Origin of the sequence: Pseudoalteromonas thalassia (genome assembly GCF_049257215.1) — a bacterium.
Taxonomy (GTDB): domain Bacteria; phylum Pseudomonadota; class Gammaproteobacteria; order Enterobacterales; family Alteromonadaceae; genus Pseudoalteromonas; species Pseudoalteromonas lipolytica_C.
This window is the reverse complement of record NZ_JBMMUE010000014.1, coordinates 1-56818: the sequence shown is the minus strand read 5'-3', so window position 1 is coordinate 56818 and position 56818 is coordinate 1. Positions and strand designations below refer to the sequence as shown.

General features: G+C 41.7%; 61 protein-coding genes (1 of these 61 cut by a window edge). 25 read left to right on the top strand and 36 right to left on the bottom strand.

The features are described 5' to 3' along the window. Window positions 1-1613, bottom strand: partial view of a M14 metallopeptidase family protein gene (locus AAEU31_RS15790; protein ID WP_421967705.1) — the 5' portion only. Its footprint begins 937 nt before the window's first position; 1613 of the gene's 2550 nt are visible here — the first part of the coding sequence; it begins with the start codon at window positions 1611-1613; its stop codon lies off the left edge, out of view. A 144-nt stretch (window positions 1614-1757) separates the two neighbouring features. Here AAEU31_RS15790 and nfuA point away from each other — a divergent pair, with 144 nt between their 5' ends. After that, window positions 1758-2333, top strand: coding sequence for a Fe-S biogenesis protein NfuA (gene nfuA, locus AAEU31_RS15785; protein WP_063702428.1), 576 nt, complete (start codon window positions 1758-1760; stop codon window positions 2331-2333). Between the two features lie 14 nt (window positions 2334-2347). Then, window positions 2348-2617 (top strand): hypothetical protein, encoded by a 270-nt coding sequence (locus tag AAEU31_RS15780; protein WP_138558530.1) that lies wholly within the window; start codon window positions 2348-2350, stop codon window positions 2615-2617. Between the two features lies 1 nt (window position 2618). Here the strand turns inward: AAEU31_RS15780 and dinF are convergent, their stop codons facing one another. Beyond that, window positions 2619-3953 (bottom strand): MATE family efflux transporter DinF, encoded by a 1335-nt coding sequence (gene dinF / locus AAEU31_RS15775; protein ID WP_421967704.1) that lies wholly within the window; start codon window positions 3951-3953, stop codon window positions 2619-2621. Here dinF and AAEU31_RS15770 point away from each other — a divergent pair. Continuing rightward, entirely contained in the window at window positions 3930-4961 is a 1032-nt protein-coding gene (locus tag AAEU31_RS15770; protein ID WP_240704480.1) for a polysaccharide deacetylase family protein, read from the top strand. The genes dinF and AAEU31_RS15770 overlap by 24 nt on opposite strands. On the opposite strand, the gene AAEU31_RS15765 is transcribed toward AAEU31_RS15770, so the two are convergent. From AAEU31_RS15765 to AAEU31_RS15705, 13 genes are all read right to left on the bottom strand, one after another. Next, entirely contained in the window at window positions 4951-5982 is a 1032-nt protein-coding gene (locus AAEU31_RS15765; protein WP_135922896.1) for a protein-glutamate methylesterase/protein-glutamine glutaminase, read from the bottom strand. The two genes, AAEU31_RS15770 and AAEU31_RS15765, sit on opposite strands and share 11 nt — an antisense overlap. Before the next feature lie 8 nt (window positions 5983-5990). After that, complete coding sequence (gene cheD, locus AAEU31_RS15760) at window positions 5991-6608, bottom strand: chemoreceptor glutamine deamidase CheD (RefSeq protein WP_421967703.1); 618 nt, start codon at window positions 6606-6608, stop codon at window positions 5991-5993. Continuing rightward, the gene (locus AAEU31_RS15755) at window positions 6605-7423 is read right to left on the bottom strand and encodes a CheR family methyltransferase (protein WP_135922898.1); all 819 of its coding nucleotides are present in this window, start codon (window positions 7421-7423) and stop codon (window positions 6605-6607) included. Before AAEU31_RS15755 ends, cheD begins: the two co-directional genes overlap by 4 nt. 71 nt (window positions 7424-7494) lie before the next feature. Next, window positions 7495-9822: a methyl-accepting chemotaxis protein gene (locus AAEU31_RS15750; protein ID WP_421967702.1), complete on the bottom strand. Its 2328-nt coding sequence runs from the start codon at window positions 9820-9822 to the stop codon at window positions 7495-7497. 29 nt (window positions 9823-9851) lie between these two features. Further along, entirely contained in the window at window positions 9852-10337 is a 486-nt protein-coding gene (locus AAEU31_RS15745; RefSeq protein WP_135922900.1) for a chemotaxis protein CheW, read from the bottom strand. Next, window positions 10334-12412 carry a chemotaxis protein CheA gene (locus tag AAEU31_RS15740; protein ID WP_421967701.1) on the bottom strand — a complete coding sequence of 693 codons (2079 nt, stop codon included), beginning with the start codon at window positions 12410-12412 and terminating at the stop codon, window positions 10334-10336. The genes AAEU31_RS15745 and AAEU31_RS15740 overlap by 4 nt, the downstream gene beginning before the upstream one ends. A gap of 15 nt (window positions 12413-12427) precedes the next feature. Next, window positions 12428-12790, bottom strand: coding sequence for a response regulator (locus AAEU31_RS15735; protein WP_135922902.1), 363 nt, complete (start codon window positions 12788-12790; stop codon window positions 12428-12430). Window positions 12791-12799: 9 nt separating this feature from the next. Continuing rightward, window positions 12800-13072, bottom strand: a complete 273-nt coding sequence (locus AAEU31_RS15730; protein ID WP_135922903.1) for an STAS domain-containing protein — start codon at window positions 13070-13072, stop codon at window positions 12800-12802. A 168-nt stretch (window positions 13073-13240) separates the two neighbouring features. Continuing rightward, the gene (locus AAEU31_RS15725) at window positions 13241-13858 is read right to left on the bottom strand and encodes an SCO family protein (protein ID WP_421967700.1); all 618 of its coding nucleotides are present in this window, start codon (window positions 13856-13858) and stop codon (window positions 13241-13243) included. Further along, window positions 13855-14763: a heme o synthase gene (gene cyoE, locus AAEU31_RS15720; protein ID WP_421967699.1), complete on the bottom strand. Its 909-nt coding sequence runs from the start codon at window positions 14761-14763 to the stop codon at window positions 13855-13857. The genes AAEU31_RS15725 and cyoE overlap by 4 nt, the downstream gene beginning before the upstream one ends. Before the next feature lie 9 nt (window positions 14764-14772). Then, window positions 14773-15762, bottom strand: coding sequence for a COX15/CtaA family protein (locus AAEU31_RS15715; protein ID WP_421967698.1), 990 nt, complete (start codon window positions 15760-15762; stop codon window positions 14773-14775). A gap of 20 nt (window positions 15763-15782) precedes the next feature. Then, window positions 15783-16277, bottom strand: a complete 495-nt coding sequence (locus AAEU31_RS15710) for a redox-active disulfide-containing membrane protein (protein ID WP_135922907.1) — start codon at window positions 16275-16277, stop codon at window positions 15783-15785. Further along, window positions 16258-17007, bottom strand: coding sequence for an SURF1 family protein (locus tag AAEU31_RS15705; protein WP_421967697.1), 750 nt, complete (start codon window positions 17005-17007; stop codon window positions 16258-16260). Before AAEU31_RS15705 ends, AAEU31_RS15710 begins: the two co-directional genes overlap by 20 nt. A 14-nt stretch (window positions 17008-17021) precedes the next feature. Between AAEU31_RS15705 and AAEU31_RS15700 the strand changes: the two genes are divergently transcribed. After that, window positions 17022-17333 (top strand): DUF2909 domain-containing protein, encoded by a 312-nt coding sequence (locus AAEU31_RS15700; protein WP_421967696.1) that lies wholly within the window; start codon window positions 17022-17024, stop codon window positions 17331-17333. Here AAEU31_RS15700 and AAEU31_RS15695 read toward each other — a convergent pair. The 5 genes from AAEU31_RS15695 to lexA form a co-directional block, all read right to left on the bottom strand. Further along, window positions 17233-18108 (bottom strand): cytochrome c oxidase subunit 3, encoded by an 876-nt coding sequence (locus tag AAEU31_RS15695; RefSeq protein ID WP_135922910.1) that lies wholly within the window; start codon window positions 18106-18108, stop codon window positions 17233-17235. The two genes, AAEU31_RS15700 and AAEU31_RS15695, sit on opposite strands and share 101 nt — an antisense overlap. Window positions 18109-18143: 35 nt before the next feature. Further along, a complete protein-coding gene (locus AAEU31_RS15690; protein WP_235382589.1) occupies window positions 18144-18674 on the bottom strand; it encodes a cytochrome c oxidase assembly protein in 531 nt (176 codons plus the stop codon). Next, window positions 18674-20266: a cytochrome c oxidase subunit I gene (gene ctaD, locus AAEU31_RS15685; RefSeq protein WP_235382590.1), complete on the bottom strand. Its 1593-nt coding sequence runs from the start codon at window positions 20264-20266 to the stop codon at window positions 18674-18676. Before ctaD ends, AAEU31_RS15690 begins: the two co-directional genes overlap by 1 nt. Next, window positions 20263-21408: a cytochrome c oxidase subunit II gene (gene coxB, locus AAEU31_RS15680; protein ID WP_138558522.1), complete on the bottom strand. Its 1146-nt coding sequence runs from the start codon at window positions 21406-21408 to the stop codon at window positions 20263-20265. Before coxB ends, ctaD begins: the two co-directional genes overlap by 4 nt. A 437-nt stretch (window positions 21409-21845) precedes the next feature. Continuing rightward, complete coding sequence (lexA, locus tag AAEU31_RS15675; RefSeq protein ID WP_063702469.1) at window positions 21846-22463, bottom strand: transcriptional repressor LexA; 618 nt, start codon at window positions 22461-22463, stop codon at window positions 21846-21848. 160 nt (window positions 22464-22623) lie between these two features. On the opposite strand from lexA, the gene AAEU31_RS15670 reads away from it, so the two are divergent. After that, window positions 22624-23061: a PaaI family thioesterase gene (locus AAEU31_RS15670; RefSeq protein ID WP_421967695.1), complete on the top strand. Its 438-nt coding sequence runs from the start codon at window positions 22624-22626 to the stop codon at window positions 23059-23061. Window positions 23062-23068: 7 nt separating this feature from the next. On the opposite strand, the gene AAEU31_RS15665 is transcribed toward AAEU31_RS15670, so the two are convergent. Continuing rightward, complete coding sequence (locus AAEU31_RS15665; protein ID WP_135922915.1) at window positions 23069-23449, bottom strand: hypothetical protein; 381 nt, start codon at window positions 23447-23449, stop codon at window positions 23069-23071. Window positions 23450-23607: 158 nt separating this feature from the next. On the opposite strand from AAEU31_RS15665, the gene AAEU31_RS15660 reads away from it, so the two are divergent. Beyond that, entirely contained in the window at window positions 23608-24333 is a 726-nt protein-coding gene (locus AAEU31_RS15660; RefSeq protein ID WP_138558521.1) for a hypothetical protein, read from the top strand. Here the strand turns inward: AAEU31_RS15660 and AAEU31_RS15655 are convergent. Beyond that, window positions 24308-24661: a VOC family protein gene (locus tag AAEU31_RS15655; RefSeq protein WP_135922917.1), complete on the bottom strand. Its 354-nt coding sequence runs from the start codon at window positions 24659-24661 to the stop codon at window positions 24308-24310. The two genes, AAEU31_RS15660 and AAEU31_RS15655, sit on opposite strands and share 26 nt — an antisense overlap. A 115-nt stretch (window positions 24662-24776) precedes the next feature. Here AAEU31_RS15655 and AAEU31_RS15650 point away from each other — a divergent pair, with 115 nt between their 5' ends. From AAEU31_RS15650 to AAEU31_RS15640, 3 genes are all read left to right on the top strand, one after another. After that, entirely contained in the window at window positions 24777-25430 is a 654-nt protein-coding gene (locus AAEU31_RS15650; RefSeq protein ID WP_421967694.1) for an endonuclease, read from the top strand. A 100-nt stretch (window positions 25431-25530) separates the two neighbouring features. Next, window positions 25531-27156, top strand: a complete 1626-nt coding sequence (locus AAEU31_RS15645) for a S41 family peptidase (protein ID WP_235382593.1) — start codon at window positions 25531-25533, stop codon at window positions 27154-27156. Then, window positions 27146-27520, top strand: coding sequence for a hypothetical protein (locus tag AAEU31_RS15640; RefSeq protein WP_421967693.1), 375 nt, complete (start codon window positions 27146-27148; stop codon window positions 27518-27520). Before AAEU31_RS15645 ends, AAEU31_RS15640 begins: the two co-directional genes overlap by 11 nt. 39 nt (window positions 27521-27559) lie before the next feature. On the opposite strand, the gene hmpA is transcribed toward AAEU31_RS15640, so the two are convergent. Both hmpA and AAEU31_RS15630 read right to left on the bottom strand, forming a co-directional pair. Continuing rightward, window positions 27560-28723, bottom strand: coding sequence for an NO-inducible flavohemoprotein (gene hmpA / locus AAEU31_RS15635; RefSeq protein ID WP_421967692.1), 1164 nt, complete (start codon window positions 28721-28723; stop codon window positions 27560-27562). Window positions 28724-28743: 20 nt separating this feature from the next. Then, window positions 28744-29976: an NnrS family protein gene (locus AAEU31_RS15630; RefSeq protein ID WP_421967691.1), complete on the bottom strand. Its 1233-nt coding sequence runs from the start codon at window positions 29974-29976 to the stop codon at window positions 28744-28746. A gap of 156 nt (window positions 29977-30132) precedes the next feature. Here AAEU31_RS15630 and norR point away from each other — a divergent pair, with 156 nt between their 5' ends. Continuing rightward, complete coding sequence (gene norR, locus AAEU31_RS15625; RefSeq protein WP_421967690.1) at window positions 30133-31695, top strand: nitric oxide reductase transcriptional regulator NorR; 1563 nt, start codon at window positions 30133-30135, stop codon at window positions 31693-31695. Here norR and AAEU31_RS15620 read toward each other — a convergent pair. Beyond that, complete coding sequence (locus tag AAEU31_RS15620; RefSeq protein WP_138558513.1) at window positions 31692-32585, bottom strand: LysR family transcriptional regulator; 894 nt, start codon at window positions 32583-32585, stop codon at window positions 31692-31694. The genes norR and AAEU31_RS15620 overlap by 4 nt on opposite strands. Window positions 32586-32700: 115 nt before the next feature. On the opposite strand from AAEU31_RS15620, the gene AAEU31_RS15615 reads away from it, so the two are divergent. Further along, complete coding sequence (locus tag AAEU31_RS15615) at window positions 32701-33270, top strand: NADPH-dependent FMN reductase (protein WP_421967689.1); 570 nt, start codon at window positions 32701-32703, stop codon at window positions 33268-33270. Window positions 33271-33287: 17 nt separating this feature from the next. Here the strand turns inward: AAEU31_RS15615 and AAEU31_RS15610 are convergent, their stop codons facing one another. Continuing rightward, on the bottom strand, window positions 33288-33734 hold the full coding sequence (locus AAEU31_RS15610) for a tellurite resistance TerB family protein (protein ID WP_135922926.1): 447 nt from the start codon (window positions 33732-33734) through the stop codon (window positions 33288-33290). A 175-nt stretch (window positions 33735-33909) separates the two neighbouring features. Between AAEU31_RS15610 and AAEU31_RS15605 the strand changes: the two genes are divergently transcribed. Then, window positions 33910-34227, top strand: a complete 318-nt coding sequence (locus AAEU31_RS15605) for a hypothetical protein (protein WP_421967724.1) — start codon at window positions 33910-33912, stop codon at window positions 34225-34227. 2 nt (window positions 34228-34229) lie between these two features. Here the strand turns inward: AAEU31_RS15605 and AAEU31_RS15600 are convergent, their stop codons facing one another. The 6 genes from AAEU31_RS15600 to fabR all read right to left on the bottom strand — a co-directional run bounded on the left by AAEU31_RS15600 (window position 34230) and on the right by fabR (window position 40890). After that, window positions 34230-34823: a hypothetical protein gene (locus AAEU31_RS15600; protein WP_253039432.1), complete on the bottom strand. Its 594-nt coding sequence runs from the start codon at window positions 34821-34823 to the stop codon at window positions 34230-34232. 399 nt (window positions 34824-35222) lie between these two features. Next, complete coding sequence (gene leuD / locus AAEU31_RS15595; RefSeq protein ID WP_138558509.1) at window positions 35223-35822, bottom strand: 3-isopropylmalate dehydratase small subunit; 600 nt, start codon at window positions 35820-35822, stop codon at window positions 35223-35225. After that, window positions 35822-37222, bottom strand: a complete 1401-nt coding sequence (leuC, locus tag AAEU31_RS15590) for a 3-isopropylmalate dehydratase large subunit (protein WP_421967688.1) — start codon at window positions 37220-37222, stop codon at window positions 35822-35824. Before leuC ends, leuD begins: the two co-directional genes overlap by 1 nt. Window positions 37223-37280: 58 nt before the next feature. Beyond that, a complete protein-coding gene (gene leuB / locus AAEU31_RS15585) occupies window positions 37281-38357 on the bottom strand; it encodes a 3-isopropylmalate dehydrogenase (protein WP_062568366.1) in 1077 nt (358 codons plus the stop codon). Further along, entirely contained in the window at window positions 38354-39901 is a 1548-nt protein-coding gene (leuA, locus tag AAEU31_RS15580; protein ID WP_063702502.1) for a 2-isopropylmalate synthase, read from the bottom strand. The genes leuB and leuA overlap by 4 nt, the downstream gene beginning before the upstream one ends. A gap of 371 nt (window positions 39902-40272) precedes the next feature. Next, window positions 40273-40890 (bottom strand): HTH-type transcriptional repressor FabR, encoded by a 618-nt coding sequence (fabR, locus tag AAEU31_RS15575; protein ID WP_135922932.1) that lies wholly within the window; start codon window positions 40888-40890, stop codon window positions 40273-40275. A 115-nt stretch (window positions 40891-41005) separates the two neighbouring features. Here fabR and AAEU31_RS15570 point away from each other — a divergent pair, with 115 nt between their 5' ends. Beyond that, window positions 41006-42139 carry an acyl-CoA desaturase gene (locus tag AAEU31_RS15570; RefSeq protein ID WP_135922933.1) on the top strand — a complete coding sequence of 378 codons (1134 nt, stop codon included), beginning with the start codon at window positions 41006-41008 and terminating at the stop codon, window positions 42137-42139. Between the two features lie 13 nt (window positions 42140-42152). After that, a complete protein-coding gene (gene sthA, locus AAEU31_RS15565; RefSeq protein WP_421967687.1) occupies window positions 42153-43583 on the top strand; it encodes a Si-specific NAD(P)(+) transhydrogenase in 1431 nt (476 codons plus the stop codon). A gap of 46 nt (window positions 43584-43629) precedes the next feature. Here the strand turns inward: sthA and hemE are convergent, their stop codons facing one another. Further along, window positions 43630-44694, bottom strand: a complete 1065-nt coding sequence (hemE, locus tag AAEU31_RS15560) for a uroporphyrinogen decarboxylase (protein WP_054562901.1) — start codon at window positions 44692-44694, stop codon at window positions 43630-43632. 607 nt (window positions 44695-45301) lie between these two features. Between hemE and rsd the strand changes: the two genes are divergently transcribed. After that, window positions 45302-45772 (top strand): sigma D regulator, encoded by a 471-nt coding sequence (gene rsd / locus AAEU31_RS15555; RefSeq protein WP_135922935.1) that lies wholly within the window; start codon window positions 45302-45304, stop codon window positions 45770-45772. A gap of 209 nt (window positions 45773-45981) precedes the next feature. Then, complete coding sequence (locus AAEU31_RS15550; RefSeq protein ID WP_421967686.1) at window positions 45982-47028, top strand: S66 peptidase family protein; 1047 nt, start codon at window positions 45982-45984, stop codon at window positions 47026-47028. Window positions 47029-47083: 55 nt separating this feature from the next. Here AAEU31_RS15550 and fkpA read toward each other — a convergent pair whose 3' ends face one another. Then, complete coding sequence (fkpA, locus tag AAEU31_RS15545; protein WP_135922937.1) at window positions 47084-47839, bottom strand: FKBP-type peptidyl-prolyl cis-trans isomerase; 756 nt, start codon at window positions 47837-47839, stop codon at window positions 47084-47086. Window positions 47840-48041: 202 nt separating this feature from the next. Here fkpA and AAEU31_RS15540 point away from each other — a divergent pair, with 202 nt between their 5' ends. Next, window positions 48042-49040, top strand: coding sequence for a WD40 repeat domain-containing protein (locus AAEU31_RS15540; RefSeq protein WP_138558507.1), 999 nt, complete (start codon window positions 48042-48044; stop codon window positions 49038-49040). Next, entirely contained in the window at window positions 49027-49239 is a 213-nt protein-coding gene (locus AAEU31_RS15535; protein WP_135922939.1) for a SlyX family protein, read from the top strand. The genes AAEU31_RS15540 and AAEU31_RS15535 overlap by 14 nt, the downstream gene beginning before the upstream one ends. Before the next feature lie 22 nt (window positions 49240-49261). Here AAEU31_RS15535 and AAEU31_RS15530 read toward each other — a convergent pair whose 3' ends face one another. Continuing rightward, entirely contained in the window at window positions 49262-49465 is a 204-nt protein-coding gene (locus AAEU31_RS15530) for a YheV family putative zinc ribbon protein (RefSeq protein WP_135922940.1), read from the bottom strand. Between the two features lie 129 nt (window positions 49466-49594). Between AAEU31_RS15530 and AAEU31_RS15525 the strand changes: the two genes are divergently transcribed. The 7 genes from AAEU31_RS15525 to AAEU31_RS15495 all read left to right on the top strand — a co-directional run bounded on the left by AAEU31_RS15525 (window position 49595) and on the right by AAEU31_RS15495 (window position 55959). Further along, entirely contained in the window at window positions 49595-51514 is a 1920-nt protein-coding gene (locus AAEU31_RS15525) for an ATP-binding cassette domain-containing protein (protein ID WP_421967685.1), read from the top strand. Beyond that, window positions 51501-51932: a TIGR02444 family protein gene (locus AAEU31_RS15520; RefSeq protein ID WP_421967684.1), complete on the top strand. Its 432-nt coding sequence runs from the start codon at window positions 51501-51503 to the stop codon at window positions 51930-51932. The genes AAEU31_RS15525 and AAEU31_RS15520 overlap by 14 nt, the downstream gene beginning before the upstream one ends. Before the next feature lie 224 nt (window positions 51933-52156). Next, window positions 52157-52297 (top strand): DUF3149 domain-containing protein, encoded by a 141-nt coding sequence (locus tag AAEU31_RS15515; RefSeq protein WP_074989877.1) that lies wholly within the window; start codon window positions 52157-52159, stop codon window positions 52295-52297. Between the two features lie 146 nt (window positions 52298-52443). Next, on the top strand, window positions 52444-53424 hold the full coding sequence (locus AAEU31_RS15510; RefSeq protein ID WP_199527130.1) for a hydrolase: 981 nt from the start codon (window positions 52444-52446) through the stop codon (window positions 53422-53424). Then, window positions 53421-53678 (top strand): YheU family protein, encoded by a 258-nt coding sequence (locus AAEU31_RS15505; protein ID WP_421967683.1) that lies wholly within the window; start codon window positions 53421-53423, stop codon window positions 53676-53678. The genes AAEU31_RS15510 and AAEU31_RS15505 overlap by 4 nt, the downstream gene beginning before the upstream one ends. A gap of 58 nt (window positions 53679-53736) precedes the next feature. Then, entirely contained in the window at window positions 53737-54930 is a 1194-nt protein-coding gene (locus AAEU31_RS15500; RefSeq protein WP_138558504.1) for a dipeptidase, read from the top strand. Between the two features lie 120 nt (window positions 54931-55050). Then, a complete protein-coding gene (locus AAEU31_RS15495; RefSeq protein WP_421967682.1) occupies window positions 55051-55959 on the top strand; it encodes a hypothetical protein in 909 nt (302 codons plus the stop codon). A gap of 117 nt (window positions 55960-56076) precedes the next feature. Here AAEU31_RS15495 and AAEU31_RS15490 read toward each other — a convergent pair. Continuing rightward, a partial coding sequence (locus AAEU31_RS15490) for an elongation factor Tu (RefSeq protein WP_421967681.1) occupies window positions 56077-56818 on the bottom strand: 742 nt, incomplete at its 5' end.

The following is a 56818-nucleotide window of genomic DNA, read 5'->3' as shown; positions in this document are numbered from 1 at the left end:
GGGCTTAATGCCACACGCGCTTTGACACCTTGTTCGAGTAAGCTATTAAGCATTTTTGGCGCTAAATAATCATCCCATTTGAATGCATAAGCATAGCTTTGTGGTAATGCTGCATAGCTTGATTTTACAGGCTGTTGCCAAGGCTCTTTAGCAACATTTAAGCCCCAATTGCTGCTTACTTTTGCAAACTCTAGATTGAAAGCATGCGCAAGAGTCCAGCCAGATACATCATAAAACGTGTTATCGACAAAACGCTGTTGCTCACTAAAAATCGCTTTAATTAAACGAAATTGCGGCTGTGCTAATGGCACATAGTAACTTTTTTCAGAAAAGCTTTGACCATTTACTTTTAACGGCTCTTCGAGCACATACGCATTAATTTGATGCTGCTTCAATAAATCAAGGAAGTACTGCATGCGACTCGTATCAGCACCACCTTTAACAACATAACCTTTGAAGTCTTCATCGCCAGCAAGATCTATCGCTTTGTTGTAAAATTTGGCTTGATAATCAAGTAAGTCAGTACGGTTATCAATCGCCGCTTGGAACGTCGACAAGCTAGTTAATAACTGATTTTTAATCGTAAACGGAAAACTTAACGGGCCGTTGATGGTTTCTTGTAAGTGACCACGTGAGCTTGCTTGTTCAAATAAAATACCTACACCGCCATTTACGTCTGGGTAAGTTGAGCCTTTACCATAGTAAAAGTCATCAAAGCTTTCTTCAGTGAAGTAAAGCGCATTATGCTCATCAAGTGTCTTTGCATGATAATTTGCAATTGCTTTAGTCAGCGTAACGTTTTCTTCAGGCGTGATTGGGTGTTTACGAGTTGGGATCCCTGGCTGAAAAAAATACGTGCTATTCGGGCCCATTTCGTGGAAGTCAGTCAGAATATTTGGCTTCCACTGGTGAAACTGTGCGATACGTGCACGTGATTCAGGGTGTTGCAGCAATAACCAATCACGGTTTAAGTCAAACAAGTAATGGTTAGTACGGCTACTCGGCCAACTTTCAATATGCTCGCGAGTTTGTGGATCTGATGACAACTTCATACCACGGTTGCTGTTTGCCCAATTTGCAAAACGCGCTAGGCCATCAGGGTTTAATGATGGGTCGAGCAAAATAACCGTGTTATTCAGTAAGGTGTCAATTTCTGGCCCTTGTGCAGCGGCCAAATAATAGGCAACCAATAGCGATGCATTGCTACCTGATGATTCATTGCCATGTACGCTGTAACCCATCCAAACAACCGCCGGCTGTTTGCTTGAGTTAGTAGCACCACCATTTAAACGCGCTAAATGAGCTTTACGAATAGATTCAACTTGGCCTAGCTTGTCTGGTGCAGTAATCGTTAACATCACCAGCGGGCGCTGCTCGTGAGTGCGACCAATTACTTTAAAGTTCATTCGGTCACTTTTTTCGGCCAGAATTTGCATATATTGCACAAGCTGATCATGTCGCACATGCCACTCACCCACCTCGTAACCTAGTACCTGCTCAGGGGTAGGAATATTTGGGTCAAATTTCACATCTTGTTCAAAGTAATAAGAAAGAGGTTTTGCTAATGCGCTAACGCTCACTAGCATAGTTAATATTGTTATTATAAAACGCATAGATAGCACCCATAATTATTTGATGTTTTAACGCTACCATTCGATAAAATAGATGCAACTTTTTACGCTCAACACTGGCGACAACACGATGAGCGGAGTATGATAGGCAGTATCCGAGTAATTTAGTCAAGTATAGTCCGTTTTATGATCTCTATTTCTGAATCTGCACAATCTCATTTTGCTAAACTTTTAGCAGACCAAGCTGAACAAACTAACATTCGTGTTTTTGTTGTAAATCCAGGTACTTCGCAGGCTGAGTGTGGTGTTTCTTACTGCCCTGAAGACGCCGTTGAAGCGACTGATATTCGTCTACCATTTAATGGTTTTGATGCCATTGTTGATGCTGAAAGTGCCCCTTTTTTAGAAGAAGCTGAAATCGATTTTGTAACTGACAAAATGGGTACTCAGTTAACACTTAAAGCACCAAATGCAAAAGCACGTAAACTTAGCGATGATGCGTCATTACAAGAGCGTGTACAACACATGCTTGAAACTGAAGTGAACCCACAGCTCGCTAACCACGGCGGCCAAGTTAGCCTAGTAGAAATTACTGCTGATGGCATTGCAGTACTGCAATTTGGCGGTGGCTGTAACGGTTGTTCAATGATTGATGTCACACTAAAAGAAGGCATCGAAAAAGAAATGATTGCCAAGTTTGATGAAATCAATGGTGTAAGAGACATCACTGATCACCAATCTGGTGAGCATTCTTACTACTAACCGGTCTCTAAAGCATGCTTAAAAAGTGGGTATTTCGCTTAGGTAGCGACCCCAAGTTAAGCTTAAAACGCTTTCTTCGCGGCCTAGCACTCTTTGTGCTAGCCGTGATTTTTATTGCCATAGGCTACTATGGACCCGCATTTTTTCAATTAATCGGCTTAATCGTATTAGCAATAGCTTTATTCTTTGCTGGTTGGGGTTACCTAGGCATTTTTGCCAACCGGTTTGCGCAAGTTTTAGAACGCTCATCCCCAAAAGATCATGACCCCGATTTGTGGAAATAATTTACTCTAATAATTGCAGGTTGTTGACAATTTTACGGTAGCGAAACCAAAGAGTTAATCCGCGCATTAGCATGAAGCTGGTCATCGCAAACCATAAACCATGATTTTGCCAGCTACTCACTAACCAAAACAGCCCGAAAAAGCCCACTACAGCACTAAATAGCATAGTGTTACGCATGTCTTTGGCACGGGTTAACCCCACAAATACGCCATCAAATAAGAAACACCCCATCGCCGCAATAGGCAATATAATTACCCAAGGCAAGTAATCCGTTGCCATTTCAATAACTTCTGGGACATCGGTAAGTAAGCGAATAATAGCCTCGCCAAATAGTAAAAATATAAGGCTATAAAACAGCGCAAATAACCCGCCCCAAAACAAGCTCAAGTTAACCCATAATTGAATCTGCTTAGCGCTGTGCTCACCTTTAGCCTTGCCGACCTTTGCCTCACTCGCATAAGCAATACCATCTAGAGCAAAGCTCACCAACATTAAAAAGTTTAGCAAAACAGCATTGGCTGCCAAGGTTGTTTCGCCGATACGTGCGCCATAAAAAGTCATAAAACTAAAACACAATTGCAGTGCTAGTGAGCGAATAAAAATATCACGATTTAAGCTCACTAAATCAAGTAACTTAGCAACACTTAACCAGTCTTTCACAGCAAGGTTAACACCTTGTTTTTTAGCTAGTTGTGCAACTAACATAAGTGCAAAAGCAAGCGCAATATAATCAGCAATTAAAGATGCCCACGCAGCTCCTGCAACGCCCCAATCAAGAAACACTACAAAATAAATATCAAGCACGATATTGGTTATGTTGGTAATAAGTAATAAATAAAATGGCCCCCGGCCATAATGCACTCCTAACATCCAACCAAGTAACACCAAATTACATAAGGCGGCAGGTGCACTAAAAATACGAATCGAAAAATAGCTATTTGCTTGTTCTAAAACAGCTTCATTGGCATTTGATAAATATGCCATTAAGGATTGAATAGGTATACTCAGCGCTATTAATAGCAGCGCAACCGCTGTTGCTAGTAGCAAGCTGCGCTTTAATAGCTCAGCAAGTAAGCTGTGATCGTGTTTTCCATAGGCCTGTGCAACCAAACCTGTGGTACTCATGCGTAAAAAGCCTGCTAGCCAAAATAATAACGAGATAACTGCTGAACCGAGTGCTATACCAGCCAAATAGTGAGCGCTTCCTAGATGACCGATTACAGCAGTATCAACTAAACCTAACATTGGCACGGTAATATTTGATAAAATCATCGGACCGGCTAATAACAGTAAACTTTTATGGTGTGCCTTATGACGTTTAAGAAAATGTTTCATGTAGTATTTGCAGTCCTGTTAGGTTTATCTTTGCGTGCCCATGGCGCAGTCATTCTACAGTATCATCACGTCAGTGAAAGCCTTCCTGCGGTAACCAGTGTCAGCAGCGAAACATTCACTGAACACATGCAATATTTAAAAGACAATAACTTCAAAGTTATTCCATTAAATGACCTCATCACCTCGTTGCAAGCGGGACACCCTTTAACAGATAAAACTGTCGCGATTACTTTCGATGATGGCTATAAAAACAATTACGAAGAAGCTGCTCCTATCTTAGAAAAGTTTGGCTATCCGTATACTATTTTCGTAAACCCTGAACTTATTGATGAAGGCAAAAGCTATGTGATGACGTGGCAACAGCTAAAAGAGCTATCAAGTAAAGGCGCCTTAATTAGCAACCACACGCAAACTCATAATTACTTGCATCGCAAACAGCCAGACGAAACTGAGCAAGCATGGCTTGCGCGTACTAAGAACGACATTCTATCTGCCCAGCAACGCATAAAAGAAGAAATTGGCCATGATTATAAATACCTTGCTTACCCTTATGGCGAGTTTAATAATTCATTACAGCAGTTAGTTAAATCACTCGGGTTTGTTGGTATAGGTCAGCATTCCGGTGCTGTAGGGATCCATTCTGACTTTACTCGATTACCACGTTTTCCGGCATCAGGTTTTTATTCAAAGCTTGATACGCTTGCCACTAAACTCGACTCGCAAGCATTCACTATCAAACAGCTTACCTACTCAGATAGTGTGACAGACGAAAACCCACCTAGTTTAACGATGCAATTTGATATGCAAGATTTTCATAAAAGTCAGTTTGCTTGTTATGTTTCAGGTATTGGCCAAGCAGATTTAGCTTGGCTTAGCAAAGATACGGTGAAGATCACCTCACCTGAAAAACTGAAAAAAGGTCGCTCTCGCTTTAACTGCACAGCCCCTTCAATCGCGAAAAAAGGCAGCTATTATTGGTTCTCACAACCTTGGGTTATCACGCAGTAATAGCCTGTTTCAGCATTTGTGCCGTCACTTTATCAAGGCGCACAACTTCATGAGCCGCATTGAGCTCCACTGCGGCTTTTGGCATTCCCCACACCACTGACGACAATTCATCTTGTGCAATTGTATAAGCACCCGCTTGTTTTAACGCCAGTAAGCCTTGAGCGCCATCACTTCCCATACCGGTTAGCAATGCTGCAACAGTTACTTTAGGGCAAGCTATAACAAGTGAATTAAACAACACATCGACAGCTGGACGATGGCGATTTACCAGCTCATTAGCATCGAGTTGGCAATATAGAGCGCTGCCTTTTTTAACAACACTTAAATGCTGATCGCCCGGTGCAATATAAGCCCAACCCGGCTTTAATTTATCACCCTGTTCAGCTTCTTTGACGTTAATTTTACACGTTCGATCCATACGCATCGCAAATGAGGTACTAAATACCGGCGGAATATGCTGAGTGATCACTATGGGTGGGCAATTTTCTGGCATACGAACCAACACTTCTTTAATTGCTTCGGTTCCCCCTGTTGAAGCGCCAATTGCCAAAACAGCATTCTGTTTAAACTGCAAAGAAGTTAAAGATTTATCATCTTCCACCTTTTGCGCTTTAAAGGTACGTACTCTGGCAGAAGCCGCTGTGCGTACTTTTTGTTGTAATAAGTGAGCGTAGCGTTGAATATTTTCTGATACATTTGCAGTTGGTTTTGCAATAAAGTCGACCGCACCAATCTCTAGTGCTTCAAGTGTAATTGGCGAGCCTTTTTGAGTTAGGGTAGAGATCATCACAACAGGCATAGGACGTAGGCGCATTAAATTTTTTAAAAAACTCAACCCATCCATTTTTGGCATTTCTATATCAAGTGTTAATACATCAGGATTTAGCCGTTTAATAGAATCTCGTGCCTGATAAGGATCTTCTGCAACACCAACAACCTGAATATCATCGGCTTGTTCCAGCACTTCCTTGAGCAAACCACGGATCAAAGCAGAATCATCAACAATGAGTACTTTGATCATATGCGCTCCTAAAATAATTCAATATTCGTTTCAGCATCTTGATGCTCAATATCGTGTAAGTATTTAATTTCACGTTTTTCAAGCTTATCAGAATGTAATTCACGCATTTTTTTCACCTGCGCTGAACCTGTTTGTGGATTAAATAATACTTTTCGAGGCCAAGGGCCACCCACATCATGAGATACTAAATCTAATCCTTCCTCAAGTATATAGGCATTTGCAAAACGAATATTGCCTACTCCTATGTCTGTCATTGAGCGAATAATTTTACCGCCACCGAACAGTTTGACTTTTAAATTACGTTTTGAAGCACCATTTTTCAAGATTTCATTGATCAGATACTCCATTGCCCAGTTACCATAGCGACAATTTAAGCTATGTGCATTCGTTGGGTCGACCCCTTTTTCCATTGGCAACATAAAGTGATTCATGCCACCTATGCCGAGTCCTTCATCATAAATACATGCGGCAATACATGAACCAAGCACCGTGGTAATCAGTTCATCTGTTTTTGATACATAAAACTCGCCAGGCAAAACCTTTGCGACCACTTTTTGTCTCTGGTTATCCCAAAATCGTTTAACATGCTCGAAACCAGGTAACACAGGTTTAAAATGATTGCTCATAGACCACCTTTTAGATAAATCGTCTGGCCTAAATTCTTAAACTCTTTGTGATCCTTACCCAGTGTTTCCGAATGCCCCAGGAATAAATGGCCTGAGTCGGTCAGTAGGTCATAATAACGCTTGAACAGCGTATCTTTTGTTGGTTTATCAAAATAGATAACCACGTTTCGGCAAAAAATAACATCAAATGGTCCCTTCATTGGCCAACCTTGAAGTAAATTTAACCTTTTGAAAAATATGTTCTTTTGTAGCTCTGGCTTAACTTTGTATAACTGCCCATCATGACTTTTTAAAAACCAGCGCTTTAGTTGAGCTTTCTCTAAACCATTAACATTCGACGCTGTGTATGTCCCCGCTTGAGCTTTGGCTAATACGTTCGAGTCAAGATCAGTGGCTAGTATTTTCACATCCCAATCAGAAGGAAACAAACCACTTAATGTCATTGCAATAGTGTATGGCTCTTCCCCCGTTGAGCACCCAGCAGACCAAACACGTACACGTTTATGCTTAGCATTACTCACAAGTAGTTTTGGAACAATGGTGTTTTTTAAGTAGTTAAAGTGATGGGGCTCACGAAAAAAAGACGTTAGATTAGTGGTTATCGCATTAATAAACTCGCTAAACTCTCGTTCTTTATTTTCTTCAAGAAAGTCTAAATATTCTTTAAAGCTTTTTAGTTTATGATGTCGGATTCGTCTGGCTAAGCGCGAGTAAACCATCTCGCGCTTATGTTCGGCCAAAACAATGCCACAAGCATCATAAACTTGCGACGAAATAGCTTTAAAGTCACTATCTGTTAATAAAAACTCTTTCATGTTTTTGACCCTGCAGCCTAGACATTAGATACACTACATAACCTAATTTTTTCTGTTAATAGGGAAGAGTATTAGAACTCTTCCCATTCATCGCTAGGGTCAACAAAGTTATTGCCTTTCGGTGCTGAACGTACAGGCGAGTTCGATTGCTTAGCCGCAGGTGCTGCACTTACTCGACTCGAGACATCTACCTCTTCTTTCGATAACGAGAAGAAGTTTAATAAGCGTCGCATGTCATTTGCTTGTTCTGCCATTGATTCCCCTGCCGCAGATGCTTGCTCAACTAAAGCAGCATTTTGCTGAGTCATCTCGTCCATTTGTGTAATTGCTTTATTAACTTGCTCAATGCCAGAGCTTTGCTCTTCTGATGCTTGAGCAATATCAGAAATCATCGCAGTCACTCGTTGCACCGCAGTAACAATTTCTTGTAATGTTGAACCTGACTCATTAACGAGTAATGTACCGTCTTCAACTTTTCCAACACTGTCTCGGATCAATTCTTTAATTTCTTTTGCAGCCGCTGCAGAGCGCTGCGCTAGATTACGAACTTCACCTGCAACAACTGCGAAGCCTCGACCTTGCTCACCTGCACGTGCAGCTTCAACAGCAGCATTCAATGCGAGTAAATTTGTTTGGAAAGCGATTTCATCAATAACACTAATGATATCTGCAATTTTCTTACTTGATTCGTTAATTGCAGACATACTCACTACAGCACGGTTTACAACTTCACCGCCTTTTTGTGCTTTCGTGCGTGTTTCTTCTGCCAGCTCGTTCACTTCTTTTGCGTTATCCGCATTTTGGCGAACCGTACTGGTCATCTCTTCCATACTAGATGCTGTTTCTTCAAGTGATGAAGCTTGCTCTTCAGTTCGTTGACTTAAATCAGCATTACCTTGTGAGATTTCTTCTGCGCCACTTGCAACCAGTGTTGCTGAGGTATTAATGCGATTAATCACTTCAGTAAGCTTATCAGCCGTGGCATTTGCATCACGTTTTAGCTTCTCAAATGAACCTTGATAGTCTTGCTCAATACGTTTTGATAAGTCACCATTCGCCATGGCATCAAGCATATTGCCTGTATCTTTAACTGCATCATCAACAATGCTTACAAGGCTATTTAAACCTTGCGCTAACCGTAAGAAGAAGCCTTGTTTACCCGTCTCTTCAACACGGGCTTCTAAGTCACCTTTACCTGCAGCAGAAACAAGACCCGCAATCTCTTTTTCAATCGCGACTTCAGCCGTTCTATCTTCCCACTCAACAACAGTACCAATACGCTCATTTTCAGGAGTGAAAATAGGGTTCGCAACCAAACCAAAGGTGCGACCACCGACTTGAATTTCCGTACTGTAAGTACTGCTTAATTTAGCTAGCATGTTGCGTTGATGTGCCGGATTTTTGTGAAATACATCAATATTTTGACCAATCAAATTATTGCTGTTGAAATTCGGCAAGTCTTTCCGTAAATCACTTTCTGCGATTTTCATCATATTAAGAACGGCCTCGTTCATATAAATGATGTTATTCCCAGAGTCTGCAATCATAGTGTTAGTAGCTACACGGTCAAGTGCGCGACGTACGCGCAAATTCTCTTCCGCTTCACGTTTTTCAGCTTCGGCTTTATTCACTCGATCAGTGATATCTTGCCATTCAACAATTGTTCCTAAACGCTTACCTGATGCACTTAACCAAGGCGTTGCAATCAGGCTAAAAATAAGACCAGCCAAACGTAACGTTGTTTTATAAGGTTCTTTTAATGATTTCAATAACTCACGTTGATGGCTTGGCTGTTTATGAAAATCGTCAACACATGTACCGATTAAGTTAGACACTGAAAAGCTTGGCAGCACTGTCTGTAAGGTCGACTCGCGTGCTTGTAGCATTTGTTTTACTTGCTCATTCACGAATATAATTTTCAGATCGTTATCGGCAATCATCACATTCGCTTGGCATACTCGTAATGCATTAGACAGATCAGCATCACGTTTCGATTGTTTTTCTAATTCTTTCTGTTTGGAGATATCGGTTGCAAATTTGATGACTTTGATGACATTGCCGTTACCATCAATAATCGGGTTATATGTGGCTTGAATCCAGACTTCTTTGCCACCTTTACCAAAACGTTTGAATTCGTCAGAAATAAATTCACCGTTTCGTAAGCGCTGCCAAAACTGCTGGTACTCAGGACTTTTTGCTTCATCATCAGCGACAAATATAGCATGATGTTGTCCCTGAATTTCTTCAAGCCGATAGCCCATTACGCTTAAAAAATTAGCATTGGCTGTGATAATCGATCCTGTCGGCTGAAATTCAATTACTGCAAGCGACTTGTTTAGTGCCGTAACAATTAAATCATTGTTCGACTCAACATTTTTAGGACTGCTAAACCAACCCATACCCTTCACCTTCTTGTTAATCTACCCAGTTAAATGTCCATTGTTTTTTGTAGGTCCAATAGCGCAACCATTTTCTCACCCACATTGACCAAACCCGCAACATATTGCGCATTATCTGAGTCTGACAAATGCGGCACCGCTTTAGCTTCATGCTCAGCAATGCTATAGACATCCGAAACAGCATCGACAACGATGCCCATAATTTTACTCGCGTTTTCTAACTTTACTTTTAAAACAATAACAACAGTCAATGGCCCATACTCAATGGCTGGAATACCAAAGCGAAGTCGCAAATCGATTATAGGCACTATGGTGCCGCGCAAATTGATTACCCCTTTAACAAAATCAGGGGAGTTAGGGATTACAGTGATCTCTTCCCAACTGCGAATTTCTTGCACCGTTAAAATATCAACTCCGTACTCTTCTTCAGCCATAAAGAAAGTTAGAAACTGTTTTACATCTTGATTTTGTTCTAAATTAAGCTTGTTATGCAGGTCATCGTGCTGTGCAATCATGATGCCTCCAAATTCGCTTTTGACTCGATGATTAATTCTTGGCTGCCAGGTTTTCTCAGTCCTGACAATTTAATTAAGCCACTAATATCTACAATTAATGAAACTCGACCATCGCCCAAAATTGTTGCCCCTGAGACACCATCTACTTTTTGATAATTAGCCTCTAAACTTTTTATAACGACTTGTTGTTGCGACAATAAGTCATCAACTAACAAGCCCACTTTTTGGTTATCGCTTTCTACAACCACCAGCAAGGTCTTATCCAACGTTTCAATCGCTCCTTGGTGATTAAATATGTTGTACAACCGTAAAATAGGAATGTATTCATCACGTAAGCGCAATACGTCGAGATCTTTCCCAACTCGGCTAACTTTTGTGATATCTATTTGCAGTGACTCGATAATCGAAATCAGCGGAATAATATAAGTGTGCTCGGCAACACGCACTAATTGCCCATCGAGAATTGCCAACGTCAATGGCAAGCGAATTGTGAAGGTTGAACCAACACCTGGGGCAGATGACACTTCAACAGAGCCACTTAGTGCTTCAATATTGCGACGTACAACATCCATACCCACACCACGGCCAGACAAATCACTCACTTGATCTGCTGTGGAAAAGCCGGGTAAAAATATAAGCTCATTAACTTCATTGTCAGATAAATCATCTGCTTCTGAGATCAGACCATTTTTAATCGCTTTTTCACGTATTTTGGTAGTATTTAGGCCTTGTCCATCATCCATAATCTCAATCACAATATTACCACCTTGATGAAACGCATTAAGTGTCACTGTACCAACAGGATCCTTACCTGCCGCAACACGTTTATCTACGGTTTCTAAGCCATGATCAAGAGAGTTTCTTACGAGGTGGACCATAGGATCAGACAGCTTTTCCATCACTGTTTTATCAAGCTCGGTTTGTTCACCAAGTAATTTCAATTCAACCTGTTTATCAAGCTTTTGTGAGATATCTCGAACCAAGCGCGGAAAGCGACTAAATACAAAACTAATCGGTAACATGCGAATACGCATGACGTTTTCTTGTAAATCACGTGTGTTATGTGCCAATTGAGCCAAACCTTCTTGCAACGAGGCGATCGTTGCTTCGGTTATCTCCTGCTCACCAAGCTGGCTTAGCATAGCTTGTGTGATAACTAACTCACCCACCATATTGATGAGTGAATCAACTTTGTCGATACCAACCCGTATAGACGTTGACTCTGCATTTGCAGTCGCCGTTTTTACTGGCGCCGCTTTTTTAGCATCAGTACTTGCTTTAGCAATAGGTTCAACTGTGTTGGTGTTCGTTTCCTTTGCAGGCTCACTTGCTGATGATGGCTCTACCTCAGCACCAAACAAGCCCCCACACAGTGTAATAGTGATATCGGCATCATCTTCGACCCACTCAAAGATTTCTTCAATACTGCTTTGCTCTTTGTCTGTGGTTAAGAAGAATCGCCAGGCTAAAAAGCAATCTTCTGGTGCGTAATTAGTAATATCGGGGATACCATCTTGAAAAGCATGTGTTTCAAGCTCACCAAGTTCAGCTAACTCGCTGATCATATAAAGAGGTTCATTACCCGTTTTGAATAAATGATGATGGGGTTTAAAGTCGATTTGGTAAGTATTAAAGCTACTTTCGGCAACTGTTTCTTCGACTTGTTCCGATGCTTTACTCGCTGCACGCATACCAAGGATTTCTTCAAATTTTATTCGAAGTTCATCCGCTTCCGCTAAATCTGGTTGTTGTTCAGCTTGTAAGGCTCTGAGTAATGCACGTAAACAATCGACTGACTTTAGGAGTAAATTAACATGTTCCGCTGTTAAGTCTCGTGAACCTTCACGTATTTGATCTAACAGAGTTTCTAGGACATGAGTAAAATCTGCAACAGCACTAAAACCAAAAGTACCACTACCTCCTTTAATTGAATGCGCGGCACGGAAAATAGTATTTATAGTTTCCTGATCTTCTTCGCCGGGAACCAAGTTTAATAACTCAGCTTCCATCGCATCAAGTCCTTCAAAGCTTTCTTCGAAGAACACTTCAAAAAATTGGCTTAGATCTATACTCATGCCTCGCTCCTATTGTTAGCGAATCACTTTTTTCAATACCGCTAACAATTGCTCTGGGTTAAAAGGTTTAACAATCCACCCAGTAGCACCCGCTGCTTTACCTTCTGTTTTTTTGTCTAAACCTGACTCAGTGGTGAGCATTAGCAATGGCGTAAACTTATAGTTAGGTAAGCTGCGTAACTCGCGAATCAGTGTAATACCATCCATTACCGGCATATTAACGTCGGAAATAACAGCATCAAAACCTTGCTGTTTGGCAATACTTAATGCCTCACTACCATCTTTCGCTTCCGTTACATCAAACCCTGCCTTTTTAAGCGTAAAGCCAACCATTTGGCGCATAGATGCTGAATCATCAACTGCTAAAATTCTTTTCATATAAACCTCTTAATTGGCATTTTCAAGCACAAGATAATGGCCTAAACCCAAACTATTTATTGCCTGCTGCAATGGCTCGCTCTCGCCCACCCATATAATTTTATGATGCACAGAGAGTAAATGTTTTTGTAACGCACATAACAGCTGAACCGACGCCGTGTCAGCCCGAGTAACCTCACTAATATCAAGACAGATATCATCGTTTGCAGATAATTCATGCAGTAAATCTTGATGTAATGACTCGACCTGAGTAATAGCTAATTCTGTAGGGAGCTTTAACATTCTTAATACTTTCCCCGTTCAAAGCAACTCATAACAAAAGCTTAGTCCTAGTTAATGAAAATGCCATAATTTGAATCAAAAAATAGTAAAATTTTTTAGTAGCTTAGACATTTATTGCAAAAAATAAAGCTTTTCTTTCGAGCAAACTTTTACAAAATATTAAAAAAATCAATTTACGTAATAATCTGCAATTTTTCGGAACTCTTCAGTCAATGTCGTGGCGTTGATTAATGGCACACTACCAGCCTTAAACTCAGGCTTAAAAATAGCCCGAACGGCGCCGTTTGCATCAACCATCACCACAGAGGCACTGTGATCAACTGCATATTCCTGCTCATCACTATCATTAATTGCGTAAATTAAGCCAAGCTCCCTAACAAAGGGGAAAAGTTGCTTATGGGGGCCTGATACAGCAAGAAACTCAGGGTTAAAGTAATCAATATAGGCTTTTCGTTTTTCAGTGGTATCGCGCTTTGGATCAACTGCCACAAACCACACTTGCACTTGGTAATCTTGGCTTAACTGCTTTTGTACTGCTGTTAACTTTGCCAATGTCATTGGGCAAATATCTGGGCAACTGGTGTAGCCTAAAAAGACTAAATTCCAATGTCCCATAAACTGGCTGTTATCAGCGGGCTCACCATGTTGATCGGTTAATAAAAACGGACTCATCGGCTTTGCTTGCTCATACACCAGTGCTTCGACCTCAGGAGCGGTGTTGCTTTTACCACAACCGGTTACAAACAATACCGCACTCAAACACAAAAAAGCGCCTATTCGAGTCATAAAACTAACCATTTATCAATAAATAAGGCGATGAAGAGTAGCATTAAATGGACAATTGAAAAATGAAATAAATCCATTGCGGTGTCATCTTTAGGGGCAATTTTTAGTTTCAGCGCTTTGTAAATAAACACCGTATTCAAGGCACATGCCGCAAGTAAGTAAATTACTCCCGACATTCCAATCAGGTATGGTAATACGCAGACCAAGGCTAACAATATTGAATAAGCTACAACGCAGGTTTTACAAAATTCAATACCATGAGTAACAGGCAGCATTGGAATTTTTGCCCGTTCATAATCGCTTTTTCGAGCAATCGCGAGTGCCCAAAAGTGCGGCGGTGTCCAAGTAAAAATAATCATTACCAACAGCCAAGGCGCTGCTGCCATGTGACCTGTTTCAGACACCCAGCCCAATAACGGTGGCATCGCGCCAGCTAAGCCACCAATCACAATATTCTGCGGTGTTGCTCGCTTTAAAAAAGAGGTATAAATAAAGGCATAACCAACCAGTGCAAATAAAGTTAGCACGGCAGTTAATGTATTTGCCCAGACTATGAGCATAGTGAAACCAAGTGAGCCAATTATCGCAGCAAAACTCAGCGCATGCTGCTTACTTAAACGTCCTTTAGCAACAGGGCGATGACGGGTTCGCGCCATTTTGCTATCAATTTCACTATCTACAACATGATTTATCACCGCTGCTGCCGCAGATAACAGGCCAATTCCAAGCAAACTGGCTAATTGAACAAACAATCCTCGCCCCATATCAGGGGCAAGCGCTAAACCGACCCATGCTGTTAAAACGAGCATAGCAACAACTTTAAACTTACTAATGGCAAGATAATCCTTCAATCGCTCTGTTGATTGACTGATTAACGACTTCTCTGTGCTTAATAATATCGCCATAATAGCCTCCTAAGTTCTTGCTTTTAAATGAAAGCACAGACGTACCATGCTCACCAATAACAGTGCAGCCATCAGGTTATGAGCAAGCGCTACACTTAATGGAAAGTGCCAATGCACAACAGCAAGGCCGAGACAGATTTGGCACAATAAGGCGACTAATACTGTTACTGTACAATGCTTAATTTTTCTGGAAAAACTCTGTGAATATATACGCCACATAATAAGCGCTAGCACCACACAAGTGACTAACGCCCAAATGCGATGTAGTAAGTGAATCGACATACGAGCCTGTTGTGACAGCACACCATACTCGTAAGTGCTATGTTCAAGTGGAAGCTGAAACACACTCTTTAACGAAAACGGTTGTCCGTAGCTACATAAAGGTAAGCCATTACAATGAGGAGCTGCATAGTTTGCAGCCAACCAACCGCCTAATGCGATTTGTAAAACCAAAACCACTAAACCAACAAGCGCTAAGCGATAATATGGTCTTGCTCCTGCATCACCTCCTGCGATCGGCTTTGTTGTTAGCCGTAAATAAAGAAGAAAAAGCAAGGATAGAATACTAAAGCCGCCTAGCAAATGCCCCATTACGACCAAGGGTTGTAAATTCATGGTGACTGTCCACATGCCTAATGCAGCCTGGAAAATCACCAGCAGTAATAGCGCTAATGGCAGTTTAACTGGCGTATTCGGATATTGACGTTTTAACCATGCAAAAACAAACAAAGCTAAAATGAGTAGACCAAGGGCACCAGCAAAATAGCGATGGATCATCTCTTTCCAGGCTTTTGCTGCCTCAAACATCATATCAGGGTAGTTTTGTTCAACATGTAACAGAGCAGTTTCATGTTTTGGTACAGTCAAAAACCCATAGCACCCTGGCCAATCAGGACAGCCTAGCCCTGCATCACTAAGCCGTGTATAAGCACCGAGCCCAACAACCAAAATAGAAAAGAAAACCGTAATTAAGACTAAATATTTATAATTTTTATACATCTTTATCCCCTTAATGAGGTTTAACTTGAACGCGCATAGTTAAGTAGTTTTTTTAAATCTTTAAGTAAGCCTTTTTGAATAAGTCTGTTTTGTTCGGGCTCAGCCGTATAGGGGTAATGCAAAACCACCAAGCCCATGTGATCAACCAAATATAAGTCTCCCGCTTTGAGCGCTGGACTTACTGCTAATTGACGCCAATTAGCCGATACCTGCTGTTGATTTGTTAGTACCGCCACATCTACTTTTTGCTGATTTTTCCCTAAAGCGACGTATAGGTTGTCTAAACTTGCTAATTGGTTTTCACACACTTCACTGCACTCTTTTGGATAATTGAGCGCAATAGTCCATTGTTTAGGCTCGCCTTGTTGCCAATCAGCTAGTTTCACTTCTTCCCTTAAAAGCTCACCATGATTACTCGAACCACTCGGTAACCACTCAAGCTTTAATGCTGCATAAGCAAGTGCCAGCGGCACAAAGCAGCATAAAACGAATAAACTAAGCGGGTTTATTTTCATAACCTCTCCTTCTCATCGCAAAATAAGCAATAACCACACAAGCCAAGCCAATTAATAACCACTGCACGGCATAGGCGTAATGTTTATCTGGTCCCATCACAACACTCTGATAATGCGGGGTTGCTATACCATCTGCTTCATTGCGATAACCAATAAAGCCTTGTAAGGGCTTTGCTAGTTGAGCACTAAAAATTGCTAAATCGATGCCTTGAATGCGCTTGGGCCAGCCTTGCTCTGCACCAATATCATCAGCAAGTGTAAAACCTTGTAAGTTGCCTTGTTTCAATTGCACTGTGGCCGTAAGCCTTGTTGATTCTGGCCACACAACGGTTGGCAACTGGTTACGGTTTGTTGGAGCTTTTAGCCAACCAAAGTTAACGATTAAAGGTGCGGTTTCACCTGCAATTGTCATCGCGACTAGTAAGTCATAGCCCACTTGCCCCTGATAAATTTGATTATCAAGTAACCAGTACTGCTGTTTATTTACCTCGCCAGAGATCTTGACTTGCAAGCCCGTTTTATTCAGCTCTCTAGGTAAATTTTGCAGCTCTTGCCAGCTCAAAACTCCTTGCTCTTTCGAAACGGCTAACTGGCTTAGTTGCTGCTGTTTTTGCTCGCCTCGCTGGTATTGCCAAACGCTTAGTCGTAAACAAATAAGCACTGCAAGTATCACAACGCAAATTGCGATAATTGAGCTAAGCTTTTGTTTACGCCATAAAATTAACTGCATTTGGAATACCTAATATGATTAAAATCATTATTGTTTTGTTATTACTTTATATTCTGTTCAACCTATTTAGAGCGCTGTTTGTGATGATGTCAGCAAAAGAGCACTCGAAACCCATGTCGCATTACTTAGGTCGTCGGGTGCTGTTTTCAGGTATTGTGCTGCTCCTCATTATTGCCGCAATGAAATTGGGCTTTATTCACACCAACCCATCTCCGCTTCACAAAGCTACAGCACGTACACAAATACAAATAAACACAACCACACCACATCTACAAAGTGCCAATACCAAGCTGCCGCTTGAAATGCAAAATGCTTTTCGCTCGTAAAGTGGCCTTTAAAAATTCTTAGCAGTACGACAAATAAAATAATGGTCCCAAGCGTTACATGCATGCCATGAAAACCCGTCAATAAAAAGAAGGTATTTCCATAGACGCCAGCATCCAGTGTTAAACCTAAATCTTGGTAAGCATGCATATATTCATACACTTGCAAACCCAGAAAGATTGCGCCTAATAGCACGGTAAGTGATAAAAATGCTTTTAAAGCACCCCGCTTATTGTTTTCCATTGCAACGTGAGCAAAGTGGATAGTGACTGATGAGGTGAGTAGGATGAGCGTATTAATAAGAGGTAGACCTTGCCACCCCATTGCTTGAGTTGTATCACCTGCAGGCGTAGTTAACAGCGGCCATACTGCTTCAAACGTTGGCCAGAGTACCTCATTGGTCATGGCATTATTTCCAGCACCACCAAGCCAAGGTACTGAAATCATACGGGCATAAAACAGAGCACCAAAAAATGCCATAAAAAACATAACTTCAGAAAAAATAAACCAGCTCATTCCTTGTCTAAATGAACGATCCATTTGCGCTGAATATAAACCACTGTGTGATTCTTCGATGACGTTTTTAAACCAGCTAAACAGCATGTAACATAGTATCGCAATGCCTAAATACAACACATATTGACCACTGCTAGCTTCTGCGCTTACTTGCATCACTGTCAGGCCTGCCCCGACAGCAATTAAGAACATTGCAATCGCACCAACTATTGGCCATGGGCTCTGGGCCGGAACATAATATTTTTCGTAATTTTGACTCATTTTGTTTGCTCCCAATTAGCAATTAGCTTGGCGGCTTAATCGTTTTTAGCCACAACTTGCCCGCTAATATCAAACACGGTATAGGACAATGTCAGCTCTTCTACATCGTCGGGTAATTCCGTATCAACATAAAACAACAAGGTAAACTCAACTTCTTCGCCCGCTTTAAGTGGTTGTTGATCAAAACAAAAACACGCGATTTTATGTAAGTATTTTGCTGCTTTTCCCGGTGATACAGACGGAATAGCCTGCATCACTTTGTCGTTATTACTGGTGTTTTTTGCTGTAAACTTTACTTCTCGCATCGCTCCTGGTTGAACAACCACACTGTACTGAGCTGATTGCACATCAAAAGGCGCACCACTTTGCGCATGCGTTGTAAAACTCACATCAACTTGACGGTCTATGCTTACCGTTTCACTCTCTTTTGCTTGTTCGAGTGATGGCTTACCATTTAAACCTGTGACATCACAAAACACATCGTAAAGTGGCACCAATGCAAAGGCGAATGCAAACATACCTAAGCATGCTAACAACAGCTTTTTGAGCAAAGGTGCATGGTTCATTATTTGATCTCCGGCGGTGTTTCAAAGGTGTGATACGGTGCGGGCGAATCAACTTCCCACTCTAAACCTTCTGCACCGTCCCATACCTTAGCAGGTGCTTTTTCGCCGCCTCGTGCGCATTTAAAAACAACAAGCACGAACAGTAGCTGTGATAAACCGAAGGCAAAACCACCAATACTGATAATGGCGTTAAAGTCAGCAAATTGAAGGGCGTAATCAGGAATACGGCGCGGCATACCCGCAAGGCCAACAAAGTGCATAGGGAAGAACAACACGTTGACACTGATCAGTGATAGCCAGAAATGCCATTTCGCAAGTGTTTCGTTGTACATGTTGCCAGTCCATTTAGGTAGCCAGTAGTAGGCTCCTGCCATAATTGAGAACACAGCCCCTGTCACTAATACATAATGGAAATGCGCAACCACAAAGTAAGTATCGTGATACTGGAAATCTGCCGGTGTAATCGCCAGCATCAAGCCAGAGAACCCACCTAAGGTGAACAGCACAATAAAGGCAATGGCAAACATCATCGGAATTTCAAAGCTAATTGAGCCTCGCCACATGGTTGCAACCCAGTTAAACACTTTAACCCCAGTTGGTACCGAAATGAGCATGGTTGCATACATGAAAAACAGCTCACCGGCTACAGGCATCCCTGTGGTGAACATGTGGTGTGCCCATACAATAAAGCTCAAAAGTGCAATCGACGAGGTCGCATACACCATAGAAGCGTAGCCAAATAACTTCTTGCGTGAGAAGGTCGGCACGATGGTTGAAATAATACCAAATGCCGGCAAAATCATGATGTACACTTCAGGGTGACCGAAAAACCAAAAGATGTGCTGGAACATCACAGGGTCACCGCCCCCCGCCGCATCAAAAAAGCTGGTTGCAAAGTATTTATCGGTCAACACCATAGTGACCGCCCCTGCTAAAACAGGCATCACAGCAATCAACAAAAATGCCGTAATAAGCCAAGTCCACACAAACAGTGGTAACTTCATCCATGTCATGCCGGGCGCTCGCATATTAACGATAGTCACAATAACGTTAATCGCTCCCATGATTGAACTAATACCCATGATATGTACAGCAAACACAAACAAGGCTGTATTATCGTTACTATAGGTCGTTGAAAGTGGCGCATAAAAAGTCCAACCAAATGCAGGACCACCACCTGGCATAAGTAACGATGCCAACAAGATTAAAAACGCGAATGGTAAAATCCAAAAACTCCAGTTATTCATCCGTGGTAGCGCCATATCGGGTGCACCGATCATCATAGGCACCATCCAGTTAGCAAGCCCTGTAAATGCCGGCATTACCGCACCAAATACCATTATCAAACCATGCACTGTGGTCATTTGGTTAAAAAAGTGTGGATCGACTAGTTGTAAACCAGGTTGAAACAATTCAGCGCGGATCACCATTGCCATCGCGCCACCAATTAAAAACATAGTGAGCGAAAATATCAGGTATAAACTGCCAATATCTTTATGATTGGTGGTGTAAAGCCAACGTTTGAAACCTTTTGCAGGATGATGGTCATGATGCGCATGCTCAGTGGCTTGTTCATTAATAACGTTGCTCATTCTTTCGCCTCCGTTGCTGCATCGATAGCTGCTTGAATTTGACTTGGTTGAATCACATCGCCTGTGTCGTTACCCCATGCATTTCGCTTATATGTGATAACCGCAGCAAGTTGCTTAATTGAAAGCTGTTTATCAAATGCTTGCATCGCTGTACCCGGCTTACCATGTAATACGATGTCGATGTGGTCTTTTACATCTCCAAGCACAATTGGACTCCCCTTAAGAGCAGGAAACACTCCCGGCAAGCCCATTCCTGTAGGCTGATGACAAGCCGCACAACTTGCCATATAAACTTGCTCCCCAAGAACCATTAATTCTTCTTTCGGTAATGTTTGATCTAATAAAGCCGCATCAGCTGCTGCAGCATTGGCCTTTTCTTGCTTAGCTTCTGCTAGCCAGTTAGCAAATTCGTCTTCAGGCAACGCTTGCACAACAACAGGCATGAAACCATGATCTTTACCACACAACTCAGCACACTGACCCCGGTAGATGCCTGGCTCATTTATGCGTGTCCATGCCTCATTGATAAAGCCCGGGTTCGCATCTTTTTTAACCGCAAAGTCAGGCACCCACCATGAGTGAATAACATCATCTGAGGTCATTAGAAAACGAACTTTTTTATTGATAGGAAGTACTAAAGGCTTATCAACCTCAAGTAAGTAATGTTCTGTTTTGTCAGCTTGGTTATCTATTTGATCTTTTGGAGTAGATAGAATTGAGTAATAAGCAATTTCCTCGCCCATGTACTCGTAATGCCATTTCCACTGTGAGCCCGTTACTTTAATTGTAATATCGGCTTTAGAAGCATCTTCCATCGCTATCAGTGTTTTTGTAGCTGGAATTGCCATGGCGATTAAGATCACAAATGGTATGGCAGTCCAAAGAATTTCAACCTTGGTACTTTCGTGGAATTGTGCAGGCTTGGCTCCTTTCGACTTTCGATGGTGGATCAAAGCCCAAAACATCACCGCAAAAACGATGATGCCTATCACACAACAGATAATAAATATCGTCATGTGTAATTCATAAACACTATTACTTATATCAGTCACCCCTTTACGCATATTAAATTGGCTATTTGCCAATGCTAACTGCACAGGTGCGAGTAATATAAGCCACAAGGCATAACGCAGTTTACCCATGTGACGGCTCCTTTTAATGCTATTGCAAGACGCAAAGCGAAAAGGCGATACAACAAGGTGCCCATTCGTTTTTTTTATTGTTCAGAGCGACTACGTATCATTTTGACCCAGCGATGATACCAACCCTATGTTTAACACCTAGCACATTTGAGTGTATTTTTATTAATCAGGTGTTAATACACTGTATTAACCAATTAGTTAAAAAATGAGCAATAAGCAAGTTTTAGTAGTAATAAATGTTTATTTTGGTGCAAAAATAACAACTATAATCAGCGCGTTATTTTAAAATGAGAGGCAAAGTGAGAGTAAAAAAAGAGTGAAAAACTGCGCCATGTAAGGCTTTATACAAAGAGTAAGGGTTTACAAATCAATGCTAAATAATAAAAAACAAGCAACGCACCAAATTACAGCAATTTGGTGCACTATTTTAGAAACAGTTACATCCAGTCGGCATTGCGAATAACACCCACCGCTAACCCTTCAATATTGAAAGATTCATGCTCAAGATCAACTTCAATTGGCGAAAACTCTTCGTTTTCAGCATGTAAAAATACTTTACGCCCAGCTTTTTCAAGACGCTTAACAGTTACATCTTCATCAACACGAGCAACAACAACCTGACCATTTTCAGCAACTTGCGTTCTATGTACTGCGAGTAAATCACCATCCATGATGCCAATGTCTTTCATACTCATACCATTTACACGCAGTAAAAAGTCAGCCGCAGGTTTAAATAGTGAAGGATCAACCTGACAATGACTTTCAACATGTTCTTGCGCCAAAATGGGCTCACCCGCTGCAACTCGTCCAATTAAAGGTAAACCTAATTGCTCAGGTTCGTCTTCTTCAATTAATTGAATACCACGACTCGCCCCAGGCTTCATTTTGATCATGCCTTTTTTTGCCAGTGCTTTTAGATGCTCTTCGGCAGCATTGGCACTTTTAAAACCCAATGTTTGAGCTATTTCAGCACGCGTAGGTGGCATGCCTGTATCTTTAATAAAGACTTTAATTAGTTCTAAAATTTGCGATTGGCGTTTTGTTAATGGGCGCATACAACTGGTTTTCCATACAGTACATTTAACTGTGAGTATATACAGTTATCTGAAAATCGCAAATTTAAATTAACGCCATCATATTGCTACAAAACTAACATTGAACCAGGTATAAAGATGCCATAAGGTATTATTTTTAATTTGCACGCAAGGAAATACAATGAGTATTTGGCATCAACCAATCACACTAGAGCTTTGTAAAAGTTTAGAGCAAGGGATCACCGGGCAAGGTACTTTAATGAAAACCATGGGCATTGAGGTGAATGAAATTGGTGATGATTATTTAGTGGCGACTATGCCTGCCATTCCTGAGCATCATAACCCTATGGGCATGGTACATGGCGGAGCGAACGTTGTGTTAGCCGAGACAGTGGCAAGCTATGCGGCTAACTTTGTGGTTGATTTCAATAAATTTTATGCTGTTGGCCAAGAAATTAATGCCAACCATATGAAAGCATCTCGTAAGGGTGTATTAACGGCTACAGCAAAGCCTCTTCATTTAGGTAAGCGCACTTCAGTGTGGGATATTAAAATTACCAATGCCGCAGGAGAGCTTTGCTGCGTATCAAGAATGACCGCAGCTGTTGTAGAGCGCTAAGCTCAGGCTATTTTTCGACTGGATAAATCGTAATTTCAACCCCTGCGCCAATCGCTGAAATACGCAACAAAGTATCAGCATGCAGGGCTTGATTAAAACATTTTGGTGAAACGCCTGATTCAAAGCCAATATCAAATGTACGTTTAGAGCACGATAACCACTGCTTAAGAGCATTTCGTGAACACGATTCAATTAATTCACACAACTGATTAATCGCTTTGTCTGGTGTACTGATATCAGCAGCAGCCTCAATACGCGCTAGTTGACGGTATTCATCTTGGTCGTAATGTAAAACCATGGCATTTTTCTTTAAATCAGCAACAAGTGCACTAATATCGTGCTTTGATTCAAGCTCCAGATCCACATTTAAAAATTGAATTTCCGACATACTCTCGTTTTTACCCTCTATTGATATCGACTGAAACTTTAACTCAGTTTTGTATATATACCAAATCTAGAATACAGTTAATGCGACATTATGCCGCATTGGCAATACAGTTAAACAGCCTAAAATAGCTCCCATACAACAATAATAACGGAGTAATGATGAATAAACGCATGTTCAAATATGCTCGCAAAGGGCATAAATGGCTTGGCTATCTGCTAGCCATTCAACTACTTCTATGGCTATCGGGAGGCTTAGTAATGAGTTCACTCCCCCTCGAAAAAGTCCATGGTAAACATTTAGCAAAACGCAGTTTAGATAATCCATTTATGATGGCTGATTACACAGCATCAGTTGATCGGATAACCGCCCAATTTCAACAAATAAAAGCGATTAACTATAGTCACTTTTTAAATGCACCAACCATTGAAGTTACTACTGAGCAAAGCACTGTCAGCTTTAATGGTCATACTGGAGCTCCCATGGCAAAACCCAGTGAGGCTGAAATTATCGCGAACGCCAAAGCACACTTACTGATTGATGCCAATGTTTTGCAAGTACAGCAATTAAAACAAGGCCCCCGCGAAGCTGCACATAAACAAAACATATGGCAAGTTCGTTTCGATGATTGGCTTGCGACAACCATATATTTAGACAGCCAAAACGGTAAAGTCATCACTGTGCGCAGCACCCTGTGGCGTATTTTCGACTTTTTCTGGATGCTGCATATTATGGATTACGACGAGCGAGAAAACTTTAATAACCCACTGCTTATCAGCTTCTCAGCCACCAGCGTGCTGTTTTGTATTACCGGAATTATTTTGTTACTGCAAAACGTTCGTATAAAGCGTAAAAAACCAGCTACACGTGTTGGTCTATCAAAATAGGGTTGCCATCTGGGTCGGTGATAATAAAGCTCGCTTCACCGGCCTTTTGTATTGCTAAACCTTGCTGCTGAAAATGCAGAGCTAATTGCTCAAAAGTAGCAAACTCAGCCAACGTTTTAGCATTTTGATCCCAACCGGGGTTAAAGGTCAGCATGGTTTTATCAAACATTCCTTGAAACAAACCAATTAAATGTTCACCGTTTTTCATAATTAGCCAATGCTGCTCTATTTCGCCGGCAAACTCTTTAAAACCCAGCTTTTCATAAAACAGCTTAGAGGCATGGATATCTTTTACATTTAAACTCACAGAAAAAGCACCTAGTAACATAGTAGTAATTCCTTTAATGAAAACGGCCTAACAACTATAGCTGAGTTGAAAAACTTTTCCTTTTAGAATAGTCACTCTAAAATGAGCTTTCCTGTAGTTCACTGATGTGATGGATATGCGTTTATTTCTCTACTTTACCCTTTGTTTAATAATCAATTTCTCTGTAAATGCAGAGCAATTTTCAAGCTTTTCTAGTGCCAAAAAGCACTTAATAAAAACCCTACCAGACAATAGTAAAAGCCTTTACTGTGGATGTGACATAAAACGCCAAGGTAAGAAACTCGTACCAGATCCTAATGGATGTGGCTATATACCTCGAAATGCAATGACACGTTCAGGCAAAGAAAATGTTCGCGCAAAACGAATTGAGTGGGAGCACATAGTACCTGCGTGGGAATTTGGCCATCAGTTACAATGTTGGCAGAACGGCGGACGCAAAAATTGCCGAAAAGTCAGCGAAAAGTTCCGAAAAATGGAAGCTGATATCAATAATCTGGCACCTGCAATAGGTGAAATCAACGCTGATCGCTCTAATTTTCGCTATGGAATAGTCACATCCCATAGTCCTAAATACGGTGCTTGTCCTATTAAAATAGATTTTAAGCAACGGGTGTTTGAGCCTCCTATTTATGCACGAAAACGTATTGCTGATGCCTATTTCTACATGCAGCAAACCTACGGATTAAAAATTTCAAATAAACAACGACAGCTATTCGAGGCATGGCAACGACTTGAAGTGGCTCAAGTAAATGACCGTAAAGCACTCTAGTTTAGAGCAATAATGTTCATAAAAAAGGGGCGGCTATCTATTGCTATGGGCTATAGTTATTGATACGTTTTAAGCAAATATTTACAGGAAAGTAATTCATATGTTTAATTGTAATAAACTTGCTCTAGCGGTGTTTCTGGCAGTGTCTGGCTTCTCTTTAACAGGATGCGGAGGAGGAAGTGGCTCGTCTGATAGTACAACTAATCCGCCACCGCCAACAACTTCTGAGCCATCTTGGACGGCAGGAGTTTTCGCCCCATCAAGTGAATTTAAAAACCAATGTGCGGTTCCTCGAACAGGCAATGACCCTTACAATAATAATAGACCTTACCCAGATACTGCTGGCAGTGAGTTTACAGAAAAAATGTGGTTACGTTCATGGAGTGATGAAACTTACCTTTGGTACGATGAGATTGAAGATAACGACCCAGACAACTTCAACTCTGTCGCCGCTTATTTTGCGCAATTAAAAACATATCAAACAACTGACTCAGGGGCATATAAAGATAACTTCCACTTCAGTCGCCCAACCGAAGAGTACTATAAAGAAGCACAATCAGGCGTGGTTTCTGGCTACGGTATTAACTGGGCATTTTTAAGCAATGTCCCCCCTCGTGAATTACGTATTGCTTATTTAGAAGATGATTCACCAGCTAAAAATGTCGGATTACAGCGCGGTGATACTATTTTAATGGTCGATGGCGTTAGTATTAACACTAATACCCAAGAAGGCGTAGATATTTTAAATGAAGCGCTTTTTGGACCAACAGCGGGTGATTCGCATAACTTTGTTGTGCGCAGTAACGATGGCAGTGAAAAATCATTCACACTTGTAGCGGGCAATATCGCGCAAACACCTGTTCAGAATGTTAATACCATCACTACCGCCAATGGTACAAAAGTCGGCTATATGCAATTTAATAGTTTTATTAGTATTGCTCAACCAGAGCTGATAAGCGCTGTTAACAAGTTTAAAAGCGATAACATTGACGAGCTAGTAATTGACTTTAGGTATAATGGTGGCGGCTTATTAGCGTTATCATCTCAGCTTGCTTACATGGTTGCCGGCCCAGCTAATACTGATGACTATTACTACTATCAAACCATCAAAAACGACAAGCAACCACAAGAGGCTCCTTACCCATTTATTGACCGTGAAATAGATTACTCTACATTTCAAACAACCAATAGCCGACTTCCTGATCTCAACTTATCTAAAGTATATGTACTAAGTACAGCAGGAACTTGTTCTGCGTCAGAAGCGTTTATAAATGGTTTAAAAGGTATAGATGCAGAAGTCGTACTTATTGGTGATACGACCTGCGGCAAGCCTTATGGCTTTACACCCACTCATAATTGCGCCACCACTTACTACACTATCCAATTCTCTGGAGCTAATGATAAAGGCTTTGGGGAATATGCTGACGGTTTTAAACCAACTCCTTCACCTCAGTTTGATGCAGATGTTAAAGGCTGCGTAGTTGCTGATGATTTTGATAACAAACTAGGTGATACACAAGAACGCTTATTTTCAACAGCAATACATCATATTGAGAATGGCAGCTGTCCAATTGTTGTACAAACAAATAGCATCAAACAACCAAGCTTTGCCTCTCAAGCAGAACAAGCCAGTGGAATCCCACTTTCTTATAAACAACCGCTTTATAAGGAAAACATGGACTTAACACGTCCATCTCCGGCTAAGGACGACAACAATGAACAATAAAGCACTTTTCACTTGCGCACTATTAGTGAGTTTAACGGGCTGTAAAAGCACCCAAGCAGAGGAGCCACAAAACGCCACGTTAACGCGCGTAAATCCTGGCGTAATCACTGAAATACAACAAGCGATTCAATCAGCTAAAGGGGGCGCATTGGTTACTTTAGCTGATAACGTGTTTACTAAAAGTGCTGAACTATTGATAGATCATGGAACAAATAAAGGGCCTGATGGCTTGCCAATTATGGGCGCTCATTCAATTCCTTCTGAGAAGTTTGTGTTGCAAAAGGCGGGCGAGCAATGTCAGCTTTACTACCCCAAAAAAGAGCTGCGAGTACCACTACCAAATGTAGAATGTGAAGCAGAATAGACAATAAAGGCGCAGTAACACACTGCGCCTTTCGTTGTTTTATAACTGTTGATGGGGGCCAAACACCTCATAATGAATTCGCTCACTTGCAACCCCTAAACTAAGTAGCTGCTCTTTTATCATTGCCATAAATGCGATTGGACCACACAGGTAAAAATCACCTTTACTAATTGGTAAGCTGGCAGCAATGTGATTTACATCCATCAAACCCGCAAAATCTCCCCCCTTGCCATCTTTAAACCAAGTAACACAATGTAATGAAGCGTGCGCTTGCTGTTGTTTTAATAAATACTCTTTAAAGGCAAACTGCGTCTCACTGTCACAAGCATGCAGGTAATGAATTGGCTGGTTATGTTGATTACTTAATAATGTCTCGAGCATGGCCATCATTGGGGTTTGACCAACACCTGCCGAAATCAACACGACAGGAAAATCAATTTCGCGAAGCACAAAGTCTCCCGCGGGTGGGTAAACCTCTACCTCATCTCCCTCTGTTAAGCTATGTAAGTAATTAGATACTAAGCCTTCTTTTTTCACGCTAATTCGATAATTTCGACCGTTACTTTGTTGCGACAATGAGTATTGCCTAACTTGAGTTAAGTCGCTGTTTGCTGGCGTTACTTTTATCCCTAAATATTGACCCGGTAAATACGCCACAACAGGTTTTGCATCGACAGGTGTTAATGTAAAACTACATATTTGCGCTGATTCCATCCGTTTTTCTGTAATGGTGAAAGTACGGGTACCGAACCAGCCTCCCGGCGCCTTTTTGGTCGTTTGGTATAACGCCATCTCTTCGGTGATACATACATCCGCTAATAAAGAATAAGCTTCACTCCATGCGTACTCGACCTCAGGGGTAAATTGCTCAGGCAGTAACTCTTTTAAAGTTGCAATCAAATGCCCACCAACAATAGGGTAATGCTCTGGCAAAATATGATAGCTGGTGTGTTTGTGATTAATGCGCGCAAGCGCTCCTTTTAACACTGCCAAGTTATCAATATTTGCAGCATAGGCCGCCAAAGCATTAAACAACGCGAATTGCTGAGTGCCCGATTGCTGATGTGTCATATTAAAAATATTTTTAAGCTCTGGGTTGTAGCTAAACATACGATCATAAAAATATTCCGTAACTTGAGGTCCTGCTTGTGCAAGCAAAGGCACAGTACTTTTAACAATCTGGATCGTTTTTTCAGATAACATAGTTTTTCCTATTGGAGAGGTTAACCGCGGCGACCATCAACACGACGATTGACTAAAATGGGCGCACAATGAAATAAAAATAAGCTAAAGCCAGCAACCCAAAGCAAAGCACTTAACTGCCACGCAAGGTGATGACCTAAAAAAACAGGGAGTAACGAGCGCACAATGGCAGCTAGTGCAATGAGTAAAAATGCCAAACTAATAAACGCAGGAGCTTGTAATGCGCGCCCAGTATGACCGTGAGAGACACGTATCATCATGGCAATTATCATTAAACCGATGGTGCCAACAGTGATCAGATGAAGCGCGTCTTTGAATAATATAATAGGGCTGAAATAACTGAGCGCGATAAGCACTAAACCAACCGATAAAGCCCAATAAGCCAAGTGTAATGCCCATAGCAAAGGCACTTTTAAAATCCCTTTATGCCACCACACAATACACCGAGCACCATGTAAACAAGCAAGCCAAGCAAAAACCCAACCAGTACTCATCGCGCTAAAAAATAGCTGACTCATAAAGAACCATGTAATGGCGAACAATGAGCTAAATAGGACTAATTTATCGAGCTTGGGGGTTCTAACTTGTTCACTTAAGCTAAGACCGCGAGCGGTAAAAAATGGCACAACTCGCCCAGCGACAACACCAACCAGCAGCGTCATGATAAGTACGCCAGTATCAACAACCCCCAGTGCCAGCAACATTTTATTAAGCACAACTAAGCTCAAAAAAATCACATTGAGTGCACAGAGCAAAGATGCGATGACAATAAATAAATAGTTATGGCGGCTTTTCGCCTGTATCAGCATGTCAGCTAGAATAATAATTCCAGCCAGCCACCAAACGAGTTGTAATGCACTTACAATATAAAGATTTAGCTGCTCGAACCCTGCAATATCAATAAAAAAACTAAGTCGTGCAGCAAGCCAAATTATGCTCAGCAAACAGAGCTTTATGCCACTTACACTCGCCACGCCTGTCCATGTTTGTGCAGCGGTGAGCAAAAAGCCCATAGCAACGACCCCTGCAAAACTAAACAGCATTTCATGAGCATGCCAAAGTGTTGCGGGCATTGTTAGGTGCCACTGTGCATAACCCGCCAAGACTAAAAACCAGTAACTCATTGCAAACACAGCTAAGGCACCAGCTGCCAAGAAAAAAGGCCGAAATGCTAATGCCCATAACGGCCACTGGCTGAGTTGATAAAATTTGATTTTAGTTGGCATAGGTTCAGTTAAATTAATGACTTTCATTAGTGCACTCAGGGTTTAATTTCCCTAACTAATGCACAGTTCAAGCCAGAAATAAAAACTATTAAATATCAGTTAATTAAACTTTAACGCTTGATAAAAAAGTCAAAATGACACACCATTAAAAGCATCAAAAAAACTTATTCAGGTCAAATTGACATGGCGTTAAAAAAATCCCTTCTTGATGTTGCTCTTGCACTTACCAAGGCAAGCAGCGTTGATCACAATTTCAGCTATTTGTTGAGTTGCATTAATGATTGGCTTGAATGTGATGCCGTTGCCTTGTTATTGAAACAAGGCGATGTGTTGAAGCCCGTAGCTCAGCATGGATTGTCGGACGATACGTTAGGAAGGCGCTTTAAAATAGCAGAGCATCCTCGCTTATTTGAAATATGCCGTGGCAGTGAGCCGTTAAAATTTGCCAAAGATTGTGGCCTACCCGACCCCTACGATGGTTTATTACAAAGCCAGCATGGAGACTTTCCTGTTCATGCCTGCATGGGCGTGCCACTGCTGAGCAGCAAAGACAACACTGAATTACTCGGTGTTTTAACCTTTGATAGTTTAGATGAACATGCCTTTGACGCTTTAGCAATAAACGAGCTCAATCAACTAAAACAGCTAGCAGCAGGCTATGTTGAGCATGCCATAACCTTGCAGCATCTTTTGCAACACGCACAGCACAGCCATCAAGTTGCACAACAGCTTAATCTTGAAGCGCTAACACGAGAAGGTGTCGAAATTATTGGCAATAGCCAAGCAATGCAGACCCTTAAAAATGATATCCAGCTCGTAGCTGCCTCAGAATTTAGCGTATTGATACAAGGCGATACAGGCGTCGGTAAAGAGCTGGTTGCACGCAATATCCATTTAAACTCAAAACGCCGTGATATGCCGTTGATCCACTTAAACTGCGCATCATTACCAGAAAACTTAGCCGAAAGTGAATTTTTTGGTCATAGTAAAGGCGCGTTTACTGGCGCACATACTGCGCGTCAGGGTAAGTTTCAACTTGCCGATGGCGGCACGCTATTTTTAGATGAAATCGGCGAGCTTCCGCTTGCTATGCAAAGTAAGCTATTGCGCGTTTTACAAAGCGGTGAATTACAAACCGTGGGAGAAGACCAAAGCCGTTATGTCGATGTTAGAGTGATTGCAGCAACCAACCGAAACTTAAAACAAGAAGTCGCTGCAGGACGCTTTCGTGCAGACCTTTATCACCGATTAAGCGTCTACCCATTGCATGTTGCACCATTAAAAGAGCGCGACAACGATGTTATTTTGCTGGCAGGATTTTTTGTTGAACAAACGTCTAAAAAACTAGGGATTAAACAACTTAAGCTAAGTAGCGATACACAATTACTGCTGCGCCAATATGATTGGCCGGGCAATGTGAGAGAGCTTGAACATGTGATCAGCCGCGCGGCACTCAAAGCCAAGCAGCTGCAATGGCAACAAAGCATTGTCACTATCGAGCCTGAGCATTGTGATATTGCTAAAACAGCGGTTGCTAAACCAAGCCCAATTGCTGTTAACGAACAAAAAACCACTCGCTTATCGCTGAAAGAGGCAACCGATGCGTTTAGCTATCAGTTGATTATGCAACAGCTTGAGTTAAATAACCTAAACTGGGCGGCCACAGCACGCAGTTTAAGCGTTGATAGAGCCAACCTTGTGCGCCTAGCCAAACGGCTAGGCATTAGCGTTAGAAAGTCTGTTTAAGCTTTTAACGCTTTAAAATACGCTTTTAAAAGCTGACTAAATGCTTGTACTTTGGCTGTGCGATGCACCAAGTGATGTGTCACCAGCCAAAGGTCTGTTGGCCAGTTTAGCTCTTTAGGAAGCACTGGCAGCAGATCAGGGTATTGGCTTGCCACTTCATGCTGTAGACCACCAATTCCTAAGCCTCTGACAATCGCCCGTGTTGCTTCTGATGTTTCAGACACCCTTAACTTAATTTGCGCCGGCTCAATGTGCTGATCTACCCATGCAAAATAAGGGACTTTACCGTTATAGCCAGCCACCCCAGATACAAAACTATGCTGCTGCAACTGCTGAAGGTTTTTTGGCATACCATACTTTTCAATATAGCTCTTAGAAGCATAAAATCCTGATGAAAGCTCAGCTAAATGCTGGGCAATATAGTCACCTTCGTCAGGGCGAGGGCCCGCTCGCACAGCAATATGCGCTTGACCGTGGTCAAGACGTAAACGGTTTTGATCAAGAATAACTTCGAGTTGCACTTGCGGGTGCAAACTTTGAAACTGCTCACACACATCGCTCAGCACATCAATAAAACCACTGACCGTAGTTAATAATAAACTGCCTCGCAATTGGCTATCAGCAGCAACAATATCGTTATGAAGCTTTTCAAGTTCAGCGTTAATCGATTTCGCAGTAGCAAACAATTTAGCGCCAATTTCTGTCACTGTATAACCCCGAGCATGACGGTGAAATAACCGCGCATCAAGGTTATCTTCTAAATTGTTGATTCTTCTGAGCACTGTACTGTGATGAACACCCAATGATTCAGCAGCGGCAGTTAACGTGCCGAGTCTTGCCACCTCATAAGCGACTTTTACATCTTGCCAATCATCAAATTGAATCGCCATAACGGCTCCTTGTGTGCATATACGCACATAAGTTTTGCGTTTATTTGGCTTTTCTGCAAGCTGTTTTTTGCTAAAGTGAGCATATCAACAGTGAAGCTTAAAAAAGGAAGCCATCATGACAGCACCAAAAATTATTGCCCTAGCAGGCAGCCTACGTAAAGACAGCTTTAATCAAAAACTGATTAATGAAGCTGCACGCTTCGCCCTCGAAAGTGGTGCTGAAGTAGAAGTGATTAAATTAAGTGATTTAAACTTACCTTTATTTGATGAAGATATTGAAGCGCAAGGTACACCTGCTGGCGCACAATTATTAAAAGATAAGCTTCGCGCTGCTGATGGCATTTTATTAGCAAGCCCAGAATATAATGGCTCAATTACAGCGCCACTTAAAAACGCAATCGATTGGGCATCTCGTACAGAGCAAGGTGCAGTACCTGCATTTCGCAATAAAGTTACAGCACTTTATGCAGCTTCGCCGGGTGGTTTAGGTGGCTTACGTGGTTTAAATCACGTACGTGATATTCTATCGGGTATTGGTAGTTTAGTGCTTGCCGATCAACTCGCAGTGGCTGCTATCCACACTAAATTAGATGAGCAAGGCCGCATCAGCGATGCTGATACAGCCGAAAAAGTTGCTAGCCTTGCCCAGCAACTTGTCAGCGTAGCGAGCAAATTAAATAAGTAAGCCTGATTTAATAGCCCTTAGCTTAGCTTTGTCGCTGCTAACTTAGCAGCGATAAAGTCTTCATGGGTTACATACAGTAAGCTTGCGACGCGGCGAATAACCATTTCTTCATGCTTATCTAAATTGCCATCAGCGTAGGCCAAACGCCACAACAGCTCGATAATATCAATACGTTGCTCGGCACTGCACTGAGCATTAATTTGCTTAGAAAACTGAAAGTAATCAATAGCATCATCTAAGCTTTGTGAAGCACCATCAATAAGCTCTTCAACAGCTTCATCTGTTAAAGAAAAATATTTTTTTAAGGTCTCATTCAGGGTCTGTTGCTCATCATCCTGTAATTCATCATCGGCACGCATAACCTCAATTAACAGCGCAGCAACAGCAGTTTTGAGATCATGCTCACTGATACTAGATTGCGACTCACTCATAGTTGAAAAAAGTTGTTTTATTTTGTTGAGCATCACATTTGTCCCCTATGGGTGTTAGACTACGTATAAGACATTACGTTACCTTAGTTTGACTATGGATGCTAATTCAGGTTCAACATCATTATGAAACAAGGTTTTAATCACATGGAGTTAAGTGTTTATGAGTGAAGTGAGAAGTACACCAGCACTATTAATTAGCGCCTTTTTAATGTTAGTGGTTTGCAGTAATGCGCACGCAGCAAAAGACGAAACAGAAAAGCTCTACGATTTCGACGAAAAGGTGCACTACTATCAAACCAAACTAGCAGATGGCCGCTATCATCTAGAAATTCAATCGGATGATTACGCACACTTCAAAAACCAAAGCGTTTTTTTATTACGTCACGCAAGTCGGCTCTGTAAAGATGAACCGTTTATGTTAAGAGTGACTGATGGGGTGCAGGAGTATGAACGTTTTCCAACTAAACCACGTGCCTATCAGCCACCTTTAACGGTTGTTTTGCAATGTGAAGACGAAGCTAAATAGTACTAGTCTTCATATCCCCATGGTGCGCTTGGCGGCGTAATCGGTTTAGTTAAATCAAAATCAACGCGAAACTCACGTCCTTCACGTACTAAGCGATACGTAAATTGCTTTGGATAAATATACATTTGCCACGTGTTACCCATTGATTGGGGAATACCTTGGCTTGCAAACAATTCTTTTGAATATTGATCAGCCGGGAATGACTGCGCATTAGCAAACCCCGCATCAAGGGTATGACCACCATACATGGTTGATTTGTCATCGCTGCCATCTTCATGGCGATGATCATGCTTTAAACTAAGTCCACTGCCCGTTTTTGTGATGATCCAAGTACGAGATGCATCATCACCCACATGAAATGGCACTTGTAACTCACGCTCGTTACAACGACGTACATGCATTACTAACTTTTTGCCCGCAAACGAGCTAGGGCCTGCAGCGTTATCAACGCTCACTTTACCTTCGTAAGCTTTACCGCAATGGGCCGCAATGTTATCAAAAAAGCCGTCATGGCTTGGAATTGACACTAACGGCGCAGGTCGTGCAGCCGCTACTGATGATGCTGCTACGAGTATCGATGCCACTAAGTATTTCATGGTGTGTTCCTTTATTTGAATTATAATGTCGCTAGCCTAGCCTGCCCCTAAGCAGAAAGGAAATAAATTAGCTAAACAACCTAAAACCATCTGGTGAGCACGCTCATATAGCGCCAACAAATTGCAATATAAAACAACTACTAAAAATGACTGCGCTCATACAAAAAACTAAACCATTAATTCTTAAGCAGATTTAAATACATGAGTATCATTTGCAGAAATAGCACAGACAATTTAAACAGCTGAGTTATTTTATTTTGACTACTAGACTAATAAAGAGTGCCAATCACCAAAAGCAAAGCTTCTATCAATCATAACCTTACATAGTTATTGGCTAAAATGTTCCCAAAAATAAAAACGCGGCTCTCGCCGCGTTTAAGTTCCACATGTAAAACCTACTTATTGCCAAGGACGTTCAGCTTTAAGTTGCTGCTCAAAGGCATCGATTTGGCTGTTAAGTGTTTCAGTCACACCGATAAAGTCTAAGCCGCTTAATAAGCGCTCTTTAATATCATGGCGAATATCAAAGTGAATAGTGTCAAACTTATCGCTACGAAGTTGTTGGTTTTCTAAATCAACTTCAATATGAATATCATCATGCTGTTCACTCAGTACAAATAATTGCTCAAGTGTTTGTGCCGGTAATGCGATAGCAAGCATTTGATTATTGCCGCAGTTATTAAAGAAAATATCGGCAAAGCTTTCCGCTAAGATAACTTCAAAACCATATTGCTTTAATGCCCATGGCGCGTGCTCGCGCGATGAACCACAACCAAAGTTGTCGCGAGTTAAAAGAATTTGCGCACCTTGGTAACAAGGACGGTTCAAAATAAACTCAGGATTTGGCTCGCCGTTATCTAAATAACGCCAATCATAAAAAAGCGCCGCATCAAAACCATCACGGCTGGTCGACGTTAAAAACTGCTTTGGAATAATTTGGTCAGTATCAACATTGTTTTTATCTAACGGGGCCATTAAGCCACTAAAAAATACGCTCATTAGGCTTCTCCTCTGATATCAACAAAACGACCATGAATTGCCGCTGCCGCAGCCATTGCTGGGCTCACTAAGTGCGTGCGTCCACCGCGACCTTGGCGACCTTCAAAGTTACGATTTGAAGTAGATGCACAGCGTTTACCAGCTTCTAATCTGTCATCATTCATTGCTAAGCACATTGAACAACCCGGCTCACGCCATTCAAAACCAGCCGCTTTGAAGATATCAGCAAGGCCTTCGTCTTCGGCTTGTTTTTTAACAAGGCCAGAACCTGGAACAATCAGTGCTTCAACACCCGCTGCAACTTGCTTACCTTCAACAATCTGCGCGGCAGCACGTAAATCTTCAATACGGCTATTTGTACATGAGCCAATAAATACGGTATCAACAGTCGCTGAAGATAATTTATCACCCGCTTTTAAGCCCATATATTTTAGTGCGCTACGAATTGCATCAGCTTTGATTAGATCTGGTTCTTGCTCAGGATCAGGAATACATTCATCTACGCCAATCACTTGCTCAGGGCTGGTACCCCAAGTAATTTGCGGTTGAATGTCAGCAGCCTCCAATTCAACAACATAATCAAACTCTGCGCCTTCATCAGTTTTTAGTGTTTGCCAGTAGGCAACGGCACTATCAAAGTCCGCACCTTGTGGTGCAAATGGGCGACCTTTTAAATAATCATAAGTTGTTTGATCTGGTGCGATTAAACCCGCTTTTGCGCCCATTTCAATACTCATATTACATAGCGTCATGCGCGCTTCCATAGACAGCGCTTCGATTCCTTCACCACAAAATTCAGCAACATAGCCTGTACCACCCGCAGTGCCTAATTTACCGATCACTGCCATGATTAAATCTTTAGCAGTAACAGTTGGACGTAGGCGACCATTTATTTGAATTTTTAACGACTTGGCTTTTTTCTGCTGTAACGTTTGAGTGGCTAGAACATGCTCAACTTCTGAAGTACCTATACCGTGCGCTAGTGCACCAAATGCACCATGGGTAGAGGTATGGCTGTCACCACACACAATAGTTGTGCCCGGTAAAGTAATGCCCTGCTCAGGCCCCATTACATGCACAATACCTTGATTAATCGAATTTAAATCATAAAGTTGAATACCAAACTCTTTACAGTTTGCATCCAGTGCCATTAATTGATTTTTCGACACTTCACTCGCAGCATCTAATGAGCGGCTTTTTGTTGAAACGTTATGGTCCATGGTCGCAAAGGTTTTTTCTGGGCAACGTACTTTGCGGTTTTTCTCACGTAAACCAGCAAAGGCTTGCGGCGATGTAACTTCATGAACTAGGTGACGGTCGATATAAAGTAAATCGGTTTGATCATTAATGCTGGCGACTACATGAGCTTGCCAGATTTTATCGTATAAGGTTTGGGCCACTTGCTATTCCCTCATTTTAGTTACGCTGAGTGACGAGCTCAGCGCAAACAATTTTTAATTAAATACGTGCCACAATTGCCGCAGCAACATCACTGGTGGTGTACCCTGCATTTGGGTAGATATCTGGCGTACCAACACCGGCTTCAACTGCTTCTGCTACCGCTTTTTCAATGGTACGAGCCGCTTCATCTTGACCTAGTGAGTAGCGCAGCATAAGCGCAGCACTTAAAATTTGTGCGATAGGGTTTGCTACCCCTTTACCAGCGATATCTGGTGCTGAGCCACCAGCTGGCTCATATAAACCAAAGCCAGACTGATTCAAACTTGCTGATGGTAATAAGCCCATAGAACCTGTGATCATCGCGCACTCATCAGACAAAATGTCGCCAAATAAGTTATCGCAAAGTAGTACATCAAACTGGCTTGGCTGTTTAACTAACTGCATCGCCGCGTTATCAACATATATGTAGTCAAGGCTCACTTCTGGATAGTCTTTACTCACTTCAGTGACCACTTCACGCCAAAGTACGCTTGACGCTAACACATTCGCTTTATCAACCGAAGTAACGTGATTGCTACGCAGCTTAGCAGCTTCAAATGCAAAGCGGGCGATGCGCTCTATTTCTTTACGTGAGTATGTTTGGGTATCGAAAGCGGCTTCTTGCTCCCCTTCGCCACTGCGGCCTTTTTCACCGAAATAAATACCGCCGGTTAACTCGCGCACACATAAGATATCAAAGCCTTGTGCGCTGATATCTGCACGCAGTGGTGATGCAGCGCTCAGTGCTGGTAATAATTGTGCTGGGCGTAAATTACAGAACAAACCAAAATGCTTACGAAGTGGCAACAACGAAGCTCGCTCAGGTTGCTCATTCGGTGGTAAGTTTTCCCACTTAGGGCCACCTACCGAACCAAATAAAATCGCATCGGCATTTTCACAAGCACTAAGAGTGCTTTGCGGCAGTGCCTGACCAAACTCATCAATGGCAGCACCACCAATCGCGTGGTGATGACGAGTCAAAGTAAAACCAAACTTTTCGCTTACAGCATCCAAGACGGTTTCTGCTGCTGCCATAACTTCTGGACCAATCCCGTCGCCTGCTAATACTGCGATACTGTAATTCGATTGACTCATCCTGCTTTCCTCTGTTGTTTTAAATCAGACACTTTTTGTGCACGATAAATTAAGTTATAAACGCGGATCATGGCGCGTACTGACGCTTCAACCACATCCGCTGCAATGCCCGCGCCGTGATAAGGGCGGCCATCGTATTTAGCGATAATATTCACTTGCCCTAGTGAGCTGGCACCTTGGCCTGTTGCTTCTAGGTTGTATTCAATCATTTCGACCGACATACCCGTTAAGCGCTCAATTGCTAAGAATGATGCTTCAACAGGACCATTACCCGTTGCTGCCTCTTGCTTAGACTCGCCATCAATTGTCATGCCGATTGTTGAGCTCGCCACTGATTGCGAGTTAGACGTAGAGTTAACAAACTCAAGTTGGTACTTCTCATCTTTATCTTTGATTTGATTAAAGTAAATCATCGCTTCTAAGTCGTAGTCATACACAGTGCCTTTTTGGTCTGCTAATGCTAAGAAACTTTCATACAAGCTATCCATATCATAATCAGATTTTTGATAGCCTAACTCTTCTAAACGATGCTCAATAACATGACGACCTGAACGCGAGGTCATGTTTAATTGGTTATTTGGTACACCGACACTTTCTGGCGACATAATTTCGTAAGTGTTTTGCGCTTTTAATACGCCGTCTTGGTGGATTCCTGAGCTATGAGCAAAGGCATTTTCACCAACAATTGCTTTGTTTGGCTGCACTGGCATGTTACAAATCTTCGCGACTTGGCGCGAAGCACGGTATATTTCTTCACTGCGAATATCGGTATGCACTTTTAAGTGGTCTTCACGCATCTTCATGATCATCGCCACTTCTTCAAGCGAGCAGTTACCTGCACGCTCACCAATACCATTAATCGTACATTCGATTTGGCGAGCACCGGCTTGTACTGCAGCGATTGAGTTAGCAACCGCTAAACCTAAATCGTTATGGCAATGCACGCTTAAACGCGCCTTGTCGATATTTGGCACATTGTTCATTAAGTGATGGATCATCGCAGCATATTCGTCTGGCGTTACATAGCCCACGGTGTCAGGTAAGTTGATAGTTGATGCACCCGCATCAATAGCACTTTCAACGATACGGCATAAATCCCAATGCGGTGTGCGGCCAGCATCTTCACAAGAAAATTCAACGTCATCCGTGTAGTTACGCGCAAGTTTAATCGACTTAACAGCCATCGCTGTTGCATCGTCTAAGCTCATACGTAATTTGTGCTCAAGGTGTAATGGGCTGGTTGCGATAAAGGTATGGATACGGCCTTGCTCTGCCGGGCGAAGTGCTTCACCACAGGCTTCTATGTCTTTTGCTACAGCGCGAGCTAAACCACAAATAATCGGCCCTTTCACTTCAGTCGCAATTCGCTGTACTGAGCGAAAATCCGCCGGGCTTGATACCGGAAAACCTACTTCCATTACATCCACATTTAAGCGGCTAATGGTATGCGCAAGTTGAATTTTGTCGTCTTCGGTTAGGCTTGCTTTTAATGCTTGCTCACCATCACGTAACGTTGTGTCAAAAATCCAAACCTTATCTTTCATAAAACTGTCCTCGTTCCCAATGACCCATTAGCGAGATAAAAAAAACCCCGCGTTTGCGGGGTTTTTTAATGTTCTACAAATGCAAATACACTAAGCCCCGCTCACTGATTTAAGCAGTAAGAGGTTTAGTTTTAATGTAATTAAACGAATTATTTGCATTGTATTTATCTAAATGTGTGTTCAGTGAGCTGTATTTTTAACATTCAAAAAACCAGCTTGCAAGCATAATTTTTTCAAAAATCACATTTTTATTTACATAAAATAGGAAAAACAAACCTAAATAATCATTAAAAATGAATATAATATCCAAAACTAATGAGAACGGCGTTTAAATATTCGTTCAGCAATCACTGTATTGTTTAGATTAACTTTTAAGATTGATGGTTATCACGTACATACAAAGTTGCACCGCGGGCAATATAACGTAATTGCCAGATCAGTCGCTCTACTAATTCTTCACGTTGCTGGCCTTCGATATCTAACGCTTCAGCACCTGCATTAAAAACGAGCGTAACCATGGCTTCTGCTTGAATATAAGCATGAGTCGCATCGCAAGGAGTTTCGCTTTCAAGATAATGGGCAAGCTCTAAAATAAAGTGTTTAATTTCGCGTGCTACTGCAGCACGAAATGCTTTTGAAGTGCCAGAGCGCTCACGTAATAGCAGCCTAAATTGGTTACTTGAATTATCTATAAACTCCATAAAAGTCACTATGGAAGTACTTATAACGCTGCCACCACTGGCGATTCGGCGACGAGCTTGACGCATTAGTTGACGTAACGTTAATCCGGCTTCATCAACCATGGTTAAACCAAGTTCATTCATATCTTTAAAGTGGCGATAAAAAGAGGTTGGCGCTATCCCTGCTTCACGGGCAACTTCACGTAAGCTTAGGTTTGAAAAACTATGATCTGCACTTAGTTGATTAAATGCAGCTTCAATTAGTGCTTGTCGTGTTTTTTGTTTCTGTTGTGCCCTAACACCCGACATGGAAACTCCCAGCGTGAACTTTTAATGATTTTCGGTTAATGAGACAGTCTAATACTTGACGCGAAGAGTTTGAAATACTATTTTAGCGTACAGTTGTACGCCGAGATTAATTTAGATGAAAAAACCACCTATTATTTGGACTAACGTCCTCTTTTTTAGCCTGACATTTTTAGCCGCGATCACTCTTGTACCTTGGTATGGTCTGACTTACGGTTTTACCAGTACACACTGGATCGCATTTGTTGGCTGTATGTTTTATGCAGGACTATCGATTACTGCAGGTTATCACCGCTTATGGGCGCATAAAGCGTATGATGTTCACCCAGTTATTGAAGTGATTTTTGCCTTTGGTGGCGCATTTGCATTACAAAACAGTGCGTTGCACTGGAGTAGCGATCACCGTATTCACCATGGTCAAGTTGATGATCCAATCAAAGACCCTTACGCTGCAACAAATGGCTTTTGGTATAGCCACATTGGTTGGATGCTGCGCGATTATCAAGGTGAAGAATACAGTAACTACAACAACTGCCGTGACTTACAAAAAAATAAAGTAGTAATGTGGCAACATCGTCATTATATGAAATTAGTTATTGCGACTAATTTTGGTATTCCTTTATTGCTAGGTTTAATGCTTGGCGATGTATGGGGTATGTTATTACTAGCCGGTTTACTGCGTTTAGTATTAAGCCAGCACTTTACTTTTTTCATTAACTCAGTTGCGCATATTTGGGGTTCTCGCCCTTACACCGAAAAAAACACGGCACGTGATAATGGCTTTTTAGCATTATTCACCTACGGTGAAGGCTACCATAACTTCCACCATATTTTTGCTAGTGACTATCGCAATGGCATTAAGTGGTATCACTATGATCCTACGAAGTGGATGATCCGCTCATTAGCAGCGCTAGGCCTGGCTTCAAAACTAAAACGCACCCCTGTGGAACGTATTGAAAAAGCCAAAGCCGAAACCTTAATGAATAAAACCCAAGTTCGCCTTGCAAAATTGCCTTTAGCGCAAGATAAGCTTACATTACTACAATCTGAATATGATTTATTGCTGAAGAAGTTGCAGCATTTTTGTGCCTTGCAAAAACGCGTGTTAGACATCAAGAAAAGCAAAATGATGAAACAATGCGAAAAATCAGCATTAATGACACAATATCACGAGCTTGAAGCCGCTTGGGAAAACCAAAAGCAGGCTTGGCTTGCACTAAATGCGAGGTTGTTAAAAGCCTCTTTTAGTTAACATAGGAGCGGCTGTGGCCAAACAACAAGTAAAGCAAAAAGATACTCCATCTTATCAATATGATGCGATCATCATAGGCACAGGTCCTGGCGGTGAAGGTACCGCCATGAACCTGTCTAAAAGTAACAAGAAAGTGGCTGTTATTGAGCGTCAAGAAGCGGTCGGTGGCGGCTGTGTGCACTGGGGTACTATCCCGTCTAAAGCATTACGTCATTCAGTAAGCCGTTATATTGAATATAAAGCAAACCCGCTATTTAATATCAGCGAGCGTCCTAACCGCTTAACTTTCCCTGATATTTTGCACCATGCAAGTAACGTCATCTCAAAGCAATCTAATTTACGTAGCAGCTTTTATGAGCGTAATCGCATTCATATGTATCAAGGCGATGCTGAGTTTATTGATAAACACACCATTAAGGTGACTCACTTAGACGGTTCATTTGAAACTATCAGTGCACAAACAATTGTCATTGCGACGGGGTCACGCCCTTACCGTCCACCTGGTGTAGACTTTACCCACCCACGCATTTACGACAGCGATACAATTTTAGGCCTTGAGCATGACCCTCATCGCGTACTAATTTATGGTGCAGGTGTAATTGGTTGTGAGTACGCCTCTATCTTTAAAGGTTTAGGTGCAAAAGTTGATCTAGTGAATACCCGCGACCGCCTGCTTGCCTTTATGGATGCGGAAATCTCAGATGCACTAAGCTATCACTTTTGGAATAGCGGCATTGTTATTCGTCATAACGAAGAGTTTGATAGAGTAGAAACCCGTGATGATTGTGTGGTGATGCACTTAAAATCTGGCAAGCGAGTAAAAGCTGACTGTATTTTATTTGCTAATGGTCGTACTGGTAATACAGATACGTTAAACCTTGAGGCTGTGGGCCTAAAAGCGGATGGTCGTGGCCAGCTTAGAGTAAATGAAACATACCAAACAGAAGTCGATAATATTTATGCTGTAGGTGATGTAATTGGTTACCCAAGCCTTGCAAGTGCAGCATTTGACCAAGGCCGTATAGCTGCCGATGCGATTGCATGTGGTAATTGCGATGAGAAGCTGATCATTGATATTCCAGCGGGTATTTATACAATTCCTGAAATGAGCTCAGTAGGTAAAACAGAGCAAGAGCTAACTGCAGCGAAAATCCCTTATGAGGTAGGCCGTGCTCAATTTAAGCATTTAGCGCGTGCGCAAATAGCTGGCACCGAGGTAGGTAGCTTAAAGATTCTATTCCATGTTGATACCAAAGAAGTATTGGGCGTGCATTGCTTCGGTGAGCGTGCCTCTGAAATCGTTCACATCGGGCAAGCAATTATGGAACAAAAGAACGGCGGCAATAACATTGATTACTTTGTAAATACCACGTTCAACTACCCGACCATGGCCGAAGCCTATCGCGTAGCCGCATTAAATGGTTTAAATCGTTTGTTTAAATAAATAAAAAAGCCCGCTTAATGCGGGCTTTTTTACGATTAGCTGTTGCTTATTTGTGGTATTTACCGCTGAACTCATGAACGGCGTTAATAAATACACCTGCGTTTTCTGGATCAACATCTGGTGTAATACCATGACCTAAATTAAATACATGGCCAGAGCCTGTACCAAAGTCTTCTAGGATAGTGGCAACTTCTTGGCGAATACGCTCAGGCGTGCCATGCAGCATTGCTGGGTCCATGTTGCCTTGCAGCGCGACTTTATCGCCAACACGACGTTTTGCATCACCGATGTTAATAGTCCAGTCTAGACCTACTGCATCACAGCCTGTTGCTGCAATTGCTTCAATCCACTGACCACCATTTTTAGTAAATAACGTCACTGGCACTTTACGACCATCGTGTTCGCGAATTAAGCCATCAACAATCTTGTGCATGTACTGTAATGAAAACTCATTGTAGTCACGTGGGCTTAATACACCGCCCCATGAGTCAAATACCATTAACGATTGCGCGCCCGCTTTAACTTGCGCGTTTAAATAGTCAATGACTGAGTCAGCTAATTTATCAAGTAGTAAGTGCAGTGTTTGTGGCTCAGCAAAAGCCATTTTTTTGATTTTACCGAATGTTTTGCTGCTGCCACCTTCAACCATATAAGTGGCAAGTGTCCAAGGTGAACCAGAGAAACCAATTAGCGGTACTTCACCTTTTAATTCGCGACGAATCGTACTTACCGCATTCATCACATAACCAAGCTCATCAGTTGGATCGATATTTGGGATTTTTTTAACATCTGCTAATGAAGAAATCGGACGTTCAAATTTCGGACCTTCACCTGTTTCAAAGTAAAGACCTAAGCCCATAGCATCAGGAATAGTTAAAATATCACTGAATAGAATAGCAGCATCAAGCGGATAACGACGTAATGGCTGTAACGTTACTTCACAAGCAAGTTCAGCATTTTTACATAAACTCATAAAGTCGCCTGCTTGGGCGCGTGTAGCGCGGTACTCAGGTAAATAACGGCCAGCTTGGCGCATCATCCATACCGGTGTGACATCAACAGGTTGCTTTTGTAGTGCACGTAAATAACGATCGTTTTTTAATTCGCTCATGCGTATAGAATCCTAGAACTGAATGAAATTGTGCAGATTGTACCACCATATTACACGTCTCACTATGGATAGATAATCATGGCTAGATATAGATCATGTTTTTTAGGTTAGCCTAAGCCTATAGTGCGTTTTTTGAGCAAAAATAAAATAATTTTAAAACTTTTCATTAATAAATTTGCAACATACCAAAAAGCTTGGTATAACTTATCCCGCGTTAACAATAACAACAATAAAAATCTTATAACAAGAAGAACAATAATCTTCCCATAACAATAAGAACGCTTGTTTTAACAAGTCATAGAAAAAGAATTAAACCACCTTTATAGGTGGTTTTTTCTTTTTAGAATCAGCAAATTACCCCCTTCTCCCATTAGATAAGTAATGCAAAATTAACACTAGTAGTTTTGATTTATTTCCCATACACTGCTGTTAGAGCATAAAAGCTTTCCTCAGGTGTCGTTGCGTTGCAATTTCATTGTAAAAAATTACGTACTTAGGATGGCTTTTACAATCTGTTGCAATTAGACACTAAGAATTTAGTTGATCTTTGTGTCATATTTCCTTTTTATATATACAAAGGAAAACCTACTCAGCGAGGAGATGAAATATGCTGACGCGTTTGGAAAAAGCTCAACAAAAATGGGGTGGCAGTCACTCTGTAATAGACAAATGGCTAACAGAGCGCCAAGAATTATTGGTGTTATTCTGTCGTATTGCTGGCTTTTCACCGTACGAGAAGAAAGATCACGCCCTACCGGATCAACTGCAAATTCAGAATTTTTGCCAAATTCTAATGGATTATCTTTCTGCTGGTCACTTTGAAATATATGACGACATCGCAAAAGCCTGCAAAGAGAAAGGCCCTGAAAGCCAAAACCTAGCAAATGCTCTTTACCCGCGTATTTCAGAAACAACTGACGTCGCTCTCGACTTTAATGATAAATATGCTGAAGTTGACAAAGATGACTTACTTGATGAGTTCGATAAAGACTTGTCTACATTAGGTGAGGCACTTGAGTTACGCTTTGAATTAGAAGATGAGTTAATCGATAACCTTTATTCGAATCATACAAGCTAATTTGCGATGACAGCAGAGAAGCATTTCTCTGCTGAAAGTACTAGTAATTTGCACCCAACCATAAATACCTTGCGCCATATAAGTCTAAAAACGGCTTGATTGGTGGTAAAACTTCATCCTCCAAAAGAATCAACTATTCTATTTCGTAACAAAAATTTGAAATAATTCTTTCAATGCGATACTCATATTATAAAAACATGAGGTTCGCTATGAACAAACGGTCATTTTTAAAGTCACTTTCAATCCTTGCCGCTGGCGCAAGTCTAACATCCGCTCCCTTAATGGCTGCTCAGAATAGCAGTACCCAAACATTAATTAAGCCAAAAGCTCTTCCTAAAGGCGGCACAATTGGCATATGTAGCCCCTCTGCCGCCACTGCTGCGCACGCTGATATTTTATTAGCACAAGGCGTTATAGAGGCGCTGGGTTATAAAGCTAAGCTTGCACCAAACATTTTGGCAAGACGAGGGCATTTAGCAGGCACTGATGCGATGCGAGCCGGTGATTTAAACAGTTTATTTAGTGATAACGATGTTGATGCTATTTTGTGTTTACGCGGCGGTTCAGGCGCTGCCCGTATTTTACCTTTACTCGACTACGCAATGATCCGTAACAATCCTAAGCCATTGATGGGCTATTCGGATATTACAGCATTGCATAACGCGTTACTCTCAAAAGCAGGGCTGATCAGCTTTCATGGTCCCAATGCATCGAGTGATTGGAATCCGTTTCATGTAGCGCAATTTAAAGACATGTTCGAAGCGCGTAAACTAATGCATTTTCAAAATTTGCCGAAAGCCGATGATGAGCTCGTTAACACACAATACCTGACCCAAACAATTACTTCAGGAAAGGCTACAGGACAGTTAATTGGAGGTAATTTAACGGTACTGACCGCACTTGCGGGATCAAGCTATTTACCCGATTTTGACGGCGCAATTTTATTTTTAGAAGATATCGACGAAGCGCCCTATCGAATTGACAGAATGATGAGCACACTAAAACTTATGGGCGCACTTGATAAGATTGCAGGCTTTGTATTTGGCGATTGTAATGACTGTAGGCCAGGTCGTGGTTATGGTTCATTAACCCTAGATGATATTTTTGCAGACTATATTAAACCGCTGCGGATTCCTGCTTATCGTGGAGCTATGATTGGCCATATTAAGCGCCAATTTATCTTGCCTGTTGGCACTTTGGTTGAGCTTGATGCAGATGGTGGCACATTAAAAATGACAGAAGCGGCATTTAGTTAATACCAATTCGCGCATAAAAAAAGGGCCATTCGGCCCTTTTTTATTGAGTTAAATATTACTCAGCTGGTACTGCTTTTTCATCGCTTTGGATTTCAAGTAATTCTACTTCGAAAACAAGCGTTGAGTTAGCTGGGATCTTACCAAGATCACGCTCACCGTATGCAAGTTCAGATGGAATAGTGAACTTGTACTTAGAGCCAACTGGCATTAATTGTAAACCTTCAGTCCAACCTGGGATCACACGGTTAAGTGGGAACGTAGTTGGTTCATTACGTGAGTAAGAGCTATCGAACTCAGTGCCGTCTAGTAAAGTACCTTTGTAGTGTACTTTAACAACGTCAGTTGCTACTGGCTTTTCACCTTCACCTTGTGTGATCACTTCGTACTGTAGGCCAGACTCAGTTACTGTAACGCCTTCTTTCTTCGCGTTTTCAGCTAAGAATTTTTCGCCTTCAGCTTTGCTCTTTTCAGCTTCTACTTTCGCTTTTTCTTGTTGTTTAGTGCGAATGCTTTGATCAAGCGCAGTTAACACTTCACGAATTTTTTCATCATCAAGCTTAGCATTACCAGCAAGTGCGTCTTCGAAGCCGCGCTTAAGTAGCGCTTCATCAAGCTCAACACCTAATTCTTTCTTTTCTGCTAGGTCTTGGTTTAAGAAGTTACCAACAGATGCACCAATACCGTATGCTTGTTGTTGTGCTTCAGTCTCTAGTTTAACCTCAGCTTGCTGCTCTTTTTTTGCTTCCTGATTACAAGCTGTAAGCGCTAAAACTGACGCTGCAATCAATGACAATTTAATCGTCTTTCTCATTTTATATCTCCGACACACTTTGCAGTTGTCAATTATTGTATTATTACTAGTTAAAGAGTTACGACCTACGTGGTAGGCTGCTTGTCTAATAACTAAACGTCATGCAAATGCATAAGCTAGTGATTAGACTAACAACCTAGGCCTTCCATGAGACCTAGTCTAACCTCTCAATCACTAAGAGTTAAGGGGAAATACCCGTAATATGTCGATATTTCGTACTTTTTTGTATCTACTGAGCCTTGGCTTGGTTGTTGCTTGCTCAGAACAACATGAGCAATCTACAGCACGCTACGAGCATGCTGCACAAGGAGCATTTGCCTCTGCACTTTCGCACGATGGTAAATACAGCTTAATCTCATCAATACACCATGGGGTCGCGCTGTGGGATAATCAACAGCACGTATTAAAATACCAATGGTTCCAACAGCAAAACCAAGATAGCCTTGTTCATACCGTGGCAATTTCCTATGACAACAGCCATGCTGTTACCGCAGAAAAATCAACCTTTGCTGTATGGGACATCGCCACAGGTGAAAACTCAGGTTATTACAAAATACACGCCTCAACAATCAGAGATATCGCAATTAGTAATCAAGGCCAGAGTGTTTTATATGGTCGCGCCGATGGTGTTGTTGTATACCTGAACTTAGAGACCGGACGTCGAATAGAGTTCCTTGGTCACCAAGAAAAAGTAAATGTTGTTGATTTATCCCCTAACGGCCATTTCGCCATTAGTGGTTCTAATGACTATGTGGCCTACTTTTGGGATACCCGTACAGGGCAAGTCATTCACCGCTTTAATCACCCGACTCGCGTCACGCAAGTTGCCCTTGACCCACAAGGTCGTTATGCATTTACAGCAGACAGTATGAAGCAAGCAAATGTATGGCAACTGACTACAGGTGATCTTGTTAGCAAACTGCAGTATATTGCGCGTCAGAAAATTTTTACCGCCGCTCGCTTTAATGAAGAAGGCAGTTTAATTGCAACTGGGTCACCAAATAGACTCGTCGAATTATGGCAGCTAAACTCAGGTAAAAAGTTACAAACGTGGCAGGTCATTCCTCGTGAAGGAAGTCGCCCAAAATCGGCCGTGGTGTTAGATGTTGCGTTTACTGATAACAGCCAAGCGTTATTAACCGAAAGCTCCAGCGGATTTGCTGAAAGTTTTAATTTAAGAGAATCGAATGAACACAATTGAAAATCGTCTAATGGAACTTGAAGCGAAAGTCGCTTTTCAAGATGAAACAATTGAAATATTGAATGATGAGCTTAAAGCACACCAACAGCAGCTGGCAAAAATGAAACGCCAGACTGAGTTGCTGGCAGAAAAAATCAAAGAAGCACAACAGCCTTCATTAATGTCGCAGATGCAAGAGCCGCCTCCGCCACACTATTAATGTGAGGGTCACAAGCCGGGTGTTATTCGCCCGGCTTAAATACACCAATTACTTGCTCAAACTGGCGGGTTGACGCTTGCACCGCTTTCTCTGGTTGCGTCATTTTATGGCCACACTGTACGCATTCTACTTTTTCAACATCGTGCTCTTTGTATAGCATCATAGTATCCATAGCTTTACACTCAGGGCATGATGCACCGGCGATAAAGCGTTTCTTTTGTCTCATAAATGATCTCCCGTGGCATGTAGGCGGCTATTTTAGCCTAATAATTCTCTGTTTGATACGATTGCGAAGCCTAATGTGATCCGTGTTATGATAAGCAAAATTTAATCTATGCAGTGCAAGTAAACTTTCATGATCCAAATTTCAGACATCGAGCTACTACGAGGTGGCAACGCCTTATTAAAAGGTGCCTCTGCAACCTTATTCCCAGAACATAAGGTTGGCCTTGTGGGCGCTAATGGTTGTGGTAAATCAACCTTGTTCGCGCTATTAAAGTCTGAGTTACAGCTTGATGCTGGTGAATGCCAAATTCCAAAAGATTGGTCAATAGCCTCTGTTAAACAAGAAACACCAGCCCTTGAAATAAGCGCCATAGATTACGTATTACAGGGTCACCCTGAGTACTACACATTAAGAATCGCACTCCGTGAAGCCGAGCAAAATAACGATGGTGATGCGCAAGCAAAAGCACATATTGGTCTAGAACATATTCAAGGCTACAGCATTGAAGCAAAAGCGGGTGAACTATTACACGGTTTAGGTTTTAGTAATGAGCAAATAGACAACCCGGTGAGTGCCTTTTCAGGTGGTTGGCGTATGCGTTTAAACTTAGCACAAGCACTTATTCGTGATGCTGATTTATTGCTGCTGGATGAGCCAACCAACCACTTAGATCTCGATGCTGTTTATTGGCTAGAACGATTCTTACGTGCCTACACAGGCACCCTAGTACTGATTTCTCATGACCGCGAATTCTTAGATGCCGTCGTTGACCAAATTTGGCATATAGACGCACAAAAAATAAATGTTTATAAAGGCAATTACTCGCAATTCGAACGCCAAAAAGCAGAGCGTTTATTACAACAGCAAGCCATGTTCGAAAAGCAGCAAGAACAAATTGCTCATCTAGAAAAGTTTATTACGCGTTTTAAAGCAAAAGCCAGTAAGGCTAAGCAGGCACAAAGCCGAGTAAAAGCCTTAGAACGCATGGAAAAGTTGGCCCCCGCCCATGCTGATTCACCCTTTGATTTTGAGTTTGCTGAGCCTACAGCCCTGCCAAATCCATTAATGACGCTCGACCAAGCTAAAGCTGGCTACGGCGATACCACTATTTTGCATAGCATTAAGCTAAACCTAGTTCCGGGTAGCCGTATTGCGCTGCTTGGCCGAAATGGTGCAGGTAAATCGACATTAATCAAATTATTAGCTGGCGAATTACAACCACAAGCTGGAGAAGTATTTCAGCATCAGGGCTTAAACATTGGTTACTTTGCGCAGCATCAGCTGGAGTCACTCGATCTAAAAGCTAGCGCAGTAACACATTTACAACGCTTAAATCCGCAGGCAACAGAGCAGTCATTACGCGACTTTTTAGGTGGTTTTGCATTCTTTGGCGATAAAGCGCTTGAGCCAGTTGCACCGTTTTCTGGCGGTGAAAAGGCCCGCTTAGTGTTAGCCATGTTAGTGTATCAAAAGCCAAATCTACTGTTACTCGATGAGCCAACTAACCACCTAGATTTAGAAATGCGCCATGCCCTAGTAATGGCGCTACAAGGTTTTGAAGGTGCAATGGTTACTGTATCGCATGACCGTCATATGTTAAAAAATACCGCTGATGAGTATTATCTCGTTGATAACGGCGAAGTAACGCAATTTGGTTATGACCTTGATGCCTATTACCAGTGGCTACTCAACGCCAACAAAGAAGCAGCTAAAAGCAACGAAGACAACGCCCCTAAAGCCCATTCAAGCGTTAACCGCAAAGAGCAAAAACGCTTAGAAGCCGAATTCAGAAAATCAGTGCAGCCGTTGAAAAAGCAAATCGACAAGCTTGAAAAGCAACTTGATAAGTACTCAACAGAGCTTGGGGAAATCGAAAGCGCGCTTGCCGATAATGAATTATACAGTGATGAGAATAAAGCCAAGCTAACCGAGCTACTCGCTAAGCAAGCAAACTTAACTCCAAAGCTTAATGACGTTGAAGAAGAGCTGCTCATGGCACTTGAAGAGCTTGAAGAAAAAGAGCAGGCCTTTGCCGATGAAACCGCTTAATAGCGAGGAATTTTGGCAGTTTGCATGCCATCTTTATAGCGAAGATGGCATGCAAGCAAAGCTATTAGGCTATCAAAACCAGCAAGGTAAAAATGTTAACCTTTGCCTGCTGCTTTATTATCTTGATTCTTTAGAGATGGCTGTAACACTCTCTCAACTGAGTGAACTTGAGTCGTGCATTGCCGAGTTTGATCAACAGGCTTTAAAGCCCCTACGAGCCACACGCGCCTACCTTAAAACCATTCAAACTGAGATTTCAGACTACCCCACCATTCGAAAAGAGCTACTCAGCGCAGAATTAAAACTCGAAAAACAACAACAACAATTACTAATAGACACAGCGAATACCATGATATTCACTCAGCGCACAAATACTAAAAATATAAGGCTTTATGTTGGTAACGAGTTAGCGGGGTAAAGTTTAAAGAGTCGAGGTCATACCTAATTGTAAGGACGGTTCTAATTCGGCACTTCTGTTTATGTTGGGTTTCGCTGCGCTCAAACCAACCTACCTTAATAAACTTGATCCAAATCAACTATTAAATCGCCTTATTTCACATCAGGAAAAATGCTTGATCTGGATCATGTCAGGGTATGCAAAGCCAGCCTATGATTAACCCATAGACATTAGGAGGCACAACCATGAACGTATTCTTTAGAGATTTTTTTAGCGACCCAGTTTTATTTATGTCATTCGGCATATTGGCAGTTGTTATCGTTTTATGCCTTTTCTATGTTGGTTACTTTATTAAAAAAGTTCACGACGCAGAAGTTCCTAAGTAAGAATTAAGCACGACGCACAAAGCCCCTATCCAATTTATTGTTTAGGGGCTTTTTATTTTCAGCAGATAAGCAAAATCTGCTAAAGTGTTCTAAAAATGCAAAAACTTGCTACAATAGCGGCCTGTCTTGTCTTTAAAGTGTTAGCTATGTTACCTGAGTTTAAGCCTGCGTGGTGGATGCGCAATCGCCATTTACAAACCATAATGCCGCGCTTCTTTCGCCCTTTTCATAATACTCGCTACGACTTATCAACAATTAACACGCCTGATGGTGACTTTTTAGAACTGGCATGGGCAACGCCTCACAACGAACAGGCTCCTTTAGCCATTGTATTGCATGGCCTTGAGGGCAATATTAATAGTTTTTATGCCAAAGGCATGATGAAAAAACTCAAGCAGCAAGGCTTTGCTGTGGTGTTAATGCATTTTCGAAACTGCTCACGGGAAGCAAACCGTTTAGCTCGCGCTTATCATAGTGGTGAGACCGAAGATTTACGCTTTTTTATCAACTATCTGAAAAGTAAATTTCCTAAGCGTCCTTTATTTGCTGTCGGCTTTTCACTAGGCGGTAATGTACTGGCAAAGTATTTAGGTGAGCAAGGTAGTAAATCAAATTTAAATGGCGCTGCGGTTGTGTCTGCACCATTTGATTTGTCATCCTCTTGCCAAGTGATCCGCAAAAGCTTAGGTAAAATTTATCAAAAGTATTTGCTCGATCGTATGAAAAAATCAATGCATAGAAAGCTGCCACAAATCGAACAGCAAATTAGCCTAACACCAGAAAAGCTGATGGCAATTGATGATTTATGGCAATTCGACAACATGCTGACTGCACCTCTGCATGGCTTTGCCGATGCTGAAGATTATTATCAGCAAGCAAGTGCCAAACCGTTTTTAAAAGCGATTGCAACGCCTACACTTATTGTACACGCCAAAGATGACCCAATGCTGTCAATTAAAGCTGTACCAAATAGCACTGATGTAAGCGAATATGTTACGCTGCGTATCTCCGAAAAAGGTGGCCATGTTGGTTTTATTAGTGGCAATAACCCGTTTAAACCTATTTACTGGCTTGAGCGTGTTGTACCTGACTATTTTCAACAGTTAGTAACAAAAGAGCAGTTATGATCATTCCACACGAACGCCTCGATAAAGAAACCCTTTACAATTTAATAGAAAGCTATGTATTGCGTGAAGGCACTGATTACGGTGAACAAGAGTTCAGCATTGAAAGTAAGGTAGCCCAAGTTCAGCGGCAATTAAAATCGGGAGAAGCCATGGTGTTCTTTTCCGAGTTACATGAATCTGTGACAATTATTTCAAAAGCAGAGTTCATCGCCCTACAAGCTGATCCCGAGTACCAAGCGTCATTCAACGACTAAACTTGTAACTTTTATCGCAACCCTTCACAATGGCTTTTTAACTTAAAGAGCCATTAAAATGAAAAAACTAAGCTCCTTATTTGCCGCTGTTTCGCTTGCCTTAATTGGGCAAGCCCATGCCGAGGAAGTAACAGCCTCAGCAAAAGCTATCAAGCTAACTAAAGAAACTATTCTAATTGATACCCATATCGACGTTCCGTACCGCATTCATGATAAATGGGCAGATGTTACTAAAGCGACTAGCGATGGCGATTTTGATTACCCTCGAGCCGTAAAAGGTGGCTTAAATGCGCCTTTTATGTCGATTTATATTCCTGCAAATCTTGAATTTGAAGGCAAAGGTAAGAGCTACCAGCTTGCAAATCAGTTAATCGACAGTATGGAAGCCGTTGTACAGCGTGCACCAGAAAAGTTTGCAATTGCCGACTCAACAGACGATGTAAAAGCACAATTTCAGCAAGGCAAAATGTCTATTGCAATGGGTATGGAAAACGGCTCACCGATTGAAGGCGAGATTAAAAACCTTAAGCATTTTTATGACCGTGGCATTCGTTACATCACGCTAGCTCATTCTCAAAGCAACCATATTTCGGACTCTTCATATGACCTTCGCCGTAAATGGAAAGGCCTTAGTCCATTTGGTAAAGAGCTAGTTAAAGAAATGAACAATATTGGCATGCTTGTCGACGTTTCGCATATTTCTGATGACGCGTTTTATCAAGTAATGGAAATCTCAAAAGTACCTGTGATTGCTTCGCACTCATCATTGCGTAAATATACACCGGGCTTTGAGCGTAATATGAATGACGACATGTTATTAGCCCTAAAAAAGAATGGCGGCGTTATTCAAATAAACTTTGGCTCAAGCTTTGTTACATCGCAAGCCGGCTCTTGGTATAACCAGCTCAAAGCAGCGAAAGCAGATAAGAAAAAAGAAGGCACTAAGCTAAGCAAAGATTTTGATGCAGCTTATCGCGCAAAAAATCCATTTCCATTTGCAAGCCTAGAACAAGTACTTGATCACATTGACCATGTAGTTGAACTAATTGGCATTGATTATGTTGGTATTGGTTCTGACTACGATGGCGTCGGGGATTCATTACCTGTAGGCTTAAAAGACGTATCGAGCTACCCGAACCTAGTACAAGGGCTTATGGATCGCGGTTACAGTGATGCAGATATTAAAAAGATTTTAAGTGGCAATATGCTTCGTGTTTGGAAGCAAGCTGAGCAATACGCAGCGAATCACTAATTCTTACCGCCAATAAGCGCTTATTTTTATGTGCTTATTGGCGACTACAACTTCTACTTCATAGCTATTGGTATTTTTATTGGAAAAGGTTAAATTACCTTTTTTAGGAAGGATTTAACTATGCTATTTAGTAAAGGAAACATATCACTTTGCTTAGCTGGAGCAGCTCTTGTAATCTCCTGCTACGGCACCTTTTTTCAAACCAAGCAGCCACTAATAAATCAGTTAGCGACCGACTCAGAGCAACAATACAACTTAGCCAGCAGTGATTTTGATGCTGTTGAGCATGATGATGAGCAAACCTTAGCAAAGTTGAATCAAAGTATTATTTCACTAAAAAAACAAGTTGCCGCGCTCAGGCAAGGTAGCGCATCGCACCAAACTATCACCCCAGATCTAAAAGAATCAGTACTCGCAATCATCGCAGAGAAAGAGCAACAAGCGCTTGAAAAAGCCGAGCAGAATAACCCGATTTATGGTTTTTATAATAGCCTACCTGATGACTACGAATTGAGATTAAAATCGGAACCCGATTATGCTGACAGTCTAAACAAACAACTACGTGAGCAAATTATTGATCCATACCAGTCAGACAAAGACCGCCTCAAAGCCATGGCTCAATTACAAATGAATATGTTTATGCTTGGTAAGCAAACGCTGCCAGAATATGACTACGATATTGCTAATAGCATGCTAAATATCGCGGCCAATAGCCAAGATAATAAACTGCGTGTTCAAGCGATTGAGTTAGTCTCACAATCTCCTATTTTAGACTCAAGATTAACTCAACAATATACACAAATACTCGAACGCGATGACAATGAATATATACGCCGCTTAGCAGCACAAGGGATACTATCGCAATATTTCATAGCAAGAAATGAGCAAGCTGATAATAGCCAACAACTGGCGCAGCAAATTTTAACTATTTATAGGCACCCTATAAACGAGAGTGTAAAAAGCATTATTGATGAAATGATTGGTGACCCGAATATGCTCGATGAGTTAAAGAAATCAGCAGGCGAATAAAGGCGGCAGCTTAACCTTTCGCTCTATACAGCTTAAAGCTTCCAGCTTTTTCACCCATAAAAAAACCCGAGACTAAGCTCGGGTTTTTCTCAATGCTTAATGCATCACTATAGTTGATTACTCAACGATAGATGCAACAACACCAGCACCAACTGTACGGCCACCTTCACGGATAGCGAAGCGTAAACCTTCGTCCATCGCGATTGGGCAGATTAACTCTACAGTCATCTTGATGTTGTCACCAGGCATTACCATTTCTACGCCTTCTGGTAACTGTACGTCACCTGTTACGTCAGTTGTACGGAAGTAGAACTGTGGACGGTAACCTTTGAAGAAAGGAGTGTGACGACCACCTTCATCTTTAGAAAGTACGTATACTTCTGAAGTGAATTTAGTGTGTGGCTTGATTGAACCAGGCTTACAAAGTACTTGACCACGCTCAACGTCTTCACGCTTAGTACCACGTAGTAGTGCACCGATGTTCTCACCCGCACGACCTTCGTCTAGAAGCTTACGGAACATCTCAACACCTGTACAAGTTGTCTTCGTAGTTTCTTTGATACCTACGATTTCAACTTCGTCATTCACGTTGATGATACCAGCTTCAACACGGCCTGTTACTACTGTACCACGACCTTGGATTGAGAATACGTCTTCGATAGGCATGATGAATGGCTTATCGATGTCACGCTCTGGCTCTGGGATGTATGAATCTAGCGCGTCTGCTAGTTCAACGATCTTGTCTTCCCACTCTTTCTCGCCTTCTAACGCTTTAAGCGCAGAACCTTGGATTAGTGGTAAGTCATCACCTGGGAAGTCGTACTCAGAAAGAAGTTCACGAACTTCCATCTCAACTAGC

Excerpts from the sequence above, each read along its gene's own strand:
- AAEU31_RS15780 (WP_138558530.1), top strand. The coding sequence starts at position 2,348 with ATGCTTAAAAAGTGGGTATTTCGCTTAGGTAGCGACCCCAAGTTAAGC.
- AAEU31_RS15750 (WP_421967702.1), bottom strand. The coding sequence starts at position 9,822 with ATGGGTTGGTTTAGCAGTCCTAAAAATGTTGAGTCGAACAATGATTTA.
- rsd (WP_135922935.1), top strand. The coding sequence starts at position 45,302 with ATGCTGACGCGTTTGGAAAAAGCTCAACAAAAATGGGGTGGCAGTCAC.
- AAEU31_RS15600 (WP_253039432.1), bottom strand. The coding sequence starts at position 34,823 with ATGAAATACTTAGTGGCATCGATACTCGTAGCAGCATCATCAGTAGCG.
- AAEU31_RS15705 (WP_421967697.1), bottom strand. The coding sequence starts at position 17,007 with ATGCAGTTAATTTTATGGCGTAAACAAAAGCTTAGCTCAATTATCGCA.
- AAEU31_RS15515 (WP_074989877.1), top strand. The coding sequence starts at position 52,157 with ATGAACGTATTCTTTAGAGATTTTTTTAGCGACCCAGTTTTATTTATG.
- norR (WP_421967690.1), top strand. The coding sequence starts at position 30,133 with ATGGCGTTAAAAAAATCCCTTCTTGATGTTGCTCTTGCACTTACCAAG.
- AAEU31_RS15765 (WP_135922896.1), bottom strand. The coding sequence starts at position 5,982 with ATGATCAAAGTACTCATTGTTGATGATTCTGCTTTGATCCGTGGTTTG.
- AAEU31_RS15500 (WP_138558504.1), top strand. The coding sequence starts at position 53,737 with ATGAAAAAACTAAGCTCCTTATTTGCCGCTGTTTCGCTTGCCTTAATT.
- hmpA (WP_421967692.1), bottom strand. The coding sequence starts at position 28,723 with ATGTTATCTGAAAAAACGATCCAGATTGTTAAAAGTACTGTGCCTTTG.
- AAEU31_RS15770 (WP_240704480.1), top strand. The coding sequence starts at position 3,930 with ATGACGTTTAAGAAAATGTTTCATGTAGTATTTGCAGTCCTGTTAGGT.
- AAEU31_RS15665 (WP_135922915.1), bottom strand. The coding sequence starts at position 23,449 with ATGTCGGAAATTCAATTTTTAAATGTGGATCTGGAGCTTGAATCAAAG.
- AAEU31_RS15655 (WP_135922917.1), bottom strand. The coding sequence starts at position 24,661 with ATGTTACTAGGTGCTTTTTCTGTGAGTTTAAATGTAAAAGATATCCAT.
- AAEU31_RS15620 (WP_138558513.1), bottom strand. The coding sequence starts at position 32,585 with ATGGCGATTCAATTTGATGATTGGCAAGATGTAAAAGTCGCTTATGAG.
- leuA (WP_063702502.1), bottom strand. The coding sequence starts at position 39,901 with ATGAAAGATAAGGTTTGGATTTTTGACACAACGTTACGTGATGGTGAG.
- AAEU31_RS15540 (WP_138558507.1), top strand. The coding sequence starts at position 48,042 with ATGTCGATATTTCGTACTTTTTTGTATCTACTGAGCCTTGGCTTGGTT.
- coxB (WP_138558522.1), bottom strand. The coding sequence starts at position 21,408 with ATGGGTAAACTGCGTTATGCCTTGTGGCTTATATTACTCGCACCTGTG.
- AAEU31_RS15740 (WP_421967701.1), bottom strand. The coding sequence starts at position 12,412 with ATGAGTATAGATCTAAGCCAATTTTTTGAAGTGTTCTTCGAAGAAAGC.
- AAEU31_RS15645 (WP_235382593.1), top strand. The coding sequence starts at position 25,531 with ATGTTTAATTGTAATAAACTTGCTCTAGCGGTGTTTCTGGCAGTGTCT.
- lexA (WP_063702469.1), bottom strand. The coding sequence starts at position 22,463 with ATGCGCCCATTAACAAAACGCCAATCGCAAATTTTAGAACTAATTAAA.
- AAEU31_RS15510 (WP_199527130.1), top strand. The coding sequence starts at position 52,444 with ATGTTACCTGAGTTTAAGCCTGCGTGGTGGATGCGCAATCGCCATTTA.
- AAEU31_RS15755 (WP_135922898.1), bottom strand. The coding sequence starts at position 7,423 with ATGAAAGAGTTTTTATTAACAGATAGTGACTTTAAAGCTATTTCGTCG.
- AAEU31_RS15650 (WP_421967694.1), top strand. The coding sequence starts at position 24,777 with ATGCGTTTATTTCTCTACTTTACCCTTTGTTTAATAATCAATTTCTCT.
- hemE (WP_054562901.1), bottom strand. The coding sequence starts at position 44,694 with ATGAGCGAATTAAAAAACGATCGTTATTTACGTGCACTACAAAAGCAA.
- leuB (WP_062568366.1), bottom strand. The coding sequence starts at position 38,357 with ATGAGTCAATCGAATTACAGTATCGCAGTATTAGCAGGCGACGGGATT.
- AAEU31_RS15550 (WP_421967686.1), top strand. The coding sequence starts at position 45,982 with ATGAACAAACGGTCATTTTTAAAGTCACTTTCAATCCTTGCCGCTGGC.
- AAEU31_RS15735 (WP_135922902.1), bottom strand. The coding sequence starts at position 12,790 with ATGAAAAGAATTTTAGCAGTTGATGATTCAGCATCTATGCGCCAAATG.
- dinF (WP_421967704.1), bottom strand. The coding sequence starts at position 3,953 with ATGAAACATTTTCTTAAACGTCATAAGGCACACCATAAAAGTTTACTG.
- AAEU31_RS15640 (WP_421967693.1), top strand. The coding sequence starts at position 27,146 with ATGAACAATAAAGCACTTTTCACTTGCGCACTATTAGTGAGTTTAACG.
- AAEU31_RS15495 (WP_421967682.1), top strand. The coding sequence starts at position 55,051 with ATGCTATTTAGTAAAGGAAACATATCACTTTGCTTAGCTGGAGCAGCT.
- AAEU31_RS15725 (WP_421967700.1), bottom strand. The coding sequence starts at position 13,858 with ATGACTCGAATAGGCGCTTTTTTGTGTTTGAGTGCGGTATTGTTTGTA.
- AAEU31_RS15710 (WP_135922907.1), bottom strand. The coding sequence starts at position 16,277 with ATGAAAATAAACCCGCTTAGTTTATTCGTTTTATGCTGCTTTGTGCCG.
- AAEU31_RS15745 (WP_135922900.1), bottom strand. The coding sequence starts at position 10,337 with ATGATTGCACAGCACGATGACCTGCATAACAAGCTTAATTTAGAACAA.
- AAEU31_RS15700 (WP_421967696.1), top strand. The coding sequence starts at position 17,022 with ATGATTAAAATCATTATTGTTTTGTTATTACTTTATATTCTGTTCAAC.
- AAEU31_RS15730 (WP_135922903.1), bottom strand. The coding sequence starts at position 13,072 with ATGTTAAAGCTCCCTACAGAATTAGCTATTACTCAGGTCGAGTCATTA.
- AAEU31_RS15610 (WP_135922926.1), bottom strand. The coding sequence starts at position 33,734 with ATGCTCAACAAAATAAAACAACTTTTTTCAACTATGAGTGAGTCGCAA.
- cheD (WP_421967703.1), bottom strand. The coding sequence starts at position 6,608 with ATGAGCAATCATTTTAAACCTGTGTTACCTGGTTTCGAGCATGTTAAA.
- AAEU31_RS15660 (WP_138558521.1), top strand. The coding sequence starts at position 23,608 with ATGAATAAACGCATGTTCAAATATGCTCGCAAAGGGCATAAATGGCTT.
- cyoE (WP_421967699.1), bottom strand. The coding sequence starts at position 14,763 with ATGGCGATATTATTAAGCACAGAGAAGTCGTTAATCAGTCAATCAACA.
- leuD (WP_138558509.1), bottom strand. The coding sequence starts at position 35,822 with ATGAGCGTATTTTTTAGTGGCTTAATGGCCCCGTTAGATAAAAACAAT.
- AAEU31_RS15615 (WP_421967689.1), top strand. The coding sequence starts at position 32,701 with ATGACAGCACCAAAAATTATTGCCCTAGCAGGCAGCCTACGTAAAGAC.
- AAEU31_RS15570 (WP_135922933.1), top strand. The coding sequence starts at position 41,006 with ATGAAAAAACCACCTATTATTTGGACTAACGTCCTCTTTTTTAGCCTG.
- AAEU31_RS15505 (WP_421967683.1), top strand. The coding sequence starts at position 53,421 with ATGATCATTCCACACGAACGCCTCGATAAAGAAACCCTTTACAATTTA.
- AAEU31_RS15715 (WP_421967698.1), bottom strand. The coding sequence starts at position 15,762 with ATGTATAAAAATTATAAATATTTAGTCTTAATTACGGTTTTCTTTTCT.
- AAEU31_RS15535 (WP_135922939.1), top strand. The coding sequence starts at position 49,027 with ATGAACACAATTGAAAATCGTCTAATGGAACTTGAAGCGAAAGTCGCT.
- fkpA (WP_135922937.1), bottom strand. The coding sequence starts at position 47,839 with ATGAGAAAGACGATTAAATTGTCATTGATTGCAGCGTCAGTTTTAGCG.
- AAEU31_RS15630 (WP_421967691.1), bottom strand. The coding sequence starts at position 29,976 with ATGAAAGTCATTAATTTAACTGAACCTATGCCAACTAAAATCAAATTT.
- AAEU31_RS15520 (WP_421967684.1), top strand. The coding sequence starts at position 51,501 with ATGAAACCGCTTAATAGCGAGGAATTTTGGCAGTTTGCATGCCATCTT.
- AAEU31_RS15525 (WP_421967685.1), top strand. The coding sequence starts at position 49,595 with ATGATCCAAATTTCAGACATCGAGCTACTACGAGGTGGCAACGCCTTA.
- fabR (WP_135922932.1), bottom strand. The coding sequence starts at position 40,890 with ATGTCGGGTGTTAGGGCACAACAGAAACAAAAAACACGACAAGCACTA.
- AAEU31_RS15670 (WP_421967695.1), top strand. The coding sequence starts at position 22,624 with ATGAGTATTTGGCATCAACCAATCACACTAGAGCTTTGTAAAAGTTTA.
- AAEU31_RS15605 (WP_421967724.1), top strand. The coding sequence starts at position 33,910 with ATGTTAGTGGTTTGCAGTAATGCGCACGCAGCAAAAGACGAAACAGAA.
- nfuA (WP_063702428.1), top strand. The coding sequence starts at position 1,758 with ATGATCTCTATTTCTGAATCTGCACAATCTCATTTTGCTAAACTTTTA.
- AAEU31_RS15695 (WP_135922910.1), bottom strand. The coding sequence starts at position 18,108 with ATGAGTCAAAATTACGAAAAATATTATGTTCCGGCCCAGAGCCCATGG.
- ctaD (WP_235382590.1), bottom strand. The coding sequence starts at position 20,266 with ATGAGCAACGTTATTAATGAACAAGCCACTGAGCATGCGCATCATGAC.
- AAEU31_RS15530 (WP_135922940.1), bottom strand. The coding sequence starts at position 49,465 with ATGAGACAAAAGAAACGCTTTATCGCCGGTGCATCATGCCCTGAGTGT.
- AAEU31_RS15690 (WP_235382589.1), bottom strand. The coding sequence starts at position 18,674 with ATGAACCATGCACCTTTGCTCAAAAAGCTGTTGTTAGCATGCTTAGGT.